The organism is Mesorhizobium sp. M0598, from assembly GCF_040320865.1.
In the GTDB taxonomy this organism is placed as follows: domain Bacteria; phylum Pseudomonadota; class Alphaproteobacteria; order Rhizobiales; family Rhizobiaceae; genus Mesorhizobium.
In genome coordinates, this window is the sequence record NZ_JAMYQL010000011.1 from 164,339 (window position 1) to 206,459 (window position 42,121).

Here is a 42,121-nt window from a genome sequence, read left to right on the forward strand (position 1 = left end):
GCGTCATTGCTGCCATGGAAAGATGTGGCTGGGTGCAGGCAAAGGCGGCGCGCCTGCTTGGACTGACCCCGCGCCAGATTGGCTACGTGCTGAGGAAATACGGCATCGAGGTCAAGCGTCTGTGAAAGCATGACTCAGGCGGATTAGCTGAGACCGCTTAGCGGCTTGGCCCGCGCAGGGATGCAGGTCCGCGTCCGCGTCAAGTCGATCCGACCGAGGACAGCCTGGCCGAATTCCCGTGGCAGCCGGCGTTGCGACCATCTTGTGAAAGGCGACGCTGCCATCGTCAATCCGTCCGCCATGTTGCTCTCGTTGCGAGCTCATACGGATGAACCTGTGCGACTGAAACGGAGATAAAATATGTCCGATGCAAAACTGCAAGCTGTGCTTTCGTCTCTTCCGCAAGGGACGCGACAGTTAGATGCTCTGCCGTCCAACGGACCAGCGCCGGACAGAAGTTTTGTCAAGCTGAATACGAATGAGAACCCGTTTCCGTTGCCGCCAATCATAATGCAAAGTGCAGTGGCGGCCCTCAATCGCCAGTATCTGTATCCGGACGACGATAACATCAGCTTGAGGGAAGCAGCGTCCAATACCTATGGCGTATCCACGGATCAGGTCATCGCAGGCAACGGGTCGTCTGAACTGCTCGGACTCATCTACAGAGCTTTCCTCGCCCCTGGCGACAAGGTGGCGATGATATCGCCAGGGTTTTCGTTCAACCGCAAACTTGCCATGTTGCATGGTGCTGAGTTTCTCGAGATCGGATGTCAAACTCATTCGCTGCCAATGGAGCAATTGCTCTCCGGTCCGGCAAAAGACGCCAAGTTCATTCTAGTGGCCAATCCAAACAATCCGACCGGAACATTCCTCTCGATAAGCAATATCGAACGCCTCGTGTCACAATCGGATCGCCTGGTCGTCCTTGATGAGGCCTACGTCGACTTTGCACCCGATCACGGGCTGCGCCTCATCAACCGTTATTCGAACCTTCTGATCTTGAGAACATTTTCGAAGAGCTATGCCGCCGCCGGCATTCGCGTCGGTTTCGGTCTCGGTCACCCTGAGATTATTGGCAGGCTGCGCAACATCCAGAACGTCTTCAACATGAACGTGATCGGGCATGCGGTTGGTATCAGCGTGCTTGCGCATCGCGGCGCCTACGCAGAGAACCACAAGCACATCAGACATGAACGACAGCGAGTGACAGCCGCACTGTCGCAACTTGGATTTTCCGTAACGCCCTCCCACGCAAATTTCTTGCTAGCCCGTGTGCCAGCGGGACAGGACGGCTCATGGTGGCAAGCAGCCTTGGAAAGGCAAAAGATACTCGTTGCCTACTTTCCGGACAATGGTTTGGAACATTGCATCCGCGTCAGCATCGGCACAAAAGAGCAATTGGATGCATTTCTTGCTGCCGCTCGCGATATAGTTGGAAGCTTAAACATACCAAGCACTACGGGCAGGGGAGCGTCAGGCTCTGCGTGTTCGGTACGCTGACGCTAATCCGAGATCACACACTGCTATCTTTCGACTTGCTTGGTCATCCCAGCAAGAGAACAGCCTGCCTTAAAATCGGGGACAATATCGAGTGACAAACGTCTTTCCTTCAAACCTAGCCTTCGGCATCTTCGATCATCTGGACGAGGACGGCCGCGATATCGCCCGGCAGTACGAAGATCGCCTGATATTAGCAGAGGCGTGCGATCAGCTAGGGTTCTATGCCTATCATCTCGCAGAGCACCACTGTACCCCCCATGGGAGAGGTCCATCGCCGAATCTGTTCTTATCGAGCGTCGCCCAGCGCACCCGGCGCCTGCGTCTCGGACCCTTGGTGATGCTGCTTGCGCTTTATCATCCGCTGCGTGCGTTCGAAGAGATCTGTATGCTGGACCAGTTGAGCGGTGGCAGGCTCGAACTGGGCATAGGGCGCGGTGCTCTCCCGATCGAATTGGGTTACTTCGGGATTGGTGCGGACGCGGTGCCGGGCCGCTATGCGGAAGCCAGCGAAATTCTTATTGAAATACTTGTTAATGCGATGAAGGTCGGCACGCTGTGCTATCAAGGCCGCCATTTTGAGCTCAATGACGTTCCTTTGACGCTAAGACCTCATCAGCGTCCACATCCGCCGACATGGGTCGCTGCCAATCGACCCGAGTCCGCAGCCTGGGCCGCTGCGAATGGAGCAAATATCGCGTGTGTAGGACCTTCCTCTTCTGTTCGCAAAACTACTGATGCGTTCCGCGCCTATCAAGAGGACAACGCTGGCGCGGGCGATCAAGCGCCATTTATTGGATTGCTCCGCATGGTCGTGGTTGGGCGTTGTGACACACATGCCTATTCGCTCGCGGCACCTGCTTACGAACGATGGCTCAAGAGCTTCCAATTCCTTTACGAGCTTAACGCTATCCCCACTCCACCCAACCTGCCGCTGACCTTCGATGCGGCAGTCGAGAGTGAATTGTGCGTGGTAGGATCAGCAGCGTCTGTGCGAGAAGCTCTGCTTGGTCAGTTGGAAGAGGCAGGTGCCAACTACCTTCTTTGTCAACTGGCATTTGGGAATCTGCCGCTAGACGCTTCCCTATACACCGCGACGACCATTCAATCCGAAATCATGGCTCGAGTTGGCTGACCAGGCAATTTTCGGAAGGTAAAAATAGCAGCGCTCCCTGGCATCCACGTGCTCGAGCGTGCACGTGGTGGAGACGGCAAGATCGGGACGGAGGCCAAACTGACGCACGAGCGGCAGCACAGATTGCCGTGTTTGTGCGTTGGCTGGCGTCTAGGCTCCGTGTGAGCCTGCACGATCCTAAGGAGATGATGGCCGAGCGCGCCACGGTGCCGGCACGCGTCTGCTCGTCGCGCTCGCGCTAGTCGTTGCACATAGCCCGCCGCAGAGGTTCTTCTCGCCCGGGGCGGCGCCGGTGCGGCGCCCAGATCCAGCTTCATCAGCGGCTCGGCGGTAGCAAAGCCGTCACTCGCTACGGCGCTGTTGAGGGCGCGCTCGCGAGCGGGTTTGCTACGCCGAGGGACACCACCTGGAGCGAGTTCGCCCGATGCCGCGGGGTGCACCGCGGTCGGGATAACGATGCTGAAGGAAATCGTTCGCAGCCGGTCTTCACGATCTGCGCGAGTGCTTTGCATGAATGCTGCCTGCTTCCTCGTCTTCGGCGGCCTGAGTGTCCGCCGGCACGCCCGAAGTCAATGCCAGTACCACAAGGCCGCCAAGACGTCAGGTCTCGGAGCCGGCTTGTACGGTCGTATCGTGTTCGGGAATATCGTCGAAGGAGGCGTAGTTGAGATTGTAGAGTTTGGAATACAGGCCCCCCACGGCTATTAGCTGATCGTGGTTGCCAGTCGCAACAACTTGGCCATTCTGAAGCACGATGATGCGGTCGGCACCCCGGATCGTGGCAAGACGGTGGGCGATGACGAGGCCAGTGCGCCCTTCAAGCAGCTTTATCAGAGCCTTCTGAATCTGCATTTCCGTGTAGCTGTCGATGTTGGCGGTAGCTTCGTCGAGCACGAGGATCTTGGCGTCGGCGACGAGGGCGCGGGCGAAACTGATAAGCTGGCGCTGTCCGAGAGATAAGTTGTCGCCGCGTTCGCCAAGTTGGGTCTCATACCCGTCGGCGAGGCTCATGATGAAGTCGTGGGCGCCGACCGCCTTGGCCGCCTCGATCACCTTGTCGCGCGTGGCCTCTGTCTTGTGGTATCGAATGTTCTCGAAGACCGTCCCGGTGAACAGGAACGGCTCCTGCAGCACCATGGCGACCTGGCGGCCGAGCGATTCCTGGGTGAGATCGCGCACATCATGTCCGCCGACCAGCACTTGGCCCTGCTGAACATCATAGAAGCGGTGGACCAGGGCCATCGCACTCGATTTGCCAGAACCGCTCGGCCCGACCAGTGCGACCGTCTCGCCGGGATTGACCCGGAAGGAAACATTTTTCAGCACCGAACGGTTCGGATTGTAGCCGAAGGTGACGTCCCTGAACTCAACCGAGCCGTCCATTTCGGGCGAAAGCACCTCGGCATTGGGTTTGTCCTGAACATCGATCTTGACGTCGAGCACATCGGTCAGGCGCTTGCCTGAGGCCATGGCGCGCTGCATGACCGAATATTGCAGGGAGAGTGAGCGGATCGGGTCAAAGAAGCGCTGGATGTAAAATAGGAAGGCAACCAATATGCCCACATCTATGCGGCCATTCATGACCATCGAGCCGCCGACCACAATAACGGCGGCCATGGCGAGGCCGGTGAGGCCATCGACGATAGGCACCATGACCAGTGCATATTTGGCAGCGATCAGGTGGGTCCTGAGGTTGGCATGGGCCTTGTCGTCAAAAAGAATGGAATTCACCTGCTGGCGGTCCATGGACTGGACGGTGCGCACGCCGTGAATGGCTTCGGCCAGCGCGCCGTTGACCACGGAATTAGTCTCGTGTGCAGCCATGAAGGCGTCGCGGGCACGCGGCAGCCAGACAATGCGGACGATCACCAGGACCGGCAGGCCCGAGAGCGTCAGGAGGCCGAGGCGGAAGTCGAGCCACAGCATTACGAAAACGATGCCGAAGAGAAGCGCAACATCGCCTACGGAATATACCGAGGTTTCGAGGAATTCCTGTATGGAGTTGACGTCGCCTTGCAGGCGCGACATCAGGCGTCCGACCTCGGTCTTGTGCATGAAGGAGAGCGAAACCTTCTGCAGATGGCCGAACATGGCGCGGCGGATGTCGAACAGGACAGTTTCGGCCACTTTCCCAACCACCGTCTCCTGTATGTAGCCGGCGGTGAAATTGACCAAAATCGCCAAAACGAACGCGCCGACGGCCGCAAGCTGGGCTGAGCGATCGGTCCTTGCCGGGTTCATGCCCTGGTCGATCGCGGAGCGGATGATCAACGGGACGAGAAGCTGCGTCCCGGTGAAGATCAGCATTGCGGCAATCGTGATGACTACCCTGGCACGATAGGGACGGACGAAGGCCCAGATGCGCCGGAGGATGCTCTTGTCGAAAGCCCGGCCGAACATCTCCTCCTCGATACGGTGCGAGCCGACAACCGCGCGCGGAGGGCGTCTGCCGTCGTCACGTTCGGCTTCGAGTTCGCCGGCGCGGCCCTGGGCCATCAGCGGGCACCCCCATACTGGGTCATGATGTCATCACCCGGGCGCGTCTGGAGATCGTAAAGGGCCCTGTAGCGTCCCCGCTTCGCCAAAAGCTCTTGATGCGTCCCGCGTTCTACTATTTCGCCCTTATCGACAAAAAGGATCTGGTCGGCGTGCATAAGCGCACTCAGCCGGTGCGCGATGATGATCGTCACCCGATCCTTGGCGAAGCGCCGCATCGCCGCGCGGATGCGCTGCTCGGTGCCGGCATCGATCGCGGCCGTTGAGTCGTCGAAAACGACGACGGAGGGGCGCAGCATCATGGTGCGAGCAATCGTGAGACGCTGGCGCTGGCCGCCAGAGAGAGAGACGCCGCGTTCGCCCACGACCGTCTCGTAGCCTGCTGGGAGCCCGAGTACGTAGTTGTGGAGCTGGGCGAATTCGCCAGCGCGTTCTATTCGCTCTCTCTTCGCCCAGGGATCGCCATAAGCGATGTTGTTCTCGATCGTGGTGGTGAATAGGAATGCATCCTGCTGTACGACGGCGACCGCCTTGCGAAGCGTCGCGAGGGTGACATTGCGTATGTCCTGGCCGTCCAGCGTGATGGCGCCACCGGTCACGTCGTAAAAGCGGGGGACCAGATGAGCCATCGTCGATTTGCCGGAACCCGGCGGACCGACGATCGCGATCGTCTCGCCTCTACAGGCCTCAAAGCTGAGGTTCTTCAGAATGGCGCGGTTTTCGGCGCTGGGGTACGCAAACGAGACATTGTGGAAGCGCAGAGTGCCGTCGCTTATCTCAAGCGGTCTGGCCTCGAGAGCATCCCTGATTGTGATCTCCTGATCGAGGAGACCGAAAAGCCGCGAACCGCAGCTAGAAGCGCGGGCAAAGGCATTGACCATGAGGCCGATCTGGCGGACTGGCATTTGCAGGATTGTCATGAAGGTCAGGAAGGTCGCCACCGTTCCGACGCTGATCTCGCCAGCGACGAGCTTGCTGCCACCGATCCAGAGCACCAATCCCATTGCGAAAAAGAAGGACAAGGTCATCGCCGACGTGCTGGGCACGTAAATGTCGACGCGGTCGTTGGCGAGGTCGAGCGCGTTCTTGGAAGCGCCGTCGAACTTCAGCATCTCATAGGCTTGAGCCGCAAAAGCGCGGACCACGCGGATGCCTGCGAGATTTTCCTCCATCACGCGGCTTAGTACCGAAAGCCGCTCATGCAGGTCGAGCCAGGTGGCGCGCAGCCTAAGCTGTGTGGTCGATGAGCGCCAGGCGACAAAAGGCACGAAGCTCAGCGCGACCAGGCCGAGCATGGGATCGGTCGAGATCATCATGTAGGCGCCGATCCCGATCAGCATGGTGAGCAGGACCACGCGAACGAGCGCGGTGGAAAAATACATCCGCACGCCTTGGAGATCGAGCATTCCGATGGTGATCAGATCGCCTGAATGGACCCGGTCGTGAAAGGAAAAGCTGAGACGCTGGATCTTGTCGTAGTAGGCGAGCCGCAGTTCGTACGCGACATGATGCCCGACGGCTTCGGCAAAATAGTTCTGCGCCATCGTGAAAACGCCGCGCAGCGCGCTGACGGCGAGCAGCAGGAGAGCCGGGGCCCAGAGCGCTTGTCCTGCCGCGCTCCCCGCGACACCGCCCCCGATAACTGTCTGGGTCTGGTCGACAGCCCGGCCGAGAAGCTGGGGAATGAGCAACTGGAGGATTGCCGCCATGATCGTCGAGCCCATAGCGAAGGCGACCTGCCAGGGATGCCGCAAATTCAAACACGTGATGCGCAACAGCGTACTCAAATCCCGGCCCCAGCGCGCCGCTTCCACATCGGTCAACGAATTCAGAGCGTTCGTTGCGCTGTCGATAGCATCACTGCTCACGGGTGTATTCCCGACTGCATTTTTCGCCTTCGAGGCAAGCCGAAGGACCAATCATCAAAGGGGCCCGCCATTGTTAATCCTGTCCACCACCTGCAGCAGTGCCCGTTCCTATAAGCCGAGCCGCGGCTTCACTTACTGGCATGTCGATCACCGTGATTCCGCATGCCGCAAAGAAACGCGATTCGTTTCTGGTCAGCGTTTCCGCGTCCATTACCGCGCAATGTGGACCTCGGGAGCGCTTCATGATCTGCCTGGCGTAGGTGCGCAGCATCTGATCGTTGAAGCGGCAGCCAACGAAGAAAAATCCGCGGGTGATGCGGCGTTCCTTCACCACGTCTGGGATCGGTGTCTGGATATCGATTTCGGTCAGGACTTCGACATAGTCGGAATCTGCGACGAGAAAGTTTTGCGCCGGCCTAATACTCCCGTGAGGTGTATAGAGAACCGTCTTTGCCCCCGATCGGGGGTCGAGTTCCCTCCCGGACAAATCGTAGGTTTTCGTCCAAATGTTACCGATTTCGTTCGCCCGCGTGACGCCTTGTATCTCAACGACGTCCGTTCGGCCGGTCTCTACGAGAGCCGTGCGCATCGCGCCGTCGTACCAGCTGTCGACGATGAGGGAGAGCGGCAGCCTTGCGAGCCAGGCGTGGAGGAGGGTAGGCGCCACCGGCGCTGCGAATATGTCGGTCATCCAAGCTTGCAGCGTCCGGCGATGCCGGCGCTGTTCGATGAACTGCGCAACCGACCACATATTGGTGCGGATCCTGGAAGGGGCTGGCGCCCGCGCATTGAGTGCCGCGGCAACGAGCTCCGGCGTATGCGGCACAGGCGGTTCCGCACAGTTGAATTCAAGAAGACCCGGACCGAGATAGGGGATCACCTCATCGGCGGCGAGCGCTTCCTCCGCCAGGTCAAGCAGCTTTTCGGCAAAACTGTCCCGCACGATGACGAGGTGGCCCGATGTCAGGATGGTGTTCATGCTCGTTTCCTCGCGACGCACCTTATCAAGGGGCAGCATCAGTCCTCTTCGGAAACCTTCCTTGCCTGGACGGTGATCGGCAGACGCGTATCCCGTGGAAGATCGGGTAGGAGGAGCCGCCACCCGTTCCTGAGCGTCACAGTTCCGCCCCACAACTCTTCCTTCTCAAGCTTGATGATCGGCTCTTCGAGGTCCTTTTTGGGGACATACGCCGACAAGCCAGCATCGGTCCTGCGGATCATGACTTTCATCTGGCCGTCCCTTCATTGGTATTGTTTTCAGCACTGCAGGGCGCCTCGGCTTTGTCGAGGCTCATCAGTTCACGCGCTCGCATGCCGACGACGGTGCCACGATCGATCCATTCGACCGCATAGATGAAGAACTGCTGGAGAAAGGTGCCAATGTCGCGCACATATCCCTCGTCGCCCTTCCGCACGAGATTTTCGCCGATCTCCCTGCCAGGATAGGTGCCGTCATTCTTTATGTGGCGAGTGGCACGTACCCGCTCTCCCGGCATGAATCGTGGAGGCCTGCGGATTTCGACCTCCTCTTCGCGTCCGAGCGACATGTCCGTTCCCTGATTTCTCTTGAGGCTGCAGATTGTGAACAAAGGCGTTCCAGGTGTCCTGCGAAGGCATCCCCGACCATGTCGGCGGCCCAATGTCCGTCACGCAGGAACGCAGGTCTTCGGCACCGGGCATACCGAGGCACATTGCTGCGCATCGAAGACCCCCTCGCATTCGGTGCACTTTTGCGGCTCGATCACATAGCTCTCGCCTTTGAACTTGATCGCGCCGGAGGGACACTCGAATTCGCAGGCGCCGCATTGGGTGCATTGGGATGCGATGATCTTGAAAGCCATTTTAACTCCTGGTCCGAATGGATGAGACGCGCTCAGGCCGTCGCCGCGAGTGCGGGGGTCCCAGACGCGGCCGCGTAAATCGCGCTGATTGCGGTCTCGAGATAGTCGTGGGCATATGCGTCGGTGGCTTGGATTCCAGCGTCGGCGAGCTGATCCTGCGGGCAGTTTCCGATCTTGGCGCACAGCACGATATCTATGCCTTCAAGCGCTGCGATGACGCCATCGAGGGCGGCTTCTCCGCCCCAGCCGCCGAGGCAATACTGCTCCACCTTCCGATGCCCGACAAAACTGATCCCTCTCGGCGAGGCTTGATAAACCTGGAATTCCTTCGCATGGCCGAAATGTTCATTGACGCGGCCGCCGCCCTTGGTCGCCACCGCGAAGAGAAGGGACTTGCCGGGGCTCGCTGCCTTGACCAATCCGATCGCTTCTCTCCTAGCCGCCACGTGATCACGGCGCTCCTCCGCGACCAGCTCCCGATAGGCCTTGCGATTGCTGGCATCGTAGGTGACCTCGCCGGGAATCCGGTCGACTGTGAATTCCTGGCCACGATCCTCTCCGAGCAGGCCGACGGCATCTGCCCGGCACTGCCGGCAGTGGCGCATCAACTGGGCGCCGCCTTCGACACGATCCTGAAGAGCCTTCATCTCCATTGCGTTTGGGCCGCGTTGCCCGCTCAGTCCGTAGTGCGTGCCGTGCGCCGGGTCCGAAATCAGCGGCATGAGGTTGTGCAGGAACGCGCCTCGCTCCTTGACCCATCTATTCACCTCGATCAGATGCTCATCGTTCACGCCGGGGATCATCACCGAATTGATTTTGGTGAGGATGCCGCGCGCGGTCAGCATCTCCAGACCCAACATCTGGCGCTCGTGCAGGATCCGGGCGGCTTCGATGCCGACGTAGCGGCGATGGTCGTAAAAGATCCAAGGATAGATCTTTGCACCGACCTCAGGGTCGACCATGTTGATGGTGATCGTCACGTGATCGACATTCATGTCGGCAAGCTCATCGACATGGTCCGGCAGCGCGAGCCCATTCGTGGAGATGCAAAACTTGATGTCTGGGATTTCCCTGGCGACTCGTTCGAACGTTGCCTTCGTCTTCTTCCAATCGTAACACGCATCGCCAGGTCCGGCGATGCCGACCACGGAAAGCTGCGGCACCTCGTTGGCGACCGCGATCACCTTGCGTAGCGCCTGGTCGGGCGTCAGCTTTTCGGAGACCACCCCAGGCCGGCTTTCGTTGGCGCAGTTATATTTGCGATTGCAGTAGTTGCACTGGATATTGCAGCCGGGCGCGACCGCGACGTGCATGCGCGCGAAATAGTGATGCGCCTCTTCTGAAAAGCAGGGGTGATCCTTGATCTTCTCCCAGATAGCCGGATCCGTGTCGTCCGGCTTTATCGACGAGCCGCAGGACGAAGACGCGCAGCCACCGGCTTGCACGGTGGCAAGCAACTCGTCATCGAATGTCGTGCTGAGGCTCTCAAGCGAAATTGCCGGTGCGGACATCGAACGGCTCCGTGGCTGGTGAATGTCGCAGTTCAAACCGCAAGAGCTATGCCAGCTCAAAGAGCGGTTTTGGTTCACGAATTGGCTTTCGTGTCGGATTCCGTGGGATTGCTCCGACACACCTTTGTCGGGCTTCCGACAGTGGACAAGCAAATCGGGTCGCGAAGGCTACCAGCCTTGGGCGCGCAGAGTGTGAGGGAGACTACTCCGGGCTTACGTTTGACGTCATCACGACGTCTAGAATTTCTTCACCTCGATACCATGCCGGCGCAGCGCGTAGCCGATTTGCCGCGGCGTGAGGCCGAGGATACGAGCCGCCCTGGCCTGAACCCAACCGGCCTTGTCCATCGCGTCGATCAGCCGGTCGCGTTCCGTCAGACGCGGGGGACAAGCGGGATCGTTCGGATCGCCCGCCGCAAGGGGAGATACCTTGCCTGCGGAGGCACCGATGCGACTGGCCGGCAGCCGCAATCCGACGGGCACTTCGTTGAACCGTGCGAGATCGTCGATGGCATTGCCGCCATTCGAGCGGTCGGCTCGCTTCCAGAGGAGCCAGGAAAGGCACTGGCTCTTCTTACAGGCGAAATCGGATGGCGTGATCGTCCTTGAACGCGCAAGTGTGGCCGTCCTTTGGACGCAGTTCTCCAGCTCGCGGACGTTACCAGGGAAGTAGCATTGCGAGATCAGGTCAAGCGCCGACGGCGCGAAGGCAAGTGCGCGATCGTTCTCCTTGTTGAATCGGTTGAGGAACGCGTTCGCAAGGCGTGGAATATCGCCGGGTCGCTCTCTGAGCGGAGGCAGGATAACTGGCACCACATTGATGCGGTAATAAAGGTCGGCCCTGAACTCCCCTTTTATGACGGCCGTCTCGAGGTCCTTGTTGGTGGCGCATATGAGGCGCACGTCGACCTGTAGCGTTTTGGTGCCGCCGACTCGCTCCAACTCGCCTTCCTGCAAGACACGCAACAGCTTGGCTTGAAAGGCCGGCGAAATCTCGCCGATTTCATCAAGTAGCAGCGTTCCCTCATTTGCCAATTCAAAACGACCGGCGCGCTGGGAGATAGCACCCGTGAAAGCGCCCTTTTCATGCCCAAACAGTTCTGACTCCAGAACGCTTTCAGACAGTGCGGCGCAGTTCAATTTGACGAAAGACCTCTTCCTCCGACGTGAGAGCTTATGGATGGCTTGCGCAAAGAATTCCTTGCCGGTGCCGCTTTCACCCCGCAGAAGCACGGTGGAATTGGTCCCTGCTACGACCGAGACGGTTTCGAGCACCTGCTTGAGTGCGGGGCTTTCCCCGATGATCCCGTCGATTTTGGCATCCGCATGCCGGGCAGGGTCGTAGGTCCTCCCCTCGTTGGGCGATTTCTCCGGTCTCCATTGTTCATGGACAGACCGCTGACGATCTGTACTCAGGGTGCGATGGAGACGGATGGTCCGGCCGACAAGGTTGGCGACCATCGTCAGGAAGTATGTGTCCTCGTCGTCGCGAAAGTCGGTGACGCCGTCTCCGGCGCGGTCGATCGACAATGTCCCAAGGATCTTATGATCAGCCTTTAGCGGGATACCGATAAAGGCAATTGGGATGGTCCCGCTGCTCGAAGACGTTTGAAGGTCAGCCTGAAATAGTTGGGACTTGCGGACGTCCGGTATGAACAGCGGCGTCCCCGTAGCGACGATTTGATCTGTTATGGCCTGTGGTATGACGCGGCGAGTGCCTGATTGAGGTGCGTGGATGTTGCCGGCAGTTGCGGCAATCTCCGGCTCTCCTTCAGCGTCCAGGACGACGATTGCTCCGTGACGCATCTGCAGAAACGAAGGCAGGATGTTCACGACATTGGCGAGCGTAATCTCCAGCTCGGTGGGGGCGGTCAGCACCTTCGATATCTCGTAGAGTCCCCTGAGCGCGATATCTGCTTGGGGCATGCTTTTGATGGGCGGTTCAGGGCGGGTATCCCGAGGTGCTACCTCGTCGACCCGATCTTGCGGTACGTGAGCCATGGAAACACCTCAGGGGTTGTCGTCCAGAGTGCTCCTCCTTTTGTATCTGAATTCTGAAAGCACAGTATTCACGAGCTTCTCTTCGTTGCGAGGCCATTCCAGCAAAGATAGACTTGGCCTTGGTCCCGACCTCAGGTGTACCAAGATTGACCCTGTTGATACGGTGCGTGCCTCGGTCATCCGAATTTGAAGAGGACTCCGAAGCCGCCGCGTGGATAGTTCCACTCGATCTCGCCACTGGTCTCACACAAAATCCGGCAGGTGCCGCACTCCATGCAGCCGTCGGCAGTGATCTCCACTTGACCTTTGTCGTTCAACTCATAACATTTCGCCGGGCAGACGTGGGTCAGCGCGAGCAAGTTCGCGCTTGGCCTCTCGTGCGGTCGCACTTTGATATGCGGACGGCCGGAATCCACCAAGTAGCGGTTCTGGTAAAGCTTGTCCTCGACACGTGACTTCGTCACTGCGATCGTCATTTCATCTCCCCTCAGCGCCACGCCAATGCAAGGCGGACCGCGTCGCTGACCAGCCCCCAGCGCGAGCGCGCCTTGATGAAGGCCGCCGTGGTCGCCTTTTCCTTCTCGATCTTCGGCATGCCGTCGACACGCATGAAGTTCTGCGCGGCTTGCGACATCAACCGCGGATAAGTCGTGAAGTAATTGCAGGAATTGGTGTGGAGCAAGGCCGGCATGTCTTTGTATTTCCTTAGGTCCTTGACCACGAAGGACTTGTCCAGCATGGCTTTGTAAAGGGCGAGATTCCGTTTGGTCATAGGACCGTTGCGGCTCCTGACCTCGATGATTGCCTCAGCCGCGATGCGGCCGGAGGTCATGGCGAGGTTCGAACCCTCGCGGTGAATGGCGTTGTTCAGTTGCGCGGCATCGCCGACCACGACCCAACCGTCGCCAAAGAGCTGCGGAATAGCCTTGTAGCCGCCTTCGGGAATGAGATGCGCGGAATATTCTTTCACTTCCGAGCCGGCGATCAGCGGCCGGATCGAAGGATGGGTTTTTAAGGCGTCGAGGAGGACGTAAGGGCTCTCGACCATCGCCGCGAAATCGGAGACGAGGCAGCCAATGCCCAGTGAGATCGACTCCTTGTTGGTGTAGAGGAAGCCGAGCCCGGCCATGCTGCGGGAGGTCGTGCCCACCGCCTCGATCACGCAGCCTTCATCGCCCTTGAGGCCGAACCGCTCCTCAATGACCTCTTCGGGCAGGAAATGCATTTCCTTGACGGCGAGCGCCACGGTTTGCGGCTTCGGCATCTCGCGCAGGCCGGCCCGCGTGCCAAGCAGCCCGGAAACACCTTCTGCGAGGACGACCACGTCCGCGTAGATGGCTCCGCCGGCCCGGTCTGTGCGGACGCCGATCACCCTGTCCTTGGCGTCACGGATGAGTTCCGTCACGGTCGTCTCGCACAGAACCGTCGCGCCGGCCTCGCGCACCTTACGCGAAAACCATTTATCGAACTGGGCACGAATGATCGTGTAGCGGTTGGGCTTCGCCTCATTGAAGTCGTCCGACCGATAGTGAATCCCGGTATGGGATGTGTCGTCCATCACCCAAAGCCGCTGTTCAACCAAATGCCGCTCGAGAGGCGCATCGTCCCGGAAATCCGGGATGATCTTCTCCAGCATGTTCGCGTACATGATGGCACCCTGGACATTCTTGGAGCCCGGATATTCACCCCGCTCCAACTGCAGCACCTTCAGGCCGTGGCTGGCCATGGTGTAAGCAGCTGCGTTTCCGGACATGCCGGCCCCAATAACAATGGCGTCGAATTGTTCCTCAATCATGTCCATCCCTTAGCTCGCAAGCTTATCGCGACTGTGGGGCGACAGCCGCCGGGTGAAGGCTTCCGTCAGTGCGGGCAGGAAGCGGATCGCGTCGGTGACGATCCCGAGGTGAGCGAAATCGAAAATCGGCGCGTTCGGGTCGGTGTTGATGGCCACGATGAGATCCGCCCCCTCCACGCCAACCCGATGCTGGACGGCGCCGGAAATCCCGGCCGCTATGTAAAGCTTCGGCCGGATGGTCTTGCCAGTTTGGCCGATCTGCCGATCAGCTGGCATCCAGCCCTTCTGGACCAACGGGCGCGAACAGCCGTGCTCGGCGCCGATTGCTCGCGCGAGATTCTTCACAAGCTGCAGGTTCTCCGCCGCGCCTAGACCGAGGCCTCCCGCAACCACGACGTCGGCATAGGCAAGATTTGCCTTTGCCGACTGACTATCCGGCAGGAAGCCGAGGATTTTGGTAACGATCTCGTCCTCGGCTACCGAGAGCTTGTGCCGGATGACACGCCCGACCGGTTTATCCGCCCGCTGCGGCATGGGCATGACCCTCGGTCGCACTGTCGCCATCTGGGGGCGGAAATTGAGCGTATAGATCGTGCACAACAAGGAACCGCCGAAAGTCGGACGGGTGGCGGCGAGCGAACCGTCGGTATCCACATCGAGTTCGGTGCAGTCGGCCGTGAGCCCTGTCTGCAAGGTCGTCGCCACGGAGCCGGCAAGATCCCTGCCGAGTGTGGTGGCACCGAGAAGAAGGATCTCGGGTTTGTGGGTATCGACCAGATCCGTCATCGCCTTGGTGAAAGGCTCGTTCCTGTAGTCGGCGAGCAGCGGCTCCTCGACGATGTAGACCAGGTCGGCACCATAAGCGAAGGCTTCGGCAACGGCGTTCCCGATGGCCTCCCCCGGCGGTCCAAGCACGACGCCCGCAAGCTGGACCTGAAGCTTGTCTGCTAACATGCGGCCTTCGCCGAGCAGTTCGAATGATACGGGATGGACCTGACCGCGTTCGAGCTCGATGAAAACCCAAACGTGCCGGTAGTCCTTGAAATGCGCGGGCAGCTCCTTCTTTATGCCGGCACGGCCGGCGGCAGGGCGAGGGGTTTCTCGGTTCGCGTTCGACATCGTCTGATCCTTGCCCTCTCACGCGCCGCCGTTGAAGGCGAGCTCATGTTCCAATGCCGGCTGGCGGGTGAAGATTGCCGTGATGAGTTCGTCAGCGACATCGCGCAAAGCCATCTCGGCGGTGTCGATTTTTGCCGCCTTTTCCGCCCGCGCAGGAGGGGCGAAAACGCGCTTGACGACCGTCGGTGAACCGCGCAGGCCGCATTTGGTGAGATCCTCAATGCCGGCGTCGGCCGCACTCCATTTCAAGACCTGGCTGCGCGCGGCGCACAGGGCGTCCTGGATCGAGCCCCGGCGGATCTCGTTTGTGCCTTCCAGCATGGTGATGAGGCAAGGGAGCCTGCTCTTCAGCATCTGTGTGCCGCCTTCGGAGCGGCGCTCGACCTTGATCTCGCGTGCAGCAAGGTCAATAGAGGCGATCTTCGCGACATAGGTCAGTTGCAGGAGTGCGAGGCGCTTGGCGATGCCGGGCCCGACCTGGGCGGTGTCGCCATCGATCGTCTGCTTGCCGGTGAAGACGAGGTCTGGCGTGCCGAACGTCTCGCCAACCTTCGCGATTGCCTGGGAAAGGGCGAACGAGGTCGCCAGCGTGTCGGAGCCGGCAAAATAGCGGTCGGTCAAGAGCACCGCTCGGTCGGCGCCGTAACCGAGCGCCTTGCGCAGCGCGTCCTCTGCCATGGGCGGACCCATAGTGAGCACGGTGACTTCGCCACCGTAGGCGTCGCGCAGTCTGAGGGCTTCTTCGAGGGCGAACAGGTCGTAAGGGTTGATGATAGTCGGAACACCCTGGCGCATGATCGTGTTCGTCACCGGATGGACCCTTATCTGTGCCGAGTCCGGCACCTGCTTGATGCAGATTACGATGTGCATTGGCGGTTTCTCTAGGCTCCTGTCCGGATGCGGGCTTGGCGGTTGTCTCCTTGGTGCGCATCATTCGTGCCAACTGTTTTGCGTGCCCCTATTCCTAGAACTTCGGTTGGTTGCTTCTGAGGGCGCCGTGGTGATGACCGGATTTGTCGGCTTCTCGACATTGTCGCGTCGCAACCCGTGTCGCGGTCATTCCTGTCCGAACCGCTTCAGTACGGAGTCGAACGGGACAAAGGTGCGGCCCGGCGTGGCAGGTTTGTTCGGATCGTGGTCTTTGAGCACCTTGAAGACCCGATGCGTGAGTGGCGAGGAAATCACGAAGTCCTCGTAAGCGCGTTCGAGCGTCGCGCGCACCCGCGCGGCAATCACCTTGTCGGGCAGACCGGAGAAATCTTCTTCGGCAAGGTATTGGCCCACGCGCTTCATGATATGGAGCCGCGAGACATTCAGCACCTTCGGATCATAGGAGACGCCAAGGACTGCGAAGAACTCCTCCGCAGCCGACACGCGCTTCAGTCGTGCGAGGATGTCGGTGACATCGATGGGGCGGCTGTCAGCGGAACAATTCATTGCATTCTCCCTGGTCGGAAAACTGTGGTGTCGGTGCGCTCGCGCACGGCTGACCTGGACCCGCACAGCTCCGCGAGGGATGCCTCGCTGCACATTCCATCGTAGAGCTCGACCAGTTGAGTTGCAGTGACGGTCGATTTGGTCTCGGCCGCCTCGCGCCGGACGCGGGCCACCATCGCGGCTGCTAGATCCGGGTCGAGATCGCGGCCGCTTTCGCTCAGCACATGGGCAATCGCAGTGGCGCCGGAATGCTTGCCGATGACCATACGCCGGCAGCGGCCCACGAGAGCCGGATCGAGCCCCTGATAAGTACGCGAGTCCTTCAGCAGCCCTGCGACGTGAATGCCGGATTCGTGCGTGAAAACATCGGCGCCGACGACCGGCTTAGTGGCCGCGGTCTGCCGGCGGGCGGCCCAAGCCACCTGGGCAGCGAGGTCGGGCAATGCGGTCAGCTCAATGCCGGTATCCGCGCGGTCGAGGACCGCCATCGCGGCGGCCACCTCTTCCAGCGCGGCATTGCCCGCACGCTCGCCGAGCCCCAGGACGGTGACGGAGCCATGGCGCGCGCCTGCGCGGATCGCGGCCAGCGTGTTGGCGGCAGCAAGTCCGAGATCGTTGTGGGCATGAAATTCAAGGTCGATTGGAGACTGCGCCACGAGCTGGGCGACAAGTTCGAAGGTCGAAAACGCATCGAGAACGCCGACTGTGTCGGCTAGCCTGACGCGGCTTGCGCCGGCGCGTGCAGCCGTCTCGATGACGCGGGCGAGATGATCCCGATTGGCCCGCGAGGCATCCTCGCAGCCCACCGCGACGAAGAAGCCGGCGGCGGCTGCGCGCCTGACCATATGTTCGATGACCTGGAGCGCTCCCGCCTTATCGAGGCCGAGCTCGGCGGCAAGTTGGATGTCCGACGCAGGCAGCGATAGACTGACGGCGTGGACGCCGCTCTCGATCGCTGCATCGAGATCCAGCGACGTCATCCGGCACCAGGCCATGAGCCGAACCGGGAGACACCGCGCGACCACGGCGCGAATTGTTTCGATCTCGTCGGCGCCCATGACCGGCGTGCCGATCTCGATCTCTGTGACGCCGGCCGCCGCAAGAGACTCGGCGATCTCCAGCTTTTCCGTCGTGGTAAAGGCGACGCCGGGCGCCTGCTCGCCATCGCGCAAGGTCGTATCGTTGAGAAAGACATGACGGGTCATGAACGGTAGCCGGTTCTGCTGCCGCTCAGGCATAGACCGGATTGAACGTCTTCGGAGCTTCGCTTACCTGGCCCAGAACTGGGAAAGCCACGCAGCTTCTCCACGATTGCCGGCATGACCTCGAGCACCCGGTCGACGTCCGCTTCGCCGTTGTCCCGCGCCAAGGAGAAGCGGACTGCCGCGTGTGGCGTTTTCATCGCGCTCAGGACATGGCTCGGTTCCAGAGAGCCGGAGGTGCAGGCAGAGCCGGAGGAACACGCGATGCCCACGCGGCTGAGGAGGAGTGGAATTCCATCACTTTCGATATGTTCGAAGGAGATGTTTGCGGTGTTAGGCAACCGTTCCAGGGGATCTCCAGTGACACAGGTGCTTGGGATGCGCTGGAGAATCCCGTCCTCTAAACGGTCGCGGAGCGACTTTACCCGTGTGGTCTCGTCGTCCATGAATTTCAAGGCGAGTTCGGCCGCCATGCCGAGCCCGACTATGCCGGGCGTATTCTCGGTGCCAGCACGCCGGTTGTGTTCTTGGTGGCCCCCCTTGATCAGCGAGTGGAAATTGACGCCACGTTTTACGAAAAGCGCGCCGATCCCTTTCGGCCCGTGCAGCTTGTGGCCGGAGAGCGACAGCATGTCGATTGCGGTCGACTTCAGGTCCATCGGAAGCTTGCCGACCGCCTGCACAGCATCGGTATGGAAAAGGGCGCCCACTTCCTTGGCCAACTCGGCAAGCCTGGCGACGGGGAAGATCACACCAGTCTCATTGTTCGCCCACATTATCGAGACGATTGCCACCTGTGGGGTGAGGACGGCCATATAGGCGTCGAGGTCGAGCCGGCCACGGCAATCCACCGGGATCCTGTGCACCTTGACGCGGCGGGTCTTCTCAAGATGCGCGCAGAGCGTCAGCACGGCGGGATGCTCGACCGCGGACGTAACGATCTCGGTTCGGTTGGGCGCCGCCTCGAGCGCCGAAAGAAGCGCTGCATTGTCGCTTTCTGTCCCACCCGAGGTGAAGGTGATCTCATCGTCGAACTCCGCCCCGATCAGAGCTTGCAACTGCCTCCGCGCCTTTCTCACCGCCGCACTGACTGAGGCGCCAAGAGCGTGCGCCGACGAAGGGTTGCCGAATTGATCCCTAAAGAACGGCAACATCGCTTGCACGACCTCAGGATCGACCCGTGTGGTTGCGTTGTTGTCGAGGTAGACAGGTTTCATGTGCGATCCTCAGTTGACCGGAATGACGCGAGCGCGCGACCGGCTCATTGAGCCTCTGGCGTATGCCGTTGATGATGATGGGCCCGAACTGGCGGCCGGCGCGGACGCCCGAGAGTTTGACGTAGACCGGATCGGCGTCGGCATGGCCAAGTCCGCAGTCGCCGCCGTCAGCCCGCAGGTAAGGACGCCCGAACACGACAACGTTATCGATAAGCCGAATTTGGCGCAGCGGCGCGATTTGGCCGCCAGCAGCTTGGGTGCCACCAGGAACCGAACTGTTTCGGGAGGCGACGTTCTTTGCATCCTACCTGAAGCGATTGCCGGTCCCAAGATCGGCTTCGACCTTGCCTTGTTCTTGAGGACAGGGACATCTGTTGTGCCGGCCATATAAGCCTCCTCTGCCGCAAATGAGTCCGTCGGCGGCAATCGCTTCATGGACCCGCACAGGCGCTTCGGGCGATCAACTGAAGGACTTGCCGCAGCCGCACTTCTCGCGCGCGTTGGGGTTATCGAAGACAAAGCCGGAAGATTCGAGCCCGGTGAGGAAGTCGACGGTCATGCCGGCGACATGCGGTTGGGAGCCCGCGTCCACGAACAGCTTGATCCCATCTGTCTCGGTGATCGCGTCGCCCTCGCGCGACACGCTCTCCAGGCCCATTAAGTATTTGAAGCCGGCGCAGCCGCCGGCCTGGACCATGATGCGAAAGCCTTCCGCCGGCTCGCTGGCGCGGGAAAGAGCAGTCTTGATGGCGGCAACAGCGTTGTCGGTGAGCGTAATCATGGCTCCATTCTCCTCAGTCCGGGACCTGCTTGCGCATCACGTTGCATGCACCGTGCCAAAGCGAAAAAATGTTTCAATACAGCGCGGCATCTCTGACCCTGCGGTGGTTCTTGTGAGTCCATTGCTGCGAAGGTGTCGGCCAACCGACACGTACTGTCGGGTTTGTCGGGTCCGCCACGCGGGATGTTGGGCCTGAGTTGTTGGCTGAACTCACATCAAACCAATGACCATTACAGAAGACTCCTTCTGAGCTTGCTTCGGCGCAATTGGCACAGTTTTTGAAGCTCCACTGGCGAGGCGGCAAGAGACTGCCGATCCACAATCGTGTCGTGGGTGCCCTCGCGATCGATGCGGCAAAGCAAGGGAGCAACATGTCAGGACTGGGTCAGACACGCTTTGTTTGGCGAAGCAGCGCCGCCCGTGGCATCCGAATGACCGATTGGCCGATTGCGACAACACCCACAATCGCTCACCACCGCCCGGTGGCCACCGACCGGCTCGATGAGATTCCATCGGCATGTGCCTGCACGTGTCACTCGGGTCTCGCCGCTCCGATAGCACCCCCGGTTTTCGCGCGGGTGCGACGACGTGCGCACGCTGTCCAGCGACACTTTGTTCACGGGCCAGCAGCAGATCAGGGTCGAGCATTACGGCGCGCCCTATCGGCTGAAGATTCACCGGCAGGGCAGCTGATCCTCACACGTAGGTGGAAGCAGGGGTAAGACATGGACCAGCGCGAGCAACCGTCGCCGGACGAAATCCGGCGGGCGTGCGAAGACAATCCGAAAATCCGGGAGCATGATCTCGCCGCTCGATTGGGCATTTCGGAAGCCGAATTGGTCGCAGCGCATTGTGGTCACGGCGCGGTGCGCATCGAGCCGCGCGTCGATGATCTGCTGACCGGCCTCGAAGCGGTCGGCGAGGTGATGGCGGTCACCCGCAACCAAAGTGCCGTGCACCAAAAGATCGGCGTCTACGACAAAGTGGTCACCGGCAACCCGCATGCCATGGTGCTCGGCGACGAGATCGACCTGCGCATCTTCCCGAAAGCGTGGGCGTATGGCTTCGCCGTCGAGAAGCGCGAGGGAGCCGAGATCCGCCGCAGCCTGCAATTCTTTGATGCCACCGGCGAGGCGATGCACAAAGTACATCTCAGGCCCGCCTCGAACCTGCAGGCCTATCAGAATCTGGCGGCAGAGCTCGCATCCTCCGACCAGGAGCCGATCATATCGGTCGAGGCGAGCGGGGCGCGCGATAACGCAGTGAGTCCAGACCAAGCCGCCACGGTCGACGACCTACGCGAGCACTGGTGCCGGCTGAGCGACGTGCATCAGTTCTACCATATGTTGAAGGCACTGAAGCTCAGCCGCTGCCAGGCGATGCGTATGGCCGACGAGGATTACGCCTGGCTGCTCGACAATGATGCCGTTGGCGCCCTGTTCCAACAGGCGGCCGAAGACGAGATGCCGATCATGTGCTTTGTCGGCAATCATGGTTGCATCCAGATCCATTCCGGCCCGATCAAGTCGGTCAAGCAGATCGGGCCGCGGATCAATGTGCTCGACGAGACCTTCCATCTGCATCTTAGGACCCATCACATCCGCGAGGTCTGGGCCGTGCGCAAGCCGACGAGGGACGGTCACGTCACGTCCATTGAAGCCTATGGCGCCGACGGCAAGATGATCATCCAGTTCTTCGGCACGCGCAAGGAAGGCGAACGCGAGCGCAGCGACTGGCGGTTTCTGGCCGAGAGTCTGCCACGCGTTCCCGGTCCGACCGACAGGGATGGGTAGAGCCGACAGGCCCTCGGATTGAACCGGCCGCCATAGGACTCGGCACCACGTTCCGACAGCGGCTCGCGAGGAAATAATAGGTCCATGTGCGATAGAGCTTGCCGTCGTAGCGCATACGGCGGTCAGGGTGCACGCCGGAATTGACCGCAGCGATACAGTCAAGCTCGTCGTCGGCCGGACCGCTGCGCACGAGTGCATCACCGTCTAGCCGGAAATCCTTGCAGCGGCTCCGAGCGATATAACGCATACGCCATCAGTGCCGAACCGAAGCGCGGCTCGACCTTGTTGATAATTTCGATCATCGCGCGCAAGCGCCGCCGGGTCTTGTCGGACCGCACCCGATCCTTGCGCTGGATCGCGTCGTTGCTCAGTCCGGGCCGTGCGAGCGATCTCCTCGCTCGTCGACCGGAAGGCAGTGCAGCAGCAAGGTCGAACAGCCCGATGTCGCGGCCTCGACAAAACCAACCGTGGATGTCGGTTGTCGGACGTTGTCGTAAGAATGATGGACAGCTGATCATCAACTTAGCGGCGGCGGGCCCAGTGCAGGCTGGCATCGCTTGGTGCAGCGCCATGGGTACGCCTATCCGGCACGCGACTTGCTTTGACAATTTGATCAGCAGGGCATCAGCAGGGCATCAGCAGTGCGTCACGGAGCTGAGCGATTGACCAGCCTCTCAACCCTAACGGGGATAAGCAGCGGCTTTGCTTCATGACCGCAGCGCGGCGGAGATGCCCCTTCTGATTGAATTCGCAACCGATCTCATCCGCGCTGGTGCAGGTGGACTGTATCGGGCGACAGAATCTAGAAGGCGCCCGACAAGAGATGTACCCATGCTGGAAATCGACTTTATGAACAGCGGTGCAATCTCAATCGAGCCATGAACGCCAATGTAGAGAAAGCAAAATGGCGACCAACCCCGTTCCAGATCATGTCCCGCCCGAAATGGTGAGGGACTTCAGCCTGTTTACGTCACCAGGGATGTCACCGACGCCCAACGGGGATCCGCAAGCAGCCGTCGCTTGCGTACATGCCGGGCCGCCGATCTTCTATTCGCCCTGCAACACGCGCGATGGGCGGGGTACCTGGGTCATCACTCGCGCCAGTGATCAGCGCCGGGTGCTGCAGGACGCCGAAACGTTTTCGAGCCATCGCAGCATCTTCGCGTCCGCGCTTGGCGAAAACTGGCCGATGATCCCGCTTGAACTGGATCCGCCTGCCCATGGCGTTTTTCGCTCACTACTCAATCCGCTGCTTTCGCCAAAGCGGGTGATGGCTTTGGAACCGGCTGTCCGCGAACGGGCGGTCGAGCTGATCGAAAGGATCGCCGCGTCGGGCACAAGCTGCGACGTCATGAAGGATTTTGCATTTCCTTTCGCGGTGAGCATCTTCCTTCGCTTTCTGGGGCTGCCGGATGACCGACTCGACACATTTGTCGGCTGGGGGAAAGATCTGCTTCACGGTGACGATGTGAAACGCCCGGCGGCGGCCCGGACGATCGTGGCATTCATCGACGAACTTGCAGCCATGCGGCGCGAGGAGGCGGTTGACGATTTCATGACCTTTATCGTGCAGGCACAGGTCGAGGGCCGCCGGCTGACGGACACCCAAGTCCGCGGCATCGGCGTGCTTGTCTTCGTCGCTGGGCTCGACACGGTCGCAGCAGCTATAGGCTTTGACTTGGCCTATCTCGCGCGCAACCTCAAAGATCAGCAATTGCTTCGGAGCGAACCGGACCGGATCGTGCTCGCGGCCGAAGAATTGCTGCGCGTCTATCCGACCGTTCAGTTGATCCGCGTGGCAACGAAAGATATCGACTTCGAAGGCGCGCCGATCCGGAAGGGGGACTATGTTTCCTGCGCCACGATGATTGCCAATCGTGACCCGGCGGAATTCGAATGCCCCAACACGATCGATTTGGAGCGGGAGGACAACCGCCACGCCGCCTTTGGCTATGGTCCCCACCGTTGCCTTGGCTCACACCTTGCCCGGCGGGAGATTGTCGTTGGCCTGGAGGAGTGGCTGGCGCGCATCCCGGCTTTCAGGATCAAGCAGGGTACGGCACCCATAACCTCTGGCGGCCATGTATTCGGGATCGAAAATTTGATCCTGGACTGGTCCTAGGCCCCGCCCCAAGCCGGGGCACAGAGAAAGGAGGCAGCGCCATGCGCATCATCGTCCAAAATGCCAAATGCCAGGGTCACGCGCGATGCGCGGCGCAAGCGCCGGACATCTTCAAGCTTGATGACGAGGGTTATATCCTGCCTGGTGACATTGAAGTTGCGGAAGGGGAGGAGCTGCCTGCATCGCGAGGCGCGCGATGCTGTCCTGAACGTGCGCTGGAACTCACCCGCTGACGCTTTGAATCAGACGTCATTCAACCGAGAGTCTGGCGGGCTTGAATGGGGTCGACCATGTGGCCGCACTGGAAAGGACGGCACGCGACCTCTGTGCCAGCACGGTCCACGTCCAACTCCGCGGGGGCACTTCCGGCGCCGAGGTGTTCCCCATGAGGCGCAAACGGCACGGCGGGGGTTCGCGACACACCTCTTCCAATCACAGAATTTGCGACAGAGCCGATGGACCAGACGAAAATTACCGCACTACTCGACCGCGAGACGATCCGCGACTGCCTCTTCCCGAAGAACTGCCCAACCCATGTTGCGGCCGGCCGGGTCGCTGCATGACTTGATAGGACAAACCAGGAGAACGGCACCATATTTGCCCAACACTATGCCCGGCTCAGCACCGGCCGATGGCCGCAGATCGAGCTGGAGAGGAGGTTCGACCAGCATGTGCTTGCCTGTGTGCTTTCACGTGCGCTCGAGGAGATCGAGGCCGGCGAGGCGACGGCGACGCAGGCAACCGGCCTTTCGCGCGCCGAGCTGCGCGATGTCCTGGCCCGCTGTTTCCCTGCTATTCCTATCACCGCGTTTGCCTTGGAAGAGGTGAGCGAGCCCGAGCCGGACCTGGAGGAAGAACTTCTGCGCGGACTGCTGCTGGCGCATGCCCGGCCGGGCGACCCGGCGAGCGCTCGCTTCGCCAAGATCATCGCCCGGCGTGCCATGCGCAATGACCATCTCTGGCAGGACCTTGGCCTTTTTAATCGAACCGACCTCGGCCGCCTGCTCGCCTCGCATTTTCCGACGCTGGCGGCCGGCAACACCCAAAACATGAAATGGAAGAAATACTTTTACCGCAAGCTCTGCGAGGTCGAAGGTTTTTCGCTGTGCAGCGCGCCCAGTTGCCGGGAATGCAATGACTTCGAAAACTGCTTCGGCCCGGAGGAAGGCGAAAGCCGCCTCACACGGATCAAGAACGGCATCGCCTCGGATTGAGAGCCGCTTTCGTCAGTCGTACAGCCCCAGCGCTCGCGCCGCGCCATATGTCTCTTGTCTAATGTCGACGGACGCCTTCGAGGATTTGAATGCTGTGCCTGCTGTCCGATTGCTCGCGATGCTCGCTTCGGCGGACGCCGTCATCATGGCGGTGCAGGACCCGACCCGCACCATCGCCGCCGAGCAACTGGTGTTCTCCGGGCCGTTGCTGCTCGCCTGCCTGGCCCGGCTCTATTCGGAGCGGGCCGGCGTCTTCGACACCGGGATCGAGGGCAAGATGCTGGCCGGCGCCTTTGCGGCGCCTCGGCGGCCGCGGTTACAGGCTCGGCCTGGGCGCCGCCGTAGCCACCGCCGTGGATTTTTCGCGCCGGTGCACGGTTTCGCCTGGATCACCCATCGCGGCGGCCAGATTGTCTTCGGCGTCGCCATCAATTTCATTGCTGCCGGCTCCACCATCATTCTCGCCAGGCCTGGTTCCAGCAGGGCGCGCGCCGTCGCTCTCTGAAGACTCGCGATTCGATCGTTGTGCCTAGCGCCGAAGCGGTGCGCGGCGTGCCGGTGCTCGGGCCAGTCTATCCCGAGCTGATCTACGGGCCATTCGCTGCTGGTCTATGTCGCGTCCCTGATGGTGCCATCTACCTGGTTGGTGCTGTTTAGCACCCGCTCGGCCTAGGACTTCGCGCGGTCGGCGAAAATCCGGCCGCCGTTGAGACCACTGGCATTTCGGTGACCTGGCTGCGCTATCGTGCGGCATCTTCACCGGCGTTCGGACGGGCATGGCCGGCGCGTAGCTGTCGCTCGCCCAGAATGCCGGCTTCGTGAAGGATATGACCGCCAGCAAGGATTCCATCGCGCTGGCAGCGCTCATCGTCGCCAAATGGAAACCGGTGCCGGCGAGGTTCGCCTGTCTGGCGGCGAAGGTCGCCATGGCCCGGAGGTGAAGCCGGCGAGGCGCTGGCGCTGGTCCATGCGAGATCGGAGGCCGACACGGAACAGGCTGCCGCGGCGGCGATCCAGTCGGCCTATACGCTCAGCGAAAACGAAGCCTGCAACCGCCAAAGTAATCCTGCGGAGGATCGCGCCGCGCCGTGCATGCGATTGCATCTCTCGTCCCGCTGCGCTGCTGAGGCCTCTTCTGTCAGGCGATCTAGGTCTCGCGCTTCGGGCCGAGCAGGAACACTGTCAGGGCGGCGAGGAACGTGGCAACAGCACTGTAGGCAATGGCACTGGTAATCCCGGCATTGTCCACCAATAGTCCGCCGAAAATCGCGCCGGCTGCGATTGCCACTTGGAACGCTACGACCATCAGCACACCGGCGCTTTCGGCCTGCTCGGGAGCGGCGCGCCATACCATCCACGTCTGCAATCCCACCGGCACTGCGCCGAAGGCAAAGCCCCACGCGGCAACCGCAACCGCCGAGGCCGAGGCCGATGCTCCCGCCGTCAGCAGCGAAACAGCGGCTATCGCTATGAGCAGCGGTGCAAGGGCCGCGACTGCCTTGAGACTGTACTCGGCCAGCAGCCCGCCGGCCAAATTGCCGAAGAATCCGCCGATGCCAAAAGCAAGCAACACAAGCGAGATCGTCTTGACATCCAGCGCGGGAACCTTCTCGAGGAAGGCGCGGATATAGGTGAAGCCGGCGAAGTGGCCGGAAGCGACCAGCAGGACGACCAAAAGCGCGACCTTGATCATCGGAATCTTGGCCACATCCAGCAGGCTGCGGAAGCTAGCCACTCCAACCGGAGGCAGCCTCGGAATGGTTATGAGTTGCACCAGCAGTGTAGCGGCGCCGACGACTGCGGCGATCATGAAGGCGCTTCGCCATCCCCAGATATCGCCGACATAAGCGCCGATTGGAGCTGCGCAAACGGAAGCGACGGAAACGCCGGTGAGGATGATCGATATGGCGCGCGGCAGGAGGTGGCTTGGAACGAGCCGCATCGCCAGTGCTGCCGACATGGACCAGAAGCCTCCGAGCGCTATGCCGAGCACGACGCGTGCCGTCAGGAGTGCCGCCAGCGACCACGCGCCGGCCGCCACAACGTCCGACAGGATCAGCAGCAGCGTCATCGCCCACATGACGATCCTGCGGTCCAGGCGCTTTGTGATGATGGCAACCGTCGGCGCCGAGATCGCCCCGACGATAGCGGTCGCCGTCATCGCCTGTCCAGCCGCACCCTCGGTGACACCGAGATCATGCGCGAGGGGCGTGAGGAGGCTGACAGGCAGAAACTCTGCCGTCACCAGCCCGAAGGTGCCCAAGGAAAGCGAAATGACCGCACCCCATGCGGGATCAGACGGTGGGTCGGGCTTTTCTGGGTCGTGCAGAACAGCGTCATGACGCCTGCCGCGGATCGGGTCATGAACGAAGTCTCCACTTTGGATGCACTGCAACATGAGGTTGGCTGCGTTGACCCACATTAAAGACACAAGCGCATTTCGCGGCGGCGTTGCACGGAGGAGGGGATGTTCATTGCTTCGCGATATTTTGTGACGGTGCGGCGCGCAACATCGATGCCGGTTTCCTTCAGCCGGACAGCGATGTCATCGTCGGAAAGCACGTCGCCGAGAGATTCTGCGGCAATCATCGCTTTGATCCGATGGCGGACAGCTTCGGCGGAGTGCGCATCGCCGCCTTGGCAGGACGCGATCGCGACGGTGAAAAAATACTTCAGTTCAAAGACTCCGCGCGGGGTAAGCATGTACTTGTTCGAGGTCACCCGGCTTACCGTCGACTCGTGCACGCCGATCGCGTCAGCGACGGTTCTGAGATTGAGAGGCCGCAGGTGGGCGACGCCATGTTCCAAAAAGGCATCCTGCTGGCGCACGATTTCAGTCGCAACCTTAAGAATCGTGTTGGCGCGCTGATCGAGGCTGCGTATCAGCCAGTTCGCTGTCTCCAAGCATTCGTTGAGAAATGCTTGATCTTTCGAATTTTGGACGGTGTGACGCGAGACTTCGGCATAGTAGGCTCGGTTGATCAGCACCTTGGGCAGTGTGGCCGGATCAAGTTCGATCTTCCATCCGCCTTCCGGCGAGGGCATGACCCAGACGTCTGGTATGATGGATTCCAACGGACCGGACTGGAACCGGTTTCCAGGCTTGGGATCGAGCGCAAGAATCTCATGGTACATGTCGAGAAGGTCGTCTTCATCGACACCGCAATGCTGCTTCAGTGCCTGGAAATCGCGTCGCCCAAGCATTTTAAGATTGGCAACCAAAGCTGCCATTGCCGGGTCGAACCGGTCTCGCTGGCGCAACTGGAGCTCGAGGCATTCTTCGAGAGTTCGCGCAAAAATTCCCGGTGGATCAAAGTGCTGCAAGGTTCCGAGAACCCGTTCAACGTCAGCCTCCTGGACACTCAGGCTCTCGGCAAGATCCAAAAGGTTGGTCTGAAGATAGCCAGTGTCATCCAGATCGGCGGCAAGCTGGTCAGCGATCAGCCGCTCCTTTGGTGTGAACGCGGTGAGGGCGATCTGACCAGCGACATGGTCGTGCAATGTTTCGGCGAGGGTGGCAAACTCGTCGAGGGAAGGGCCATCACCCGACGCGTTGTTGGTCTTCTTGCGGAGTGACCCGGCCCCGGTCGGTCCGTCAACGGCGTTTGCACGCGGGCCGATAGGCTGATCCGCTCCCGAAATCGAAACGTCGCCAAAAGACCCGTCATCGTTTGACGCAGATTCCAAGAGCGGGTTCTTCTCGATTTCCTGCTCCACGAACTGATGCAGTTCAGTATGCGCCAGTTGCAGCAAGCGAATCGACTCAATGAGTTGAGGCGATGTGACCATGGATTGCTTCTGGCGCTGAAGTAGGCTTGCTGAGGATTGCATGGTGAGCGCGACATCCTGTCGAGGAGCTTCTTGGGGTGGGTAATGGCACCAGGGAGGGGACGTTTTCTAGGTCATGCGGCGGCCTTCAGCGTTTCGAGAACGTTTTGCGGCGATGAGACGCCATAGGGGTCGGCCTCGCAGTTGTCGGAGAAACCTTCCTCCTCGAACCACTGCTCCACCACGCCATTGTTTATCAGGGCGGCGTAGCGCCAGGAGCGCATCCCGAAGCCGAGATTGTCCTTGGCGACCAGCATGCCCATCTTGCGTGTGAACTCGCCTGAGCCATCGGGGATGAGCTCGACCTTCTGCAAGCCCAAGGACTTCCCCCACGCATTCATGACGAAGGCATCGTTGACGGAGACGCAGTAAATCGCGGCAATTCCCTCCTTCTCAAACTCATCATAGAGGTCTTCGAAATTGGGCAGTTGGTAGGTCGAGCAGGTCGGAGTGAAGGCGCCAGGCAGCGAGAACAGGATGACGCGCTTGCCGGCAAAGTAGTCGTCAGATGTCTTTTCTTCCCAGCGATATGGATTTGGGCCCTGGACTGACTCATCGCGAACACGCGTGAGAAAGGTGACGAAGGGAACCTTCTTTTGAACGGTCATCAACTTGCTCCTCAAGAAAAAACTGGCGCGCTGGAGTCCGGCAGACGCTGGCGCAATACCGAGCAAAGGCTCGTCTGCCGGGCATGAAATGAGGCCCTCGCGGCTCGCAACCTCGGTTTTCCATCCCGATGTAGGGGAACGTCTTGGCTGCTGGTCTTCGTCACCCGAACGCCATCGATCTGAGCGAGTGGAGGCTGTCGAGCCGCTTGGGCAATCTTTCCACGGCTATGGCGCCGGAAGCGGCATCGATCACTCGCGCTCGTGCCCGGGAAAAAGTGATAGCGGGCCCGAAGTAGCCAGTATCGGAAGCGTGTGGCGGCCTCAGATGTGACTTCACGCAAGAGACCCGGGTTACTGAGCTGGTTCGGCGTATCGTCGATATTTGCCAGTGAGCCGCCGACCATGGCTTCGGGGGCTCTTTCATGGGGCTCTTGGGCACTCACATGCTGATCGCAACCGGTAAACGGCAATTGCGCGAGCGCCATGTGTTGGCATGCCGGCATCGGACCAGCCGTGCGCAAAGGGGCTACCGAGCACGGACTTCCGAAGCAGACGATGTACCGATGTTCAGCGGGAACGGGCACTGTGTCTTCAGGCCACCGTCTAGAGCTTCGTGTGTCGGGCATGGCGCAAGTCGCTTTCATCGTGATTTGATGGGCTCTAACCAGGAGCAGCAAGCGGCGTGCCATTTCAACTAGACATGCTTTTGGACCGCCCCCTTTTTCTCGGAGGCGGTGTCTTCGCCAAGATCGGGCGCGCGCTATAACCGCCTAGTCACGACACTCAACAACGGTGCTGTATGGTGCGGATGTTCGGCGCTTCCGCCCCAGCTGGGCAAAGACGAACGCAGCCGAGCCGATGCACTACCTCGCACCGGCGGGAACTGCAGCGATTGCGTAGCGTATGCCGCTAGCGTGTTCTTGCGTGCGCAGGCACGGCTATTGCGAACACACGCCTGTGGCAGCAACCATGAGCGCACGCTCTTCGGCAAGCGCCCTGGTTCCGTGAGGATCGAATTCTCCAAGCGTGTCCTGTTTGCAACCCTCTTATGTTCGAAACTGGACCAGAATGTCGCAAGCCTGACCAAAAGGTCGCCGAGGCGTACTATCCGACACTGTTCTGTCGCCTTTGTTGGTCCGCGACACCGGTCTATTTCGCCGAGCTCTTCTTTGGCCTCAGGCTAATCCACTGAAAAGCAATCACAATTTTTTTGCTTATGCTGGGTCGGCCAGATTGGCACGAGTTTTGAAGCTCCTTCGGGAGCCGCCGACCGACCTTCATTTCGTGGATGACACCGCGATCGATGAACGGAGAAAGAAGAGCAAATGTCAAATCCGCGTCAGATAGCATTCTATGGGAAGGGGCCTCGGCGAAACCGCCCCCTACCAAACAGGCTCGCCGCCCTTGTCGACCCTTGTGCGGGAAATCCTGATGGCCGGCTGCGACTCAAAGGCCCACCACTCGCCTGATCCTGAACTCGAAGGCGCAGGATAAAGTTCTGCATCTCGCCGCGCGGTATGCCTAGACAGTTACACGCGGGCTACCGCCGCGGAGGACTTCGTCTACATGCTGTCTTACGTCATTGGCTGCCCGCAGCGCCTGCCGGTCACCTCCGCCCTTCCATCGCTTAGAGAGTGAAGTGCCACCATGTCCGAACAACCCTTGCCGGCGCTGCCGATGTGGCGCGTCGATCACATCGAGCCCTCGCCCGAGATGTTAGCGCTACGCGCCAACGGTCCGATCCACCGCGTGCACTTCCCGTCCGGGCAAGAAGGCTGGTGGGTGACAGGGTACGACGAAGCCAAGGCGGTGCTGTCCGACGCGGCGTTCCGGCCCGCGGGAATGCCGCCGGAGGCATTCACGCCGGATTCGGTGATGCTCGGTTCGCCGGGGTGGCTGGTCTCGCACGAGGGGGGCGAGCACGCCCGGTTACGCACGATCGTGGCGCCGGCCTTGAGCAACCGCAGGTTGAAGCTGCTCGCGCAGCAGGTCGAGGCGTTCGCCGCGGAGTTGTTCGAGACGCTGGCGGCCCAGCCCCAGCCCGCCGACCTGCGGCGTCACCTCGCCTTTCCGCTTCCGGCCATGGTCATCTGCGCGCTGATGGGCGTGCTCTACGAGGATCACGCCTTTTTCGCCGGGCTGTCCGACGAGGTGATGACGCACCAGCACGAAAGCGGCCCGCGCAGCGCGTCGCGCCTAGCCTGGGAAGAACTGCGCGCCTACATTCGCGGCAAGATGCGGGACAAGCGCCAGCATCCGGGCGACAACCTGCTGACTGATCTGCTCGCGGCGGTCGACCAGGGCAAGGCGACCGAGGAAGAGGCGATCGGCCTGGCGGCGGGCATGCTGGTGGCGGGGCACGAGAGCACCGTCGCGCAGATCGAATTCGGCCTGCTGGCCATGTTCCGCCATCCGCAACAGCGCGAACGCTTGGTCGGCGATCCATCCCTGGTGGACAAGGCGGTGGAGGAAATCCTGCGCATGTACCCGCCGGGCGCGGGCTGGGACGGCATCATGCGCTATCCGAGGACCGACGTGAGCATCGCGGGCGTGCATATTCCTGCGGAGAGCAAGGTGCTTGTCGGTCTGCCGGCGACGTCGTTCGATCCGCGCCATTTCGACGACCCGGAAATCTTCGACATCGGACGCGAGGAAAACCCGCACCTGGCGTTCTCCTACGGGCCGCACAACTGCATCGGCGCGGCGCTGGCCAGGCTGGAACTCAAGGTAGTGTTCGGTTCGATCTTCCAGCGCTTTCCCGCGCTGCGCCTGGCGGTGGCGCCCGAAGAACTGAAGTTGCGCAAGGAGATCATCACTGGCGGGTTCGAGGAGTTCCCGGCGCTCTGGTGATGCGCGGACGCCGCCGGGAATCGCGATCTTCTCCGCAATTTACCGGCGCGCCTGGCGGGCGCCGGTCAGATCACCAGCCAACAGGTAACCAAGATGGACGTGCAAGAAACCACGGCAGTATGCCGGGACGCCTTCGCCGAACTGGCGTCGCCAGCGTGCATCCACGACCCGTATCCGTTCATGCGGTGGTTGCGCGAGCACGATCCGGTGCATCGCGCGGCGTCGGGCCTCTTTCTGTTGAGCCGCCACGCCGACATCTACTGGGCGCTCAAAGCCACGGGCGATGCGTTTCGGGGACCGGCGCCGGGCGAACTGGCGCGCTATTTCCCGCGTGCGGCGACCAGCCTGTCGCTCAGTTTGCTGGCGTCCACTTTAGCGATGAAGGAACCTCCAACGCATACGCGTCTGCGCCGGCTGATCTCGCGCGATTTCACTATGCGCCAGATCGACAACCTGCGGCCGAGCATCGCGCGCATCGTCGCAGCGCGCCTGGACGGCATGGCGCCCGCGCTGGAGCGCGGGGAGGCGGTGGACCTGCATCGCGAATTCGCGCTGGCCTTGCCCATGCTGGTTTTCGCCGAACTGTTCGGCATGCCCCAGGACGACATGTTCGGGCTCGCCGCCGGCATCGGCGCCATTCTGGAAGGCCTGAGCCCGCACGCCAGCGATCCCCAGCTCGCCGCGGCGGACGGGGCCAGCGCAAGGGTGCAGGCCTACTTCGGCGACCTCATACAGCGCAAGCGCACCGATCCCCGCCACGACATCGTGTCGATGCTGGTCGGCGCACACGACGACGACGCCGACACGCTGTCCGATGCGGAGTTGATCAGCATGCTGTGGGGCATGCTGCTGGGCGGCTTCGCCACCACTGCTGCGGCCATCGACCATGCGGTCCTGGCGATGCTGGCGTATCCCGAACAGCGGCACTGGCTGCAGGGAGACGCCGTGGGGGTGAAGGCATTCGTCGAAGAAGTCCTGCGCTGCGACGCGCCCGCCATGTTCAGCTCCATTCCGCGTATCGCCCAGCGCGACATCAAACTGGGCGGCGTGATGATCCCGAAGAACGCGGACGTGCGCGTGCTGATCGCGGCCGGCAATCGCGACCCGGACGCCTTCGCCGATCCCGACCGCTTCGATCCCGCGCGGTTCTACGGCACCAGTCCTGGCATGTCGACCGACGGGAAGGTCATGCTGAGCTTCGGCCACGGCATCCACTTCTGTCTCGGTGCGCAACTGGCCCGGGTGCAGTTGGCCGAGAGCCTGCCGCGGATCGAGGCGCGCTTCCCCACGCTCGTACTGGCCGAACAGCCGACCCGGGAGCCCTCCGCGTTCCTTAGGACGTTCCGCGCGCTGCCGGTGCGGCTGCATGCGCAGGGGGGCTGAGATGCGCGTCGTGGTCGACCAGGATCTGTGCGGAACCACCGGGCAGTGCGTGCTGACGCTGCCGGGCACCTTTCGCCAGCGCGAACCGGACGGCGTGGCGGAAGTGTGCGTGGCGACGGTCCCGCACGCGCTGCACGCTGCCGTGCGGCTCGCGGCCCGCCAGTGCCCGGTCGCCGCCATTCGGGTCATCGAAAGCGACGCTGGCGATGGCGAGCCCGCCAGCGCGGATCCGGCGCCCTCTCCGGCGAGGTCGGGCGGCATGCTGCGAAAGACCAACATGATCAGGGAGCACACGATGGGACGGTTTGAGGGCAAGGTTGCCGTGGTGACCGGCGCTGGCGCGGGCATCGGCAAGGCATGCGCCCTCGCCATCGCGCGGGAGGGGGGCCGAGTGGTGGTGGCCGACATTGATGGCTCGGCTGCCGTCGCCTGCACCGCGCGGATCGCGGCCGAAGCGGGCCACGCGCTGCCCCTAGCCATGGATATCGCCGATGCGCAGGCGGTGGCAGCGCTGTTCGAGACGGCGGAGCGGCACTTTGGTGGGGTCGACCTGCTGGTGAACAACGCGAGCGCCATGCATCTGACCCCGCGCGACCGCGCGATCCTCGACCTGGACCTGGCGGTTTGGGATGAGACGATCGCGACCAATCTGCGTGGCACGCTGCTCTGCTGCCGGCAGGCCATCCCACGGATGATCGCCCGTGGCGGTGGCGCGATCGTCAACATGTCGTCGTGCCAGGGGCTCAGCGGTGATACCGCGCAGACGTCCTACGCCGCCTCGAAGGCGGCGATGAACATGCTGTCGGCCTCGCTCGCCACCCAGTACGGTCACTCGCAGATCCGCTGCAACGCGGTTGCGCCGGGTCTTATCATGACCGAGCGTCTCCTCGCCAAGCTGGACGAGTGCATGCAACGGCATCTACGCCGGCACCAGCTCCTGCCGCGCGTCGGCCGCCCCGAGGACGTCGCCGCGCTGGTGACGTTCCTGCTCTCCGACGATGCTGCGTTCATCACCGGCCAAGTCGTGTGCATCGACGGCGGCATGCTGACGCATGTGCCGACATATGCCGATGGTGGCAACAGCCGCGCCGCGCGGCCAGCCGGCGACACCGCCGAAGCGGACGCTGCGCCAGGGAGGTGATAGACATGCTGCTCAACCCGCTCAACCGTCGGCGCCGGCTGCGATACGACATCCCGGTCATGCCCGGCGCTTTCCCCCTGGTCGGGCATCTTCCCGCCATAGTCTGCGACCTGCCGCGCCTGCTGCAGCGCGCGGAACGGACGCTGGGCAGTCACTTCTGGCTGGACTTCGGTCGTGCCGGACACCTGATGACCTGCCTGGATCCGGATGTGATCGCATTGCTCCGGCACAAGCACGTGTCCTCGGCGCTGATCGCAGAGATCGCGCCCGAAATCCTTGGCGGAACGTTGGTCACTTTGAACGGTAGCGCGCACCGGCAGGCGCGCGATGGGATCAAGGCGGCGTTCCTGCCCAGGGGGCTGACCGAGGCCGGCATTGGCGAGCTGTTCGAGCCCGTCATCCGGGCGCGGGTGCAGGCGTGGCGCCATCGCGGTGAAGTAACTATCCTGCCCGAAACCGGCGACCTGATGCTCAAGCTCACCTTTAGTCTCATGGGCATCCCCGCCCAAGACCTGCCGGAATGGCATCGCAAGTACCGGCAACTGCTGCAGTTGATCGTCGCGCCCCCGGTCGACCTGCCCGGAACGCCCTTGCGGCGCGGCCGCGCCGCCCGCGACTGGATCGACGCGCAGTCACGCCAGTTCATCCGCGACGCGCGCGCGCATGCCGCGCGCACCGGGTTGATCAACGACATGGTGAGCGCCTTCGATCGCAGCGACGATGCGCTCTCCGATGACGTCCTGGTCGCCAATATCCGCTTGCTGCTGCTTGCCGGTCACGAGACCACCGCCTCGACTATGGCCTGGATGGTGATCGAGCTGGCGCGGCAGCCCGAGCTGTGGGACGCCCTGGTCGAGGAGGCGCAACGCGTGGGCGCGGTGCCGACCCGGCACGCGGACCTGGCGCAGTATCCGGTTGCCGAGGCGCTGTTCCGCGAGACGCTGCGCATGCATCCGGCGTCCTCGCTCGTACCGCGTCGCGCGACGCAGGAATTACAACTCGGCCAGCGGCGCATTCCCGCGGGCACAAGTCTATGCATCCCGCTGCTGCATTTCTCGACCTCGGCGCTGCTGCACGAGGCGCCTGATCAGTTCCGCCTGGCGCGGTGGCTGCAACGCACGGGGCCGATCGGGCCGGTGGACATGCTGCAGTTCGGCAGCGGCCCACACGTCTGCATCGGCTACCACCTGGTATGGCTGGAACTGGTGCAGTTCAGCATCGCCTTGGCGCTGACCATGCACAAGGCCGGGGTGCGGCCGCGGTTGCTGAGCGACGCCGAAAAAGGCCGGCGCTATTACCCGACAGCACAACCCTCCATGAAAATCCGCATCGGATTCTCGTGAGCTGGCATCGCATACCCCGTGTGGCGAGGCAGCGGCGCCGGCGACGCGCGGCATTGCTGCACTCGGCGCGCGCGCTCGGTGCGACGCCGGCAACACTGCATCGGCTCGCCGCTCGCCGTGGCCGTCTGCTGTCAGGTACAAGGACATGAACGACATGCAGACCGGTTCCACGCTACACGACCACGGAACTGGCGTTTCCGCGCTCGGCGGATTGGGCGCGCAGGCGCGCGGCGCATCCGGCAGGCTGCTGCCGGAGATCTGGATGCAGGACGGCGCAAAACGGGTCGAACAGGCGCTGGCGCGTCTTCTCTGCGCCGAAGACGACGGTGAGACCGAGCTGATGGCGGCGATGCGCTACGCCACCTTGAATGGCGGGAAGCGCACCCGCGCCTTGCTCTGTATGGCTGCCGGCGCACTGGCCGACACGCCGGCGCACACGCTCGACGACGTCGGCGCCGCCATCGAGATGATGCACGCCTGTACCCTGGTCCACGACGACCTGCCCGCAATGGACGACGACGTGCTTCGCCGCGGCCTTCCGACCGTGCACGTCAAGTTCGGCGAAGCCACTGCGATCCTGGTCGGCGATGCGCTGCAGGCGCACGCCTTCCTGACCCTGGCGAGCCTGGATGCGCCGGGCGACAACCGTATCGCGCTCGTGCGCGAACTGGCGCAGGCTGTGTCCGCCGAGGGTGCCGCAGGCGGGCAGGCCATGGATCTGTCGCTGGTCGGAAAGCACGCCGAGCTGGACAGGATCGTGGCGATGCACCGGATGAAGAGCGGAGCACTAGTGCGCGCGTCCGTTCGCATGGGCGCGCTATGCGCCATCGCGGAGGATGCCGCGCACGCTGGGCTGTACGGTGCGCTCGATCGCTACACCGCCTGTTTCGGGCTGGCGTTGCAGGTGATCGACGACATTCTCGACGCGACAGCGGATACCGCGACGCTTGGCAAGACCCCCGGTAAGGACGCGGCGGCGCAGAAGCCGACTTGCGCGTCGATCATGGGGCTGCAGGCAGCGCGCCAGTTCGCGCTAGATTTGTTGCGCGACGCCGGGGAGGCCATCGTCCCGCTGGGGCCGCGTGCGGAACGGTTGGCGCAGATGCTGCAGCGGGCCAACGTGTATCTGTCCGCGCCATACGCATGAGCGCGCCCGTCCGCATGGACTCGCCCTATGCTGCTGCGACCGGTCGGCGGGCGATGCATGCTGCTCTTTGTCCGAGTCCGCGGCGCCGATCGCAGCGGTTGCCCGATCCTGGTCCTCGCCAACCGTCTGCAGAAGGAACATCCCGCGTGAACGCGCTGTCCGAACAGATCCTTTCCGAATTGCGCCACCTGCTGAGCGAGATGAGCGACGGCGGCAGCGTCGGTCCGTCCGTCTACGACACGGCGCGAGCTCTGCAGTTCCACGGCAACATCACCGGTCGGCAGGACGCATACGCGTGGCTCATCGCGCAGCAACAGGCCGATGGCGGATGGGGAAGCGCGGACTTCCCGCTGTTCCGCCATGCGCCCACGTGGGCGGCGTTGCTGGCATTGCAGCGTGCCGATCCTCTTCCCGGCGCTGCCGACGCAGTCCAGGCTGCAACCCGGTTCCTCGAGCGCCAGCCCGATCCCTACGCGCATGCGGTGCCGGAAGACGCGCCGATCGGCGCGGAGCTGATCCTGCCGCAGTTGTGCGGCGAGGCCGCATCCTTGCTGGGCGGCGTGGCGTTTCCGCGCCACCCGGCGCTGTTGCCGTTGCGGCAAGCGTGCCTGGTCAAGCTGGGAGCGGTGGCGACGTTGCCGAGCGGACATCCGTTGCTGCACTCCTGGGAAGCCTGGGGGACGTCGCCGACCACCGCATGCCCGGATGACGACGGCAGCATCGGCATCAGTCCGGCGGCCACCGCCGCGTGGCGTGCGCACGCCGTGACACAGGGGAGCACGCCGCAGGTCGGGCGCGCCGACGCGTATCTGCAGGCGGCATCGAGGGCGACGCGCAGCGGCATCGAAGGTGTCGTTCCCAACGTCTGGCCGATCAATGTGTTCGAGCCATGCTGGTCGCTGTACACCCTGCATCTGGCCGGGCTGTTCGCGCATCCCGCGCTCGCCGAGGCGGTGCGCGTGATCGTCGCGCAGCTCGACGCCCGCCTGGGCGTGCGCGGTCTGGGCCCGGCCTTGCACTTCGCGGCCGATGCGGACGACACCGCCGTTGCGTTGTGCGTCCTGCGCGTTGCAGGCCGCGACCCGGCGGTCGATGCGTTGCGCCATTTCGAAATCGGCGAGCTGTTCGTCACCTTCCCCGGCGAGCGCAATGCCTCTGTGTCGACCAACATCCATGCCCTGCATGCGTTGCGACTGTTGGGAAAGCCCGCTGCCGGCACCAGCGCCTACGTCGAGGCCAATCGCAACCCGCACGGTCTATGGGACAACGAAAAATGGCACGTTTCGTGGCTGTATCCCACCGCGCATGCGGTCGCTGCGCTCGCGCAAGGCAAGCCCCAGTGGCGCGACGAGCGCGCGCTGGCGGCGCTCATGCATGCGCAGCGCGACGACGGCGGCTGGGGCGCCGGTCGCGCGGCCACATTCGAGGAAACCGCCTACGCGCTGTTCGCGTTGCACGTGATGGACGGGAGCGAAGAGCCGACAGGGCGCCGGCGCATCGCGCAGGCGGTGGCGCGTGCGCTGGAGTGGATGCTCGCCCGCCATGCGGCGCATGCTTTGCCGCAGACGCCGCTGTGGATCGGCAAGGAACTGTATTGCCCCACCCGGGTGGTGCGCGTGGCCGAACTTGCCGGATTGTGGCTGGCACTTCATTGGGGGCGGCGCGTCCTGGGCGAGGGAGCAGGGGCGGCGCCATGATCCAGACCGAACGCGCGCTGCAGCAGGTGCTGGAGTGGGGGCGTTCCCTGACGGGGTTCGCCGACGAGCATGCCGTGGAAGCGGTCAGGGGCGGCCAGTACATCCTGCAGCGCATCTACCCGAGCCTGCGCGACACCAGCGACCGCACCGGCCGCGATCCGCGGGACGAAACGCTGATCGTGGCGTTCTATCGCGAGCTGGCGCTGCTGTTCTGGCTCGACGATTGCAACGACCTTGGCCTGATCGCGCCGGAGCAGCTCGCCGCGGTGGAGCAGGCGCTGGGGCAGGGCGGGCCGTGCGCGCTCCCCGGATTCGAGGGCTGCGCTGTGCTGCGCGCTTCGCTGGCCGCGCTCGCCTACGATCGACGCGACTATGCTCAGCTTCTCGACGATACCCGGTGCTACTGCGCGGCGCTGCGCGCCGGACGCGCGCAGCCGGCAGGGGCGGATCGCTGGTCCTACGCCGAGTACCTGCACAACGGCATCGAGTCGATCGCCTACACGAACGTGTTCTGTTGTCTGTCGTTGCTGTGGGGGCTGAACATGGCGGCCTTGCGCGCGCGTCCGGCGTTTCGCCAGGTCCTGCGGCTCATCTCCGCGATAGGGCGCCTGCAGAACGATCTGCATGGACGCGACAAGGACAGGTCGGCCAGCGAGGCCGACAACGCGGCGATCCTGCTGCTGCAGCGCTATCCGGCTATGCCTGTGGTGGAGTTCCTCAACGACGAGCTGGCCGGCCATACGCGCATGCTGCACCGGGTGATGGCGGAAGAACGCTTTCCCGCGCCGTGGGGACCGTTGATCGAGGCCATGGCGACCATCCGCGCGCAGTACTACCAGACCTCGACCAGCCGCTACGGCAGCGACGCTGCGAGGGGAGGCCAGCGTGCGCCGGCCTGAACGCGCGGGACGCGGCGGCGGGCGTGCGCTGCCGTCGGTCCGATCCGACGCAACGCTTCGCCCGATGCGACGGATCGAGCGAGCATTGAGCGACACCGCCCTGAGCCGGCGCAAAGACGACCATCTGGACATCGTGCTGGATCGACGAACGGCGCCGGCCACGGTCGCCGCCGGCTGGGAGTACATCCGTTTCGAACACTGCGCATTGCCCGAGTTGGACCTGACGCAGATCGACCTGCGCGCCTCGCTGCTGGGCAAGACCATGCGCGCGCCGCTGCTGATCAGCTCCATGACCGGCGGCATGCCACGCGCCGAGGCCATCAACCGGCATCTGAGCGAGGCAGCGCAAGCCTTGGGGATCGCCATGTGCGTCGGTTCGCAGCGCGTGAGCCTGCTATCCCGCAACTCGCAGGGACTGACGCGCGCGCTGCGCCGCCTGGCCCCGGACATTCCCTTGCTGGCCAATATCGGTGCCGCGCAACTGCGCGAGGCCGACGGCCTGGACCTGGCGCGCCGGGCGGTTGATGCGTTGGAGGCCGATGGACTCATCGTCCATCTCAATCCGCTGCAGGAAGCGGTACAGCCGGAGGGCGACCGCGACTGGCGCGGCGTCCTGGCGCAGATCGCTCGCGCCGCGCGCAGAGTGGGCGTGCCGATCGTGGCCAAGGAAGTGGGTTCGGGCCTGTCCGCCTCGGTGGCCTGTGCGCTCGTCGAGGCGGGCGTGGCGGTGATCGATGTCGCCGGCGCCGGCGGCACCAGTTGGGCCGCGGTGGAGGGCGATCGCGCCCGCGATGCCGCCGACCGTGCAGTGGCGATGGCGTTCGCCGATTGGGGAATTCCGACCCCGGCCAGCGTGCAGGCGGTACGTCGGGCGCTGCCAACGGTGAAGCTGATCGCGTCGGGCGGGATCCGCGACGGCGTTGACGTGGCCAAGGCCATCCGCCTGGGCGCGGACATCGTCGGGCAGGCGGCCGGCGTGCTGCGCGCGGCTACAGTATCCACCGAGGCGGTTGTCGCGCATTTCGAGATCGCCATCCGCCAGTTGGCCGTCGCCTGCTTCTGCACCGGCTCGGCTGATCTGGCGGCGTTGCGTCAGGCGCGCTTGTTGCATTGGGCGCATCTGCCGGCCGGTTGATGCCGCGGTCGCGTCTGTTTCGCGTTCATAGGGCCCCGTCGGGCGCATCAGTGCTGAGGTTAAACTAGCCGTTCGCTGAATGTCTTTGCGTTGGCCGTTTTCGCAGCGACGTACGCACCGCTCGGTGAAAATGCCGTGGGCGGTGGCCATGGCAGCTGTTCTCGGAGGAACGTCCGCTGTGCGGCGGTAACCTGGGAGATCCTCGAATGAAGGACTGATCTCTTTGGATATTATTATCTTCATATATGATACGCGAACAGATCATTAAATTAACTTGCTCGCCGGATGAGATACCTTTGCATATCAATGGGGGCATTGGAATGAATCGTATAGGTAATGGTGGAATCTGAATCGGAAATTCTGCGCGAAATCGGTGGGCTTTTCAGGCAGGTGAGGCAGGGCGCTGCCATGACGCAGCAGCAGGTCGCTGGTTTGGCGGGTATATCCCGTCCCCGCTATCGCGACATCGAAAAGGGGGCCGCGGCGGCGCGTGCGACGACGCTCATGAATGTCGCTCGCGCGCTCGGTCTGGAAATGATGCTGGTTCCGCAAGTCATGGTGCCGGCTGTCCAGGCTCTGTTGCGTCCGCATGATGATGACGACCTGCCCGCCTTTGTTCCTCAATCTGACGATGACGATCATGGCTCCAGTCTTTCACGCACCTAAGACGATCCCGTCGCTGGACGTGCTCTTGAACGCACTGAAGATCGGCACAATCGTTAGGACGCCGGGCGATTTCAATGCATTCAACTTCGATGAGGCCTACCGCGCGACGGGCGGCTTTCCGGTTTTCAGCCTGTCGTTCCGGGCAGCGACCGGAGGATTGCGGAACGGACCGAAGCCTCTGGCGGGCGCCTTGCCGGCCTTTTTCGCGAACCTCCTACCGGAGGAGAAGCTACGCGAGGCGATGGAAAAGCACCACGAAGGCAATGTCCGGCCAGGCAATGATTTCGATCTCTTAGCGGCGCTGGGCGCCGATCTGCCGGGAGCCGTACGGGCGTTGCCAAGTGACGGCGCGATAGCGGTTTCGCAGGATGCTTCAAAGGATAAGCCCAAGGCAC

The 42,121-nt window shown here is 62.3% G+C and carries 38 protein-coding genes and 4 pseudogenes (1 of these 42 only partly in view); 22 read left to right on the forward strand and 20 right to left on the reverse strand.

All coding sequences use genetic code 11. The features are described 5' to 3' along the window. From nifA (NKI59_RS16600) to NKI59_RS16610, 3 genes are all read left to right on the forward strand, one after another. Positions 1 to 125, forward strand: the 3' end of a protein-coding gene (gene nifA / locus NKI59_RS16600; protein ID WP_502901070.1) for a nif-specific transcriptional activator NifA. Its footprint begins 1,648 nt before the window's first position; the window shows 125 of its 1,773 coding nt (coding positions 1,649-1,773); its start codon lies off the left edge, out of view; it ends in the stop codon at positions 123 to 125. A 235-nt stretch (positions 126 to 360) separates the two neighbouring features. Then, the gene (gene hisC, locus NKI59_RS16605; protein WP_352705412.1) at positions 361 to 1,500 is read left to right on the forward strand and encodes a histidinol-phosphate transaminase; all 1,140 of its coding nucleotides are present in this window, start codon (positions 361 to 363) and stop codon (positions 1,498 to 1,500) included. Positions 1,501 to 1,591: 91 nt separating this feature from the next. Then, positions 1,592 to 2,632, forward strand: a complete 1,041-nt coding sequence (locus tag NKI59_RS16610; protein ID WP_352705414.1) for an LLM class flavin-dependent oxidoreductase — start codon at positions 1,592 to 1,594, stop codon at positions 2,630 to 2,632. A gap of 600 nt (positions 2,633 to 3,232) precedes the next feature. Here the strand turns inward: NKI59_RS16610 and NKI59_RS16615 are convergent. The 15 genes from NKI59_RS16615 to nifS form a co-directional block, all read right to left on the reverse strand. Further along, positions 3,233 to 5,128 (reverse strand): ABC transporter ATP-binding protein, encoded by a 1,896-nt coding sequence (locus NKI59_RS16615; protein ID WP_352705416.1) that lies wholly within the window; start codon positions 5,126 to 5,128, stop codon positions 3,233 to 3,235. Then, the gene (locus NKI59_RS16620; protein WP_352705418.1) at positions 5,128 to 6,996 is read right to left on the reverse strand and encodes an ABC transporter ATP-binding protein; all 1,869 of its coding nucleotides are present in this window, start codon (positions 6,994 to 6,996) and stop codon (positions 5,128 to 5,130) included. The genes NKI59_RS16615 and NKI59_RS16620 overlap by 1 nt, the downstream gene beginning before the upstream one ends. Before the next feature lie 73 nt (positions 6,997 to 7,069). Beyond that, a complete protein-coding gene (locus NKI59_RS16625) occupies positions 7,070 to 7,975 on the reverse strand; it encodes an SIR2 family NAD-dependent protein deacylase (protein ID WP_352705420.1) in 906 nt (301 codons plus the stop codon). 38 nt (positions 7,976 to 8,013) lie between these two features. After that, positions 8,014 to 8,226: a putative nitrogen fixation protein NifT gene (gene nifT / locus NKI59_RS16630; RefSeq protein WP_352705422.1), complete on the reverse strand. Its 213-nt coding sequence runs from the start codon at positions 8,224 to 8,226 to the stop codon at positions 8,014 to 8,016. Next, positions 8,223 to 8,543, reverse strand: coding sequence for a nitrogen fixation protein NifZ (locus NKI59_RS16635; protein WP_352491475.1), 321 nt, complete (start codon positions 8,541 to 8,543; stop codon positions 8,223 to 8,225). The genes nifT and NKI59_RS16635 overlap by 4 nt, the downstream gene beginning before the upstream one ends. 99 nt (positions 8,544 to 8,642) lie before the next feature. After that, complete coding sequence (locus NKI59_RS16640) at positions 8,643 to 8,837, reverse strand: 4Fe-4S dicluster domain-containing protein (protein WP_023678248.1); 195 nt, start codon at positions 8,835 to 8,837, stop codon at positions 8,643 to 8,645. Positions 8,838 to 8,869: 32 nt separating this feature from the next. Next, a complete protein-coding gene (gene nifB, locus NKI59_RS16645; RefSeq protein WP_352705465.1) occupies positions 8,870 to 10,348 on the reverse strand; it encodes a nitrogenase cofactor biosynthesis protein NifB in 1,479 nt (492 codons plus the stop codon). Between the two features lie 237 nt (positions 10,349 to 10,585). Further along, the gene (nifA, locus tag NKI59_RS16650) at positions 10,586 to 12,349 is read right to left on the reverse strand and encodes a nif-specific transcriptional activator NifA (protein WP_352705424.1); all 1,764 of its coding nucleotides are present in this window, start codon (positions 12,347 to 12,349) and stop codon (positions 10,586 to 10,588) included. Between the two features lie 176 nt (positions 12,350 to 12,525). Beyond that, complete coding sequence (locus NKI59_RS16655; RefSeq protein ID WP_023678245.1) at positions 12,526 to 12,825, reverse strand: ferredoxin family protein; 300 nt, start codon at positions 12,823 to 12,825, stop codon at positions 12,526 to 12,528. A gap of 11 nt (positions 12,826 to 12,836) precedes the next feature. Further along, positions 12,837 to 14,144, reverse strand: a complete 1,308-nt coding sequence (locus NKI59_RS16660; protein ID WP_352705467.1) for an FAD-binding protein — start codon at positions 14,142 to 14,144, stop codon at positions 12,837 to 12,839. A gap of 9 nt (positions 14,145 to 14,153) precedes the next feature. Further along, positions 14,154 to 15,263, reverse strand: coding sequence for an electron transfer flavoprotein subunit alpha/FixB family protein (locus tag NKI59_RS16665; RefSeq protein ID WP_352705426.1), 1,110 nt, complete (start codon positions 15,261 to 15,263; stop codon positions 14,154 to 14,156). Between the two features lie 18 nt (positions 15,264 to 15,281). Further along, the gene (locus NKI59_RS16670) at positions 15,282 to 16,133 is read right to left on the reverse strand and encodes an electron transfer flavoprotein subunit beta/FixA family protein (protein ID WP_352705428.1); all 852 of its coding nucleotides are present in this window, start codon (positions 16,131 to 16,133) and stop codon (positions 15,282 to 15,284) included. 186 nt (positions 16,134 to 16,319) lie between these two features. After that, the gene (gene nifW, locus NKI59_RS16675) at positions 16,320 to 16,700 is read right to left on the reverse strand and encodes a nitrogenase stabilizing/protective protein NifW (protein ID WP_352705430.1); all 381 of its coding nucleotides are present in this window, start codon (positions 16,698 to 16,700) and stop codon (positions 16,320 to 16,322) included. Further along, complete coding sequence (gene nifV, locus NKI59_RS16680; RefSeq protein ID WP_352705432.1) at positions 16,697 to 17,905, reverse strand: homocitrate synthase; 1,209 nt, start codon at positions 17,903 to 17,905, stop codon at positions 16,697 to 16,699. Before nifV ends, nifW begins: the two co-directional genes overlap by 4 nt. Next, positions 17,902 to 19,119 carry a cysteine desulfurase NifS gene (gene nifS, locus NKI59_RS16685; protein WP_352705434.1) on the reverse strand — a complete coding sequence of 406 codons (1,218 nt, stop codon included), beginning with the start codon at positions 19,117 to 19,119 and terminating at the stop codon, positions 17,902 to 17,904. The genes nifV and nifS overlap by 4 nt, the downstream gene beginning before the upstream one ends. On the opposite strand from nifS, the gene NKI59_RS16690 reads away from it, so the two are divergent. After that, positions 19,118 to 19,510, forward strand: a complete 393-nt coding sequence (locus tag NKI59_RS16690; protein WP_352705436.1) for a hypothetical protein — start codon at positions 19,118 to 19,120, stop codon at positions 19,508 to 19,510. The genes nifS and NKI59_RS16690 overlap by 2 nt on opposite strands. 69 nt (positions 19,511 to 19,579) lie before the next feature. Here the strand turns inward: NKI59_RS16690 and NKI59_RS16695 are convergent, their stop codons facing one another. Continuing rightward, on the reverse strand, positions 19,580 to 19,900 hold the full coding sequence (locus tag NKI59_RS16695) for a HesB/IscA family protein (RefSeq protein WP_023678237.1): 321 nt from the start codon (positions 19,898 to 19,900) through the stop codon (positions 19,580 to 19,582). 588 nt (positions 19,901 to 20,488) lie between these two features. On the opposite strand from NKI59_RS16695, the gene hemP reads away from it, so the two are divergent. Both hemP and NKI59_RS16705 read left to right on the forward strand, forming a co-directional pair. Next, positions 20,489 to 20,593, forward strand: coding sequence for a hemin uptake protein HemP (gene hemP / locus NKI59_RS16700; protein WP_023678236.1), 105 nt, complete (start codon positions 20,489 to 20,491; stop codon positions 20,591 to 20,593). Between the two features lie 32 nt (positions 20,594 to 20,625). Further along, complete coding sequence (locus NKI59_RS16705) at positions 20,626 to 21,693, forward strand: hemin-degrading factor (protein WP_352705438.1); 1,068 nt, start codon at positions 20,626 to 20,628, stop codon at positions 21,691 to 21,693. 127 nt (positions 21,694 to 21,820) lie between these two features. Here NKI59_RS16705 and NKI59_RS16710 read toward each other — a convergent pair. Next, positions 21,821 to 22,158, reverse strand: a pseudogene (locus tag NKI59_RS16710) (hypothetical protein); the annotation flags it as partial. A gap of 439 nt (positions 22,159 to 22,597) precedes the next feature. On the opposite strand from NKI59_RS16710, the gene NKI59_RS16715 reads away from it, so the two are divergent. The 4 genes and pseudogenes from NKI59_RS16715 to NKI59_RS16730 form a co-directional block, all read left to right on the forward strand. After that, on the forward strand, positions 22,598 to 23,815 hold the full coding sequence (locus NKI59_RS16715) for a cytochrome P450 (protein WP_352705469.1): 1,218 nt from the start codon (positions 22,598 to 22,600) through the stop codon (positions 23,813 to 23,815). A 41-nt stretch (positions 23,816 to 23,856) separates the two neighbouring features. Next, positions 23,857 to 24,048, forward strand: coding sequence for a ferredoxin (locus tag NKI59_RS16720; protein WP_352705440.1), 192 nt, complete (start codon positions 23,857 to 23,859; stop codon positions 24,046 to 24,048). Between the two features lie 360 nt (positions 24,049 to 24,408). Continuing rightward, the gene (locus NKI59_RS16725; protein ID WP_352705471.1) at positions 24,409 to 25,029 is read left to right on the forward strand and encodes a nitrogen fixation protein NifQ; all 621 of its coding nucleotides are present in this window, start codon (positions 24,409 to 24,411) and stop codon (positions 25,027 to 25,029) included. Positions 25,030 to 25,174: 145 nt separating this feature from the next. Continuing rightward, a pseudogene (locus NKI59_RS16730) lies at positions 25,175 to 25,940 on the forward strand (ABC transporter permease); the annotation flags it as partial. A gap of 236 nt (positions 25,941 to 26,176) precedes the next feature. Here the strand turns inward: NKI59_RS16730 and NKI59_RS16735 are convergent. From NKI59_RS16735 to NKI59_RS16745, 3 genes are all read right to left on the reverse strand, one after another. After that, a complete protein-coding gene (locus tag NKI59_RS16735; protein ID WP_352705442.1) occupies positions 26,177 to 27,427 on the reverse strand; it encodes an MFS transporter in 1,251 nt (416 codons plus the stop codon). Between the two features lie 23 nt (positions 27,428 to 27,450). After that, positions 27,451 to 28,860: an RNA polymerase factor sigma-54 gene (gene rpoN / locus NKI59_RS16740; RefSeq protein ID WP_352483749.1), complete on the reverse strand. Its 1,410-nt coding sequence runs from the start codon at positions 28,858 to 28,860 to the stop codon at positions 27,451 to 27,453. 71 nt (positions 28,861 to 28,931) lie between these two features. Next, positions 28,932 to 29,465 (reverse strand): peroxiredoxin, encoded by a 534-nt coding sequence (locus NKI59_RS16745; RefSeq protein WP_352483748.1) that lies wholly within the window; start codon positions 29,463 to 29,465, stop codon positions 28,932 to 28,934. A gap of 1,325 nt (positions 29,466 to 30,790) precedes the next feature. Here NKI59_RS16745 and nifH point away from each other — a divergent pair. The 12 genes and pseudogenes from nifH to NKI59_RS16805 all read left to right on the forward strand — a co-directional run. Beyond that, positions 30,791 to 30,981 (forward strand): annotated as a pseudogene (gene nifH, locus NKI59_RS16750) (nitrogenase reductase); the annotation flags it as partial. 131 nt (positions 30,982 to 31,112) lie between these two features. Next, positions 31,113 to 32,315: a cytochrome P450 gene (locus NKI59_RS16755; protein WP_352705444.1), complete on the forward strand. Its 1,203-nt coding sequence runs from the start codon at positions 31,113 to 31,115 to the stop codon at positions 32,313 to 32,315. A gap of 93 nt (positions 32,316 to 32,408) precedes the next feature. Further along, a complete protein-coding gene (locus NKI59_RS16760; RefSeq protein WP_352705446.1) occupies positions 32,409 to 33,698 on the forward strand; it encodes a cytochrome P450 in 1,290 nt (429 codons plus the stop codon). Position 33,699: 1 nt separating this feature from the next. Beyond that, positions 33,700 to 34,007, forward strand: a pseudogene (locus NKI59_RS35095) (ferredoxin). Further along, on the forward strand, positions 33,994 to 34,839 hold the full coding sequence (locus NKI59_RS16770; RefSeq protein ID WP_352483826.1) for an SDR family oxidoreductase: 846 nt from the start codon (positions 33,994 to 33,996) through the stop codon (positions 34,837 to 34,839). Before NKI59_RS35095 ends, NKI59_RS16770 begins: the two are co-directional and overlap by 14 nt. Next, positions 34,839 to 36,182 carry a cytochrome P450 gene (locus tag NKI59_RS16775; RefSeq protein WP_352705473.1) on the forward strand — a complete coding sequence of 448 codons (1,344 nt, stop codon included), beginning with the start codon at positions 34,839 to 34,841 and terminating at the stop codon, positions 36,180 to 36,182. The genes NKI59_RS16770 and NKI59_RS16775 overlap by 1 nt, the downstream gene beginning before the upstream one ends. 154 nt (positions 36,183 to 36,336) lie before the next feature. Beyond that, complete coding sequence (locus tag NKI59_RS16780) at positions 36,337 to 37,329, forward strand: polyprenyl synthetase family protein (RefSeq protein WP_023723005.1); 993 nt, start codon at positions 36,337 to 36,339, stop codon at positions 37,327 to 37,329. A gap of 146 nt (positions 37,330 to 37,475) precedes the next feature. Next, positions 37,476 to 39,026, forward strand: coding sequence for a hypothetical protein (locus NKI59_RS16785; protein WP_352705448.1), 1,551 nt, complete (start codon positions 37,476 to 37,478; stop codon positions 39,024 to 39,026). Continuing rightward, positions 39,023 to 39,925 carry a terpene synthase family protein gene (locus tag NKI59_RS16790; protein ID WP_352705450.1) on the forward strand — a complete coding sequence of 301 codons (903 nt, stop codon included), beginning with the start codon at positions 39,023 to 39,025 and terminating at the stop codon, positions 39,923 to 39,925. Before NKI59_RS16785 ends, NKI59_RS16790 begins: the two co-directional genes overlap by 4 nt. A gap of 64 nt (positions 39,926 to 39,989) precedes the next feature. Continuing rightward, positions 39,990 to 41,060, forward strand: a complete 1,071-nt coding sequence (gene fni / locus NKI59_RS16795) for a type 2 isopentenyl-diphosphate Delta-isomerase (RefSeq protein ID WP_352705452.1) — start codon at positions 39,990 to 39,992, stop codon at positions 41,058 to 41,060. Between the two features lie 336 nt (positions 41,061 to 41,396). Further along, complete coding sequence (locus NKI59_RS16800; RefSeq protein ID WP_502895940.1) at positions 41,397 to 41,726, forward strand: helix-turn-helix domain-containing protein; 330 nt, start codon at positions 41,397 to 41,399, stop codon at positions 41,724 to 41,726. Further along, positions 41,701 to 42,121, forward strand: a 421-nt coding sequence (locus NKI59_RS16805; protein ID WP_352705454.1) for a HipA N-terminal domain-containing protein, incomplete at its 3' end; no start/stop codon positions are given. The genes NKI59_RS16800 and NKI59_RS16805, both read left to right, overlap by 26 nt.

Excerpts from the sequence above, each read along its gene's own strand:
- hisC (WP_352705412.1), top strand. The coding sequence starts at position 361 with ATGTCCGATGCAAAACTGCAAGCTGTGCTTTCGTCTCTTCCGCAAGGG.
- NKI59_RS16755 (WP_352705444.1), top strand. The coding sequence starts at position 31,113 with ATGTCCGAACAACCCTTGCCGGCGCTGCCGATGTGGCGCGTCGATCAC.
- NKI59_RS16715 (WP_352705469.1), top strand. The coding sequence starts at position 22,598 with ATGGCGACCAACCCCGTTCCAGATCATGTCCCGCCCGAAATGGTGAGG.
- NKI59_RS16790 (WP_352705450.1), top strand. The coding sequence starts at position 39,023 with ATGATCCAGACCGAACGCGCGCTGCAGCAGGTGCTGGAGTGGGGGCGT.
- nifT (WP_352705422.1), bottom strand. The coding sequence starts at position 8,226 with ATGAAAGTCATGATCCGCAGGACCGATGCTGGCTTGTCGGCGTATGTC.
- NKI59_RS16655 (WP_023678245.1), bottom strand. The coding sequence starts at position 12,825 with ATGACGATCGCAGTGACGAAGTCACGTGTCGAGGACAAGCTTTACCAG.
- NKI59_RS16690 (WP_352705436.1), top strand. The coding sequence starts at position 19,118 with ATGTGCGATCCTCAGTTGACCGGAATGACGCGAGCGCGCGACCGGCTC.
- NKI59_RS16615 (WP_352705416.1), bottom strand. The coding sequence starts at position 5,128 with ATGGCCCAGGGCCGCGCCGGCGAACTCGAAGCCGAACGTGACGACGGC.
- NKI59_RS16770 (WP_352483826.1), top strand. The coding sequence starts at position 33,994 with ATGGGACGGTTTGAGGGCAAGGTTGCCGTGGTGACCGGCGCTGGCGCG.
- NKI59_RS16665 (WP_352705426.1), bottom strand. The coding sequence starts at position 15,263 with ATGTCGAACGCGAACCGAGAAACCCCTCGCCCTGCCGCCGGCCGTGCC.
- NKI59_RS16635 (WP_352491475.1), bottom strand. The coding sequence starts at position 8,543 with ATGTCGCTCGGACGCGAAGAGGAGGTCGAAATCCGCAGGCCTCCACGA.
- NKI59_RS16745 (WP_352483748.1), bottom strand. The coding sequence starts at position 29,465 with ATGACCGTTCAAAAGAAGGTTCCCTTCGTCACCTTTCTCACGCGTGTT.
- NKI59_RS16660 (WP_352705467.1), bottom strand. The coding sequence starts at position 14,144 with ATGATTGAGGAACAATTCGACGCCATTGTTATTGGGGCCGGCATGTCC.
- NKI59_RS16780 (WP_023723005.1), top strand. The coding sequence starts at position 36,337 with ATGCAGACCGGTTCCACGCTACACGACCACGGAACTGGCGTTTCCGCG.
- nifS (WP_352705434.1), bottom strand. The coding sequence starts at position 19,119 with ATGAAACCTGTCTACCTCGACAACAACGCAACCACACGGGTCGATCCT.
- fni (WP_352705452.1), top strand. The coding sequence starts at position 39,990 with ATGCGACGGATCGAGCGAGCATTGAGCGACACCGCCCTGAGCCGGCGC.
- NKI59_RS16720 (WP_352705440.1), top strand. The coding sequence starts at position 23,857 with ATGCGCATCATCGTCCAAAATGCCAAATGCCAGGGTCACGCGCGATGC.
- NKI59_RS16625 (WP_352705420.1), bottom strand. The coding sequence starts at position 7,975 with ATGAACACCATCCTGACATCGGGCCACCTCGTCATCGTGCGGGACAGT.
- nifW (WP_352705430.1), bottom strand. The coding sequence starts at position 16,700 with ATGAATTGTTCCGCTGACAGCCGCCCCATCGATGTCACCGACATCCTC.
- NKI59_RS16640 (WP_023678248.1), bottom strand. The coding sequence starts at position 8,837 with ATGGCTTTCAAGATCATCGCATCCCAATGCACCCAATGCGGCGCCTGC.
- NKI59_RS16800 (WP_502895940.1), top strand. The coding sequence starts at position 41,397 with ATGGTGGAATCTGAATCGGAAATTCTGCGCGAAATCGGTGGGCTTTTC.
- NKI59_RS16735 (WP_352705442.1), bottom strand. The coding sequence starts at position 27,427 with ATGTTGCAGTGCATCCAAAGTGGAGACTTCGTTCATGACCCGATCCGC.
- nifV (WP_352705432.1), bottom strand. The coding sequence starts at position 17,905 with ATGACCCGTCATGTCTTTCTCAACGATACGACCTTGCGCGATGGCGAG.
- NKI59_RS16695 (WP_023678237.1), bottom strand. The coding sequence starts at position 19,900 with ATGATTACGCTCACCGACAACGCTGTTGCCGCCATCAAGACTGCTCTT.
- NKI59_RS16760 (WP_352705446.1), top strand. The coding sequence starts at position 32,409 with ATGGACGTGCAAGAAACCACGGCAGTATGCCGGGACGCCTTCGCCGAA.
- rpoN (WP_352483749.1), bottom strand. The coding sequence starts at position 28,860 with ATGCAATCCTCAGCAAGCCTACTTCAGCGCCAGAAGCAATCCATGGTC.
- nifB (WP_352705465.1), bottom strand. The coding sequence starts at position 10,348 with ATGTCCGCACCGGCAATTTCGCTTGAGAGCCTCAGCACGACATTCGAT.
- NKI59_RS16705 (WP_352705438.1), top strand. The coding sequence starts at position 20,626 with ATGGACCAGCGCGAGCAACCGTCGCCGGACGAAATCCGGCGGGCGTGC.
- NKI59_RS16670 (WP_352705428.1), bottom strand. The coding sequence starts at position 16,133 with ATGCACATCGTAATCTGCATCAAGCAGGTGCCGGACTCGGCACAGATA.
- nifA (WP_352705424.1), bottom strand. The coding sequence starts at position 12,349 with ATGGCTCACGTACCGCAAGATCGGGTCGACGAGGTAGCACCTCGGGAT.